This is a genomic window from Nonomuraea sp. NPDC052634, assembly GCF_040678535.1.
GTDB classification, from domain to species: Bacteria; Actinomycetota; Actinomycetes; order Streptosporangiales; family Streptosporangiaceae; genus Nonomuraea; species Nonomuraea fastidiosa.
Genome location: NZ_JBFATY010000003.1, coordinates 632589 through 690040 on the forward strand (window position 1 = coordinate 632589; position 57452 = coordinate 690040).

The window sequence follows — 57452 nt, forward strand, 5'->3', positions numbered from 1 at the left end:
TCGACGCCGTCCATGCCCGGCATGCGGACGTCCATGAGCACCACGTCCACCTCGACCCGCTGGAGCAGCTCCAGGGCCGCCGCGCCGTCTCCGGCCTCCGCCACCACCTCGATGTCCGGCTGCGCCCCGAGCACCATCTTGAAGCCCGCGCGCAGCAGCTCCTGGTCGTCGACCAGCATCACCCTGATCACGCCGCCTCCCTCGCCAGCGGCAGCCTGGCCACCACCTCGAAGCCGCCGCCCCGCCGCGGGCCCGCCGAGACCGCGCCGCCGTACATGCCGGCCCGCTCGCGCATGCCGATCAGCCCGTGGCCGCCGCCGGCGTGCGACGCGGCGGCGCCCCTGCCGTCGTCGGTCACCCGGACCTGCACGTCGCCGCCGCTCACGTCGATCTCGACGGTGGCGCTCGCACCCGGCCCGCCGTGCTTGAGCACGTTCGTCAGGGCCTCCTGGACGATGCGGTAGACGGCGAGCTGCTGCCCCTCGGGCAGCCGCGCGGGATCACCGGAGACCCGCAGCGTGGCAGGCACCGCGAACGTCGCCACCAGCTCGTCGAGCTGGGCCAGGCCGGGTTGCGGGTAGTAGTCGGCGGCCCCTGCTCTTTCCGACGCTGCCTTTCCCGGCTCTGCCTCCTGCGAGTCGTCCTCGGTCTTGCGCAGCACGCCGAGCAGCCTGCGCATCTCGGCCAGCGCGGCCCTGCCGGTGGCGGAGATGGCCTTGACGGCCGTACGGGCCTGCTCGACGTCGGTGTCGAGGGCGTAGCCCGCGCCGTCGGCCTGCACCACCATCACGCTGACGTTGTGGGCCACGACGTCGTGCAGCTCCCTGGCGATCCTGGCCCGCTCGGCCGCCGCGGCCATCCGCGCCTGCTGGTCACGCTCGCGCTCGGCGCGTTCCGCGCGCTCCTCCAGGCTCTCCAGGTAGCGGCGGCGGGTGCTCGCGTACAGGCCGCTCAGCCAGATCGTCACCACGAAGATCGAGCTGCTGAAGAACAGGCCGAGACCCGGATCGTCCCAGTTGATCATGACCATCGCGACGCCCAGCTCGGCCACCAGGCAGGCCGCCATCGCCCAGCGGAAGCGGCACCGGTAGGCCACCGCGTAAAGCGCGACGAGCACGGCCAGATTGGCGGGCATCGGGGCCAGGCCGGCCAGCCACTGACCGAAGCTGACCAGCGCGATCGCCGCGAACGACAGCACCGGCCGGTGCCGCCACAGCAGCGGCAGCAGCAGGAGCGCCGTCAGGCCCAGGTAACCGCCCAGGCCGGGCACCGCGCCGCCGTCCGAGGTGCCCGCACCGCGGCTGGCGAACGCGCTCAGAACGCAGAACAGCGCCAGAGGGCTCGCCCAGAGGGCGTTGGCCAGCTTCTCGTGGTGTCGCGACCACTCCCGCACCCTGCCGAACACAACATCACGATATGCAGGCGTTTTCTGGCTTCTGTCCGCCTCAAGGGTGAAGTGCGGGTACGACCCAGGTCTGACATGATCGGGCGGCTTACGGGCGGCTTACGGGGGCTTTGGCATCCTCCCTATCGGGAGCGCCCCTGCGGGGCGAGTAAAGGGAGATCGTGATGGCGGATCATGATCGCTACGCCGGGCCGCGCGGTGATGAGGAAGCGCCGCGCGGCCCGAACCCTGAGTGGCAGGACTGGCAGCTGAAATACGGCGAACGTGCGGATCAGCCGTACGCCGACATCCCGCCCACGCAGCCGATGGCGGCCTGGGAGACGCCTGACGAGAGCGGCCGTGCCAGGCGCCGGCGGATCGTCGGCGTCGGCCTCGCCGGCCTGCTCGCGGGGGTCCTGATCGGCGGCTTCACCGTCGCCGCGGTCACTGACGCGATGCCTCCCGGCAGGTTCGGCGTCTGGTACGGCACGCCGCACTGGCTCGGGAACGGGAGCCTGGTGATCCCCAAGCCGCCGAAGCCGACCTGCTGGGAGAGCGGCGAAGAGGTGCGCTGCACCGTGCCGCAGCCGCCGCGCCTGCCGCGGCTGCCGTCGGCCCCTGACGCGGATGAGCCCCGGCAGACCTTCACCGGTTGACCGGCGATGTGACGGGGGCCGCGGCCGGTCGGGGCGTGGAAAACCCAATCGTTTGTAGGGCCGGTGGGATTCGAACCCACACTAACAGCCACCTAAAGACTGCGCCTCTGCCATTGGGCTACGACCCCTTTGCCATTGCCATGCCCCGCGAGTTTCGGTCGGGAAATGACAATTCGGGCACGGGAAGTGCCGCGTGCCGCCAATCTTACCGCCTGCGCCCGTGTCCGGCGCCCTGCTCGTGCCCGGCTTTATAGCGCGAATTACGTCGCTCCAAGCCTCGCCTCCGCGCGCCTGAGAGCGCGCGGGACCGTTCCGGGGCCGCCGCGGGGGCGGGGTGTCAGGCCAGGCCGAGCTTCTTCTTGAGCGAGGCCACGTGGCCCGTGGCCTTCACGTTGTAGAGCGCCTGCTCGATCTTCCCGTCGCCGTCGATGACGAACGTCGAGCGGATCACGCCCACGACCTCCTTGCCGTACAGCTTCTTCGTGCCGTAGGCGCCGTAGGCCTTATGGACGGCCAGCTCGGGGTCGGACAGCAGGGGGAAGGTCAGCGCGTCGCGCTCGGCGAATTTGGCCAGCTTCTCCGGCTTGTCCTTCGACACGCCGAGAACGACGAAACCCTCGGCGGTGAGCTGGTCGAGGTTGTCGCGGAAATCGCACGCCTGCTTGGTGCAGCCGGGGGTCATCGCGGCGGGGTAGAAATAGAGGATCACGCGCTTGCCGCGGTAGTCGCCGAGCGAGACGGTGGCGCCGTCGGCGGTGGGGAGCGTGAACTCGGGTGCGGCGTCGCCGGGCGCGAGCTTGGTTTCGGTCACTTGGCCCTCCTGAATTCCTGCCGCCAACTTACCGGCTCAACCTACCGGCCCCGCCGCGTCGCCCGGCTCACCGTACGCTACGGTCGCCGTGCCGTCCGGTGCGCCGACCTGACAGACTGATCACGACCAGAACGGACGGGCCCGCCGCGAGGGCACGCGTACGGTCGAAAGGAGAGCCATGGCCGACACCGATCCCGACGAGCTGGAGCGGCAGATCGCGCGGACGCGCGCGGAGTTGGCGCGGACGGTCGACGCCATCGCCGACCGGGTGAGCCCCAAGAGGGTCGCCGAGCGCACGGTCGCCGACGTCAAGAGCAGGGCAGGTCACTTCGTCGCCGCGGTCGGCGACGCGCTGGGGGTGACGGCACGGCCGGCGCAGCCCGGCGACGACGCCGGCCAGATGTGGGAGGACGAGCAGCCCGACCTGGGACCGGTGCTGATCGGGATCGGCGCGGTGCTGGTCGTCGGGGCCGCCATCGTCCTCATGCGCCGCCGCAAGCGCCGCTGACCCGGCACGCGGGCGGTCAGAGGGTGGTCAGAGGGTGCTCTGGGGACGGTCAGAGGAAGGTGCGGCCCTCGCCCCGGTACGTCGGCACCGACTCCACCAGCGTGTCACCCTCGACCAGGTGCAGCGCGTCGAACCGTTCGCACAGCTCGCCCGCCTTGGCGTGCCTGAAGTACACCCGGTCGCCGATCCGCAGCTCCTCGGCCGCCTGGCCGAGCAGCGGGGTCTGCACCTCGCCCGCGCCCTCGTCGGGCGCGTAGCGCAGCCCGGCGGGCAGATACGGCTGCGGCGCCCGGCTGGGCCCGGTGGGGCCTGAGGCGATGTAACCGCCGCCGAGCACGGTGACGACGTCCCTGGCGGGGCGGCGGACCACGGGGAGCGCGAAGAGCGCGGCGGGCCGCCCGGTGAAGCCCCGGTAGAAGTCGAACAGCCGGGGATGGAAGAGCCCGGAGCCCGCGGCCACCTCGGTGACCGCCTTCTCGCGTACGGTCCGCTCGACGGAGCCGGTGCCGCCGCCGTTGACGAATTCGAGGTCGGCGACCTGGCGTACGGCGTTGACGATCCTGCCCCTGCGCAGCACCAGCTCCCTGGCGGACAGCGCCTGCATGAGCCTGATGAGCCGGGCGTAGACGGCGCTGCCCGGCGGGTCGTCGCCGACCCCGGCGATCTGCGCCTCGTACGCCAGCAACCCGGCCAGCCGGAAGCCAGGACGCTTGGCGATGCGCGCGGCGAGCTCGGCGGCCTGCTCGGCCTCGCGGATGGGGGAGCGCAGCGCGCCGGCCCTGAACCTGCCGCCGAGGGCGACGTAGGAGGCGTCGATGTCGAGGCAGAGCTTGATCTCGGCGCGCGGCCGGACACCGGAGACGGCGGCCTCGATGTAGTCGAGGTGGGCGGCCGAGTCGATGGTGACGGCGATGCTCGCGGCGGCCTTGGGATCCGCCGCCAGGGCGGCCAGGGCCTGCCGGTCGGCGGTGGGGTAGGCGAGGAGGATGTCGGTGTGGCCGTGCCCGGCCAGCCAGAGCGCCTCGGGCAGCGTGTAGGCCATCAGCCCTTGGAAGCCGTCCATGGCGAGCACGCGGTCGAGGACCGCCCTGCACCGTACGGACTTGCTGGCCACCCTGACGGGCTTGCCCGCGGCACGGCGTACGAGGTCGGCGGCGTTGGCCCGCAGGGCGTCGAGGTCGAGGAGCGCGAACGGCGGTTCGAGGCCGGCGGTGGCCCGGTCGTAACGCTGCCGGTGATCCATAACGGCAGCGTAACCGCATATCGGGCAAAAGAATATGAGGCTTGTTCGCGTTGATCTTCGTCCCCGTAATGATCGGGCAAACCGGCGGCGAGGGCGCGGTGTGGGCCGGGCGCCCTCCATGTACGTCTGTCGGTGTGATGACCACGCTTCAGCAGCTCCTGCCCGGTACCGTCGTCGCCCCGCGGAACACCGGGCTGCGCAGGGCGACCAGGGCACTGCGGCCGGCGCGTACCGTCCCGGGCGCCCTGGTGGCGCTCGCGCTGGCGACCGGGCTCGGGGCGACCACGGCCGAGGTGGTCGCGGCGCTGCTCGGCGCGCCGCTCGGCTGGGTGCCGGTCAACGAGCTGATCGAGCTGGCCGGCCGGAGCACCTGGCCGGAGCTGGAGACACTCGCGCTGGCCCTGGCGGGGGCGGGCGCGCTCCTGCTGGTGCTCGCGATCGTGCCAGGCCGTCCACGGCTGGTGCCGGTGGAGACGAACGACCCGCTCATCGTCATCGGCATCACCCGCTCGGGGCTGCGCCGCACCCTGCGCGCGGCGGCCCAGCAGGTGAACGGCGTGGAGCGGGCGAGCGTCCGGCTGCGCCGCCGCACGATCGAGGTGACGGTCATGACGAGCGGGGAGAGCTCGGGCCAGATGCTCAGGCAGGTCGGCGCCGTCGTGGGCGACCGCCTGGCCGGCGTCGGCACGCTGACCACCTGCGAGGTCGTGGTCCGCCTGCGCAGGAGGGCCGCGTGATGGGCCGGTTCGCAGACGGCGGTCGGTTCGCAGGCGGCGGCCGGTTCGCAGGCGGCGGCCGGTACGTAGGCAGCGGTCGGTACGCAGGCAGCGGGAGGGCCGTCTGATGCGCCAATACGCAGGCAACCGTGTGGGACTCGCCGTCGTCGGGGCGATCCTGCTGGCACTCGGCGCGTACGCGTGGCTGCGCGGCCAGGACCGCTTCTTCGACCTGCCGCCGGGCGCGAAGGTGCTGCCCACCGGCGTGCGCAAGTCGCTCGCCGAGAGCCCGTGGCCGCTGTGGTTCGTCGCGTTCGGCCTGCTGCTGCTGACCCTGCTCGCGCTGCGCTGGCTGCTGCTCAGCCTCGGCTGGGGCCGCCGCGGCAGCCACAACGGCACGGGCACCGCGATGCTGTTCGTCGGGCTCAAGGGCGTGGACGGGCTGGGCAGGGCCGGCGTCCGGGTCGCCGCCGACGGCCTGCGCATCGGCCTGACCTGCCCGGCCGCCGCCGACGTCGGCGCGATCGTGAGCAAGCTCGACCAGGACATCGTGGGCCGGATCCGGCGCGAGGTCCGCGACGACGAGTGCCCGGCCGTGGTCCGGCTCCACGTACGGCGTCAGGTCAGCACTCGATCACGTTGACCGCGAGGCCGCCGCGCGAGGTCTCCTTGTACTTGTCGAGCATGTCGCGGCCGGTGTCGCGCATCGTCTTGATCGCCCGGTCGAGCGAGACGAAGTGGCGGCCGTCGCCGCGCAGCGCGATCCGCGCCGCGGTGATGGCCTTGTTGGAGGCCACCGCGTTGCGCTCGATGCACGGGATCTGCACCAGGCCGCCGATCGGGTCGCAGGTCAGCCCCAGGTTGTGCTCGATGCCGATCTCGGCGGCGTTCTCCACCTGCTCGGGCGTGCCGCCCAGGGCCTCGGTGAGCCCGGCGGCGGCCATCGAGCAGGCCGAGCCGACCTCGCCCTGGCAGCCCACCTCGGCGCCGGAGATCGAGGCGTTCTGCTTGAACAGCACCCCGATCGCGCCCGCCGTCAGCAGGAAACGGATGACGCCGTCGTCGTCGGCGTGGGGGACGAAGCGGGTGTAGTAGGTGAGCACGGCCGGGATGATGCCGGCGGCGCCGTTGGTGGGGGCGGTGACGATCCTGCCGCCGGCCGCGTTCTCCTCGTTGACGGCCAGCGCGAACAGCGTCACCCAGTCCATCGCCTGCAACGGGTCGGGCGGCTCTGACTGCAGGCGGCGGTGGAGCTGGTTGGCCCGGCGCTTGACCTTCAGCCCGCCGGGCAGCACGCCCTCCTTGGAGATGCCGCGCGCGACGCACTCCGACATGACCCGCCAGAGGTTCATCAGGCCGCTTCTGATCTCGTCCTCGGTGCGGCCGAACGCCTTCTCGTTCTCCAGCATCAGCGCGGAGATCGACAGGCCGGTGGCCGAGCAGTGCTTGAGCAGCTCCTCGGCGGTGCTGAACGGGTACGGCAGCACGGTGTCGTCCGGCTTGATGCGGTCGGCGCCGGTGGCCTGCTCGTCCACCACGAAGCCGCCGCCGACGGAGAAGTAGACCTTCTCCCGCAGCCGCTCGCCCGACTCCGACCAGGCGGTGAAGCACATGCCGTTAGGGTGCTCGGGCAGCGTGATCTTGCGTTCGAAGACGAGGTGCTCGCCGACGACGAAGGGGATCTCGCGGACGCCGAAGAGCGTGACGGTGCCCGACTCGCGCATGGCGGCGATGCGGGCGTCCACGGTGTCCACGTCGACCAGCTCGGGCTTGTCGCCCGACAGGCCGAGCAGGACGGCCTTGTCGCTGCCGTGGCCCTTGCCGGTCAGGCCCAGCGAGCCGTACAGGATGACCTCCACGCGGGCCACCTGGTCGAGCAGGCCGTCCTGGTGCAGGCCGCGGGCGAACTTGTGCGCGGCGGCCATCGGGCCGCCGGTGTGCGAGCTCGACGGGCCGATGCCGATCTTGAACAGGTCGAAGACGCTGATCGCCATTGATGTGCGCCTTTCATGAAGGGCCGGGGCCCGGCCGCGCGGGCCCCGGCGGGTGGGTCAGGAGTCGCCCGCGGTGAGCGCGGCGTACTCCTCAGGCGAGAGCAGGTCCTCGGGGTCGCCCTCCACGCGGACCTTGAACATCCAGCCCTCGCCGTACGGGTCGCTGTTGACCAGGCTCGGGTCGTCCACGACCGCCTGGTTCACCTCGACGATCTCGCCGCCGACCGGCGTGTAGACCTCGTTCACGGATTTGGTCGACTCCACCTCGCCGACGGAGTCACCCGGCTCGACGTTGCTGCCGACCTCCGGGAGCTGCACGTAGACGACGTCACCAAGGGATTCGGCGGCGAAGTCCGTGATGCCGACGGTCACGGTGACGCTGTCCTCGACGCCGCGCACCCACTCGTGCTCCTTGGTGTAGCTCAGGTCGTCAGGGATGTTGCTCACTTGTTCCTCCTGTAAAAGGGCAGCTCGACCAGGTCCACAGGTTCATGGCTGCCCCGGATGTCCACAGCCAGGCCAGAATCGGCGCCGCTGTCCACGTAGGCCATCGCGATGGGCTTGCCCAGAGTCTGGGAAGGCGCACCGCTGGTGACCTCGCCGACGACCGCGCCGTCTCGGGTCACCGGGTAACCGTGGCGCGGCACCCGGCGGCCCCGCGCGACCAGGCCGACGAGCCTGCGCCTGGGCTGGTCGTCCTTGACCGCCTCCAGCGCGGACCGGCCGACGAAGTCACCGGGCTTGTCGAATTTCACCACCCTGCCGAGCCCCGCGTCGAACGGGGTCAGCTCCGCGGTCAGCTCGTTGCCGTACAGCGGCATGCCGGCCTCCAGGCGGAGAGTGTCACGGGCGGACAGGCCCGCCGGCTTGAGCCCGTGCGGCTCGCCCGCGGCCGTGAGCGCGTGCCAGAGCGGGACGGCGTCCGCGTTGTGGATGAACAGCTCGAAGCCGTCCTCGCCGGTGTAGCCGGTGCGGGCGATGAGGGCCTTGCGGCCGTCCACGGTGCCGGGCAGGCCGGCGTAGTACTTGAGCCCGTCCAGGTCGGCGTCGGTGAGCGTGGCCAGGATCTCCTGCGAGCGCGGGCCCTGGACGGCGATCAGCGCGTACTGGTCGGAGCGGTCCTCGACGACCGCGTCGTACGCCTTGGCGCGCCCGGTCAGCTCGGCGGCGACCTTCTCGTAGTTGGAGGCGTTGGCGACGACCATGAACTCCTCGTCGCCGAGGCGGTAGACGATGAGGTCGTCGAGCACCCCGCCGCGCTCGTTGACGATCATGGTGTAGCGGGCCCGGCCGACGGCCAGCGCCGACAGGTGGCCGACGAGCGCGTAGTCGAGGGCCTCGGCGGCCTGCGGGCCGGTGACGAAGATCTCGCCCATGTGCGACAGGTCGAACAGCCCGGCCGCCTCGCGGACGGCGCGGTGCTCGGCGGACTCGCTGCCGTACCGGAGCGGCATGAGCCAGCCGGCGAAGTCGGTCAGGGTGGCGCCGAGGCTCTCGTGAACGTCTCGGAGCGGTGTCGGTCGGGACATTGGTCGCACCTCAGGACAGGAGTGGATGCCAGCATCCTCCCCCTCTGTCATCGGTGCCTGAGAGCTTCGCCCGACTTTTGCCGGACTTTCACCTTCGGCGAGGCCCCGAGGGCCTGCTTTCCAGAGACACCGTAGCCGTGCGGTCCTTTGCCTTGAGAGGTTCGCGGGGAGGGCTTGCTCCTTCAGGGGCCCTGACCGGCTGTCAGGGCACTCTCCCGCACGGTTTCATCGGTGATGCCCGCCAGCCTAGTGGTGTTATGGGGGTCTTGTCGCGTTCGCCGTCCGGCGAGGGTTCAGCAGGCCGCCACCAGCGCCTCGAAGAGCTTCGGGTCGGCCGCCACCTCCGGGTGCCACTGCACGGCCATCGTGAGGGCGTCCCGGTCCAGCTCCACCGCCTCGATCGTGCCGTCCGCCGCCGTCGCGGTGACCGCCAGGCCGGGCGCGAGACGGTCCACGGCCTGGTGGTGGTAGTGGGGGACCGGCAGCGGCTCCGCACCCAGGGCCTTGGCCAGCCGCGAGCCGGGCACGGGCGTGACCGGCAGGTCGCCGAAACGGCCGGGACCCGGGCAGTGGCCGGTGTGGCCCACGACGTCCGGCAGGTGCTGGTGCAGGCTGCCGCCGAGCAGCACGTTCAGCACCTGGAGACCCCGGCAGATGCCCAGGTAGGGCAGGCCGGCGTCGAGCGCGGCGCGCAGCAGCGCGAACTCGGCCGCGTCGCGGAACTCCCGCACGTAGCCGGTGCGCTCGTGCGGCGTCGCGGCGTACCTGGCCGGGTCGATGTCGCCGCCGCCCGCCAGGATGAGCCCGTCGAGCCGGTCCACGAGCGCGGCGGGCTCACCGGCCGGCGGCAGCACGACCGGCTGCCCGCCCGCCGCCGCCACCTTCTCCACGTACGCATGCGGCAGCAGCGCGGCGGGCGTGTCCCGCCACACCGTGAACGTGGCCTGCTCGACGTAACAGGTGATGCCGATGACCGGACGCCGCATGGCGTGCCCCCTTAGACCCGCGCCCCCTCTTACAGCGGTGTGACGTACGCGCCGGAGATGCCGCCGTCCACCAGGAATTCGCTGGCCGTGATGAACGACGCGTCGTCGCTGGCCAGGAACGCCACCGCCGCCGCGATCTCCGACGCCTCGGCGAAGCGGCCGATCGGCACGTGCACCAGCCGCCGCTGCGCCCGCTCCGGGTCCTTGGCGAACAGCTCCTGCAGCAGCGGCGTGTTCACCGGGCCGGGGCACAGCGCGTTCACCCTGATGCCCTCCCTGGCGAACTGCACGCCCAGCTCCCGCGACAGCGCCAGCACGCCGCCCTTGGAGGCGGTGTAGGAGATCTGCGAGGTCGCCGACCCCATGACCGCGACGAACGAGGCCGTGTTGATGATCGAGCCCTTGCCCTGCCGCCGCATGTACGGGATGACGTGCTTGCAGCACAGGTAGACGCTGGTCAGGTTCACCTCCTGGACCCGCCGCCAGGCCTCCAGGCCGGTCTCCAGGATCGAGTCGTCGTCGGGCGGCGAGATGCCGGCGTTGTTGAAGGCGATGTCCACGCTGCCGTATGTCTCGTGCGCGGTGGCGAACATGCGGATCACGTCGTCCTCGCGGGTCACGTCGGCCCGTACGAACAGGCCGCCGACCTCGCTCGCGGCCTTGGCGCCGGCGTCCTCGTCGATGTCCGCGCAGACCACCCTGGCGCCCTCCTCGGCGAAGCGCCGGGCCGTGGCCAGCCCGATCCCGCTCGCCGCCCCCGTGATGACCGCCACCCGATCCTGCAAGCGCTGCATCCGCGTCACTCCGTTGCGATGAAGACGTTCTTGACCTCGGTGAACGCCGCCAGGGCGTCAGGGCCGAGCTCCCTGCCGAGTCCGGACTGCTTGAAGCCGCCGAACGGGGTCCAGTAGCGGACCGACGAGTGTGAGTTGACCGACAGCGCGCCCGACTCGACCGCCCTGGCCACGCGCAGCGCCCGCCCCACGTCGCGGGTCCAGATGGAGCCGCTCAGCCCGTACGGGGTGTCGTTGGCGATGCGCACGGCGTCGGCCTCGTCGTCGAACCTGGCCACCGACACCACGGGCCCGAAGATCTCCTCGGTGAACGCCCGGTCGGTGACTTCGGGGGTCAGCACGGTGGGCGGGAACCAGAAGCCCTTGCCCTCGGGGCAGGAGCCCTGCAGGTAGGGGGTGCCCTCGACGAAGCCCGCCACGCGGGCCAGGTGCTCGGCGCTGATGAGCGGGCCCATCTCAGTGGCCTCGTCGCGCGGGTCGCCGACCTTGACGCCGAGCACGGCGGGGGCGAGCAGGGCCATGAACTCGTCGTACACGCTCGCCTGGACGAGCAGGCGGGAGCGGGCGCAGCAGTCCTGCCCGGCGTTGTCGAACACCGCGTACGGCGCCGTCGCCGCGGCCTTCTCCAGGTCCGCGTCCGCGAACACGATGTTGGCCGACTTGCCACCCAGCTCCAGCGTGACCCGCTTGACGTGGCGCGCGGCCTTGGCCGCGATCTCCTTGCCCACCTCGGTCGAGCCGGTGAAGACGATCTTGGGTACGCCGGGGTGCTCGACCAGGCGGGCGCCCGCGACCTCCCCTGCCCCGGGCAGCACCTGGAGCACCCCCTCGGGGAGGCCCGCCTCCAGGGCCAGCTCGGCCAGCCTCAGGGCGGTCAGCGGGGTCCACTCGGCCGGCTTGACGATCACCGTGTTGCCCGCCGCCAGCGCGGGCGCCACGCCCCACGACATGATCAGCATCGGGAAGTTCCACGGCACGATCACCCCGACCACGCCCAGCGGCTCGTGGAAGGTGATGTCCACGCCGCCCGGCACCGGGATCTGCCTGCCGTGCAGGCGCTCGGGGGCGGCCGCGTAGAAGTGCAGCACGTCGCGTACCGCGCCCGCCTCCCAGCGGGCGCCGCCGATCGGATGACCGGCGTTGGCCAGCTCCAGCTCGGCCAGCTCCGCGCCGTGCGCGTCCACCACCTCGGCGAACCTGCGCAGCAGCCGCGCCCGGTCGCCCGGCGCCACCGCGCGCCAGCCCGCGTACGCCTTCGTGGCACGCTCCACGGCCCGGTCGACCTCGGCGGCGTCGGCGAGCTCGACGTCGGCCAGGACCTCCTCCGTGGCCGGATTGATGATCTTCATGCGCCCCCGTCACATGCGCTCGAAACCACGGAACATCTCCCAGTCCGTCACCGCCGCGTCGAACGCGGCCAGCTCCACGCGCGCGTTGTTCGCGTAGTGCTCGACCACGTCCTCGCCGAACCAGTCCTTGGCCAGCTTCGACCCCTCGAACGCGGCCAGCGCGTCGCGCAGCGTCAGCGGCACGGTCTCCGCGCCCGAGGTGTAGGCGTTGCCCGCGTACGGCTCCTCCAGCGGCAGCTCCTCGTCGATGCCGTGCAGGCCCGCCGCGATCAGCGCCGCCACCGCCAGGTACGGGTTCACATCGCCGCCCGGCACGCGGTTCTCCACCCGCAGCGACAGGCCGTGGCCCACCAGGCGCAGCGAGCAGGTGCGGTTGTCCACGCCCCACTTGAGCGCCGTGGGGGCGAAGCTGCCGGGCACGAAACGCTTGTAGGAGTTGATGTTGGGCGCGTACAGCAGGGTCAGCTCACGCATGCAGGCGAGCTGCCCGGCCACGAAGCGGGCGCCGAGCTGGGAGAGCCCGTGCGGACCTTCGCCCGCCATCACCGGCTCGCCGTCCAGACCGCGCAGCGAGATGTGGATGTGGCAGGAGTTGCCCTCACGCTGGTTCGGCTTGGCCATGAACGTGATCGACCGGCCCTCCTGGGCGGCGATCTCCTTGGCCCCCGTCTTGTAGATGACGTGGTTGTCGCAGGTCGCCAGCGCCTCGGCGTAGCGGAAGGCGATCTCGTGCTGGCCGAGGTTGCACTCGCCCTTGGCGGACTCGACGTACAGGCCCGCGCCCTCCATCTCGCGCCGGATCCTGCGCAGCAGCGGCTCCACACGGGCGGTGCCGAGCAGCGAGTAGTCGACGTTGTAGAGGTTGGCGGGGGTCAGGTCGCGGTACGCGCGCTTCCAGGCGTCCTCGTAGCTGTTGTCGTAGATCACGAACTCCAGCTCCGTGCCCACGTACGCGGCCAGTCCGCGCTCGGCCAGCCGGGCGAGCTGGCGGCGCAGGATCTGGCGCGGCGAGGCGGTCACCTCCGAGCCGTCCTCCCAGGCCAGGTCGGCCATCAGCAGGGCGGTGCCCTCGTGCCACGGGATGCGGCGCAGCGTGCTCAGGTCGGGCTTCATGACGAAGTCGCCGTAGCCCCTGTCCCAGGACGACATGGCGTAGCCGGGGACGGTGTTCATGTCGACGTCGACGGCCAGCAGGTAGTTGCAGCCCTCGGAGCCGTGCTGCAGCACCTCGTCGAGGAAGTAGCGCGCCGACAGCCGCTTGCCCTGCAGCCTGCCCTGCATGTCGGCGATCGCGAGGAGCACGGTGTCGATCCGGCCGGCGGCGACCTCGTCGCGCAGCTCGGCCACGGACAGGAACCCGCTGCTCGCTCCATCGCTCACGCTATGCCGCTCCTCACTGGGCTCTGACCTGGCCTGACGCGCTCATTCGCCGATTGGGCTAGTCTCAGACCATTGAGGTGCATCGTGGGATCGCTTGTCAAGGCCTGAGGACACGTTGGACGAGTCGGCGCGTTTGATGACGGTGTTGCGGCCGGTCAGGGCGGGCAACGCCTTCGAGGAGACGGTCGAGCGGCTGCTCCAGGCGATCAAGCTCGGCGTCGTCCCGCCGGGCGGCAAGCTGCCGCCGGAGCGCGAGCTGGCCGTTCGGCTCGGCATCAGCAGGGTGACGCTGCGCGAGGCGATCAGGGCGCTGTCCGACGCCGGCTACCTCGACGTCCGCAGGGGCCGGTACGGCGGGGCGTTCGTCACGTACCGGCCGCCCGAGCCCGACGCCGGCACCGCCCGCCAGGCCGTCAACGCGATGGGGCCCGGCGAGCTGGCCGACGCGCTCACCTTCCGGCTCGCCGTCGAGAGCGGCGCCGCGCAGGTGCTCGCCGCCTCCGAGCTCGACGCCGCCAAGCGCGAGCTGCTGCTGCGCAGGCTCGACGAGCTGAACGCGGCCGGGCTCGACGACTACCGCCGCCTCGACACCGCGTTCCACCTGTCCATCGCCGAGCTGACCGGCTCCGGCCTGCTCGCCGCCGCCTGCGCCGACGCCCGCTCCCGGGTCAGCGACCTGCTCAACGCCATCCCCATGCTCCAGGTCAACCTCGACCACGCCGCCGTCCAGCACCGGGCCATCGTGGACGCCATACTCGCCGGCGACCCGGAAGCCGCCGGACGGGCCGTCGCCGAGCACCTGGAGGGCACGGCCGCGCTGCTGCGCGGTTTCCTGGCGTGAGGTCCTGGCCTGCTCCCCTGTGCGGGTACGGCCGGTGTGTGCGGGTACGGCGGGCTTTCCGGCGTGAGAGCAGGGCGGGCGCGACGGTCCCGCACGGCTCGTACCATCGATGGCGAGAGCCATGGGGAACTGGTTTCAACACAGCATCGTCGCCACAGGACGGCTTCCGCTGTTCTGCTACTTCGTCATGCTCATCGTGGCGTTCATCGCCACCCGCATCAACGTCCGCCTGATCAGGGCGAAGGTCGGCTGGTTCCGCAACTTCACCGTGGGCGAGATGCACATCCACCACGTGGTGTTCGGCGTCATCCTCATGCTGATCGGCGGCGTCACGCTCATCGTCTCGCCCGGCTCCCAGGTCGGCACCGCGGTCGCCGCCTCCATCTTCGGCGTCGGCTCCGCCCTCGTGCTCGACGAGTTCGCGCTCATCCTGCACCTGCACGACGTCTACTGGGAGGAAGAGGGCCGCACCTCGGTCGACGCCGTCTTCATCGCGATCGCCGTCAGCGGCCTGCTGCTCATCGGCCTGCGCCCCCTCACCTGGGACTACGGCCCGCCCGTCATCAACCCCGCCGCGCTCATCGTGGCCAACCTGGTGCTCGCCGTCATCACCCTGCTCAAGGGCAAGATCTGGACGGGGATGGCGGGCTTGTTCGTGCCGCCCATGCTGCTCGTCGGCGCCATCAGGCTGGCGCGGCCGGGGTCGCCGTGGGCGCGCTGGTTCATCGTCGAACGCTCGCCGCGCAAGCTCGCCAAGGCCGTGCACCGGGAAGAGCGGTGGCGGCGGCCGGTCATCCGGGCGAAAATCGCGTTCCAGGAGTTTCTGTCCGGCCGCCACGACCTTCCCTCCAGCCGCCGCACCCGCCGCTCGGCCCTCTGAGCTCTCGCTGGAACGTGTTCTAGGGCCGCACCCCACGAGCACCCCGTATCCCGCCTCGCTCTGGACGCTTCAGCCGCTGCCTCGCGGGCGTTGAGGCTGCGGCGGGTGGGCGTCTTCGGCGGGGGCGCCTGCGTGTCTCCGCTGAAGACGCCTCTGGCGGTGGAGGCTGGGCGCTTGGGCGCCGTTCGTGGCGCGGCGGAGGAGACAGGGCGTCTGGGGCGGTTCATAGGACGACGGTGATCTCGGGATCTCGGGAAGGCCGCAGGAATCGTCCGCCGCCTCCTCCTCAAGGAGGAGTGTCAACCAAAGTTGACATACTCAGGTCGTCAATTTAAGTTGACTGCTGTGCCCGGGTGCGGATCGCGCGGTCCCGTTCGTTGGGCGAGTCGAGAAATGTCGTGAAAGGAGCTGCGGTGGTCAAGGAGTTGCTCGCCTACCTCCGTCCGCACCGGAAGATCCTCGTCGTCGGCGGGCTGCTCGGCCTGATCGGCTCGGCGGCGGGCCTCGCCATGCCGCTGCTGGCCAAGTACGTCGTGGACGCCTTCGGCAGGAACGCCTCCATGGCGGGGCCGTTACTCGGGCTGACCATCGCGGTGGTGATCGGAGCCGCCGTCTCGGCCGGCGGCAGCTACCTGATGGAGCGCACCGGCGAGGGCATCGTGCTCGGCGCCCGGCGCAGGCTCGTGGACCGCATGCTGCGGCTCAGGGTGGCCGACGTGGACCGGCTCAAGCCCGGCGACCTGCTGTCGCGGGTGACCGGTGACACGACGCTGCTGCGCTCGGTGCTGACCAACGGCGTGGTGGACTCGATCGGCTCGGCGTTCATGCTGGTCGGCGCGATCGTGCTGATGGCCGCGATGGACGGCGTGCTGCTGCTGGTCACGCTGCTCGTCGTGGTGCTGATCGGCGGGCTGGTCGCGCTCATCATGCCGCGCATCCAGCGGGCGCAGGCGCAGGCGCAGGAGGCCGTGGGCGAGATGGGCGCCGTGCTGGACCGGGCGCTGCAGGCGTACCGGACGGTCAAGGCCAGCGGCGCGGAGGAGCGGGAGATCGCCGAGGTCGCAGGGGCGGCCGCGCGCGCCCGCGACCGCGGGCTGCAGGTCGCCGGCTGGACGTCGCTCGCAGGGGTGGCGACGTGGATGACCGTGCAGATCGCGTTCCTCGCCGTGCTGGCCGTCGGCGGCGCGCGGGTCGCGTCGGGCGCGCTCGAGGTCTCGTCGCTGATCGCGTTCCTGCTCTACCTGTTCTACCTGGTGGCGCCGATCGGGCAGCTCGTCAACGGCGGGGTCGAGCTACAGCAGGGCCTGGCCGCGCTCAAGCGCATCAAGGAGATCGAAGACCTGCCGGCCGAGCCCGCCGGAGTCGTCCCGCACGAGGAGAGCACGCCGATCGGCGTGGAGTTCCGCGACGTCGTCTTCCGCTACGGCGACGACCGGCCGATCGTGCACAACGGCGTCACCTTCGAGGTGCCCGCGGGCGGGCTGACCGCGCTCGTCGGCCCGTCGGGAGCGGGCAAGTCCACGGTGTTCGCGCTGCTCGAACGCTTCTACGACCACCAAGACGGGCGGATCCTGGTGGGCGGCCGCGACATCCGCGACTGGCCGCTCGGCGAGCTGCGCGCCGCGCTCGGCTACGTCGAGCAGGACGCCCCCGTCCTGGCCGGCACGCTGCGCGAGAACCTGCTGTTCGCCGCCCAGGACGCCACCGAGGACGAGCTGCGCTCCGTCATCGCGCGCACCCGCCTCGACGACCTCGTGGCGCGGCTGCCCGACGGGCTGGAGACCCCGGTCGGCCACCGCGGCGTGCTGCTGTCGGGCGGCGAACGGCAGCGCGTGGCCATCGCCAGGGCGCTGCTGCGCAAGCCCAGGCTGCTGCTGCTCGACGAGGCCACCTCGCAGCTCGACGCGGTCAACGAGCTGCGGCTGCGCGAGGTCATCGCCGAGGTCGCGGCGGAGACCACCGTGCTGGTCATCGCGCACCGCCTCTCCACGGTGACGGGCGCCGACCGGATCGTGGTGATGGAGGGCGGCACCGTACGCGCGGTCGGCCGCCACGACGAGCTGGTGGGCGAGGACGAGCTCTACCGGGAGCTGGCCGCCACCCAGTTCCTGGCCAGTTGAAAGCCGCTGAGCAGCACAAACGTGACCTGCGACGCCTTTTGCCGCTGGTGGGCGGGATGAGAACGGCGGGTCTCGTGCGTTGCACGTTGCGTGGCGGACGGATTTCGCGGTGGGCTTGACATGCTGCTGGACGGCCGGAGGCTGTCCCCCGTTCAGCACAGGATCGCCGACTACCTCAGCGAGCACCTGGATGAGGCGATCTTCCTGTCCAGCGTCGAGCTGGCCGAGCGGGCCGGGGTCAGCCAGCCCTCGGTGACCCGCTTCGCCATGGTGCTGGGCTTCGCCGGATACCCCGAGCTGCGCCAGGCGCTGCGCCCCCTCGTGCTCGGCGGGGGCCCGGAGACGCCGCACGAGAGCCTGCTGCGCGGGGCCATCGACTGCGAGATCCGCAACCTCGTCACGGTCAGGGAACGCCTGTCCGCCTTCCCGATCAAGGAGCTGGGCGAGCACCTCGCCGCCACCGAGCCGCTGCCCGTGCTGGGCCTGCACGCCTCGTGCGGGCTCGCCACCACGTTCGCCTACTACGCCCGCCGCATACACCCCGACGTGCGGCTGCTCGTCCACGGCGGCTCCGAGCTGGCGGAAGGGCTGCACGCGGCCCAGCGGGCGGGGGCCGAGTGGGTGGTGGCCGTGGTGCTGCCGCGCTACCCGGCCGAGACGCTGGACGCGCTCGAGTACGCCGCCAAGCTCGGCCTGCGGGTCGCCGCCATCACCGACAGGGCCGGCCTGCCCGCCGAGGTCGTGCTCGACGCGCCCGTGGGCGACGGGCTGGTCTTCAACTCGCACGCCGCGCCGCTCGCGCTCGCCATGGCGCTGGTGGAGGCCATGGCCGAGGCGGTGCCGCTGCGGACGCGGGCCAGGCTTGAGGAGTACGACCGGATGGCCGAGGAGACCGGCACCTTCCGCACCCCCGACCCGGCCTGAGCCGTCCTCGTACAGGCGGGGCGGCCAAGGTCAATAAGCTGCCGCTATGACTGAACGACCGAAGGCGCTGGTCACCGGCGCTTCCCGAGGGGTCGGCGCGGCCGTCGCGCGGGCCCTCGCCCCCACCCACGACGTCCTGCTCGGCGGCCGTGACGAGCGGGCGCTGGCCGCGCTCGCCGCCGAGCTGCCCGGGGCACGGCCGTGGCCGGTGGAGCTGACGAAGGTGACGGCCGCCGACGTCGCGGGCATCGACCGGCTCGACGTGCTCGTGCACAGCGCGGGCGTCGCCACCCTCGGCCGCATCGCCGACCAGAGCGCCGACGCGTGGCGGCGCACGTACGAGGTGAACGTCGTCGCCGTCGCCGAGCTGACCAGGCTGCTGCTGCCCGCGCTCAGGCAGGCCGAGGGGCACGTGGTGTGCGTCAACTCAGGCTCGGGGCAGCGGGCCAACCCTCACTGGGCGTCGTATGCGGCCAGCAAGTTCGCGCTCAAGGCGTTCGCCGACGCGCTGCGGCTGGAGGAGCCCCTGCTCAGGGTCACCACCGTCTACCCGGGCAGGACCGCGACCGACATGCAGCGCGGCGTGCGGGAGTACGAGGGCGGCGAGTTCGAGCCGGAGCGCTACCTCACGCCGGAGACCGTGGCGCGGGCCATCGTGGCCGCCATCACCGCAGGGCCCGACGCCCACCTCACCGAGCTGACCGTGCGGCCCAGGGGCGGTCCGGTCAACTGACCGGGGCGCGCCCGTCCTCCCCCGTGTTCACCAGGCGTTTCACTGCGGTCTCCTCCTTGAGGAGGACATGCAGAACCCTCCCGCAGGCGTAGTGCTTTAGGGAATCTTTGCACGTGGCCGGACGTTGCCCGGGTATAGAACGCAGCTGCGGAACGAGGTGCCTGGGGATGGCAAGGCCTACGGGGAGTCGCACGCAGGAGCAGCACATCGCCGAGCGCGATCTGCTGGGGACCTACCTGGCCGAGATCGGCCGGGTCCCGCTGCTCACGGCGGAGGAAGAGGTTGAGCTCGCCAAGAGGATCGAGGCGGGCCTGTTCGCCGAGCAGCTGCTCGACAGCGGGGGCACGGAGCCGCGCATCGGAGACGCGGCCGACGAGGAGCTCGAACGGCTGGCGATATCCGGCCGGCGGGCGAAGGAGGAGTTCATTCAGGCCAACCTGCGCCTGGTGGTGGCGGTGGCCAGGAAATACTCAGGCCGTGGGATGCCGCTGATCGACCTGGTCCAGGAGGGGAACCTGGGCCTGGTGCGGGCGGTGGAGAAGTTCGACTACCGGCGGGGCTACAAGTTCTCGACCTACGCCACGTGGTGGATCAGGCAGGCCGTCGGGCGTGCCATCCATGAGCAGGCGCGGCCGGTGCGGCTGCCGACCCACGCGGGCGAGCAGATGACCCGGCTGATGCGGGTCAGGCGCGACATGCTGGCCGAGTTCGACATGGAGCCGACCGACGACGACCTCGCCGGCATTCTCGACCTGCCGATCGAGCGGGTGCGCGAGCTGCGGCGCTGGGCGTCCGACCCGGTGTCGTTGCAGCTCGGCGTAGGTGACGAGGACGAGACCGAGCTCGGCGACATGATCGCCGACGAGACGTGGGCCGATCCCGAGCAGCAGGCGATCGACATCCTGGAGCGCGAGCGGCTCGACCAGTGGCTCACCGGGCTCGAGGGGCCGACCAGCGAGATGCTGCGCTGGCGTTACGGCCTGGTCGACGGGCGCGAGCACACGCTCACCGAGGTGGGCGAGCGCTACGGCATCGGCCGCGACCGCGCCCGCCGCATCGAGCGCGACGCGCTGGCGCGGCTGCGCAAGATGGCCACGGCGGCCGCCTGACGGCCGCCCGCCGCAGAGGGCCGTCCGTCAGGCTCAGCCGACGGTGGCCCGCCAGGGAGGACGGCCGCCCGGCATCAGGGACTCAGGGCCCGCCGGCGCCCCTAGGGGGAGGGCGCCGGCGGGCCCTAGGCTTTTCGCCATGCATGTCGAGACCCTGCGGCGCTATCCGGTGAAGTCGATGCTGGGCGAGGAGCTCGCCGAGACCGAGGTGACCGAGCGGGGGCTGGCCGGCGACCGGGCGCGAGCGGTGCTCGACGTGGCCACCGGCAAGATCGCCAGCGCGAAGAACCCGCGGCTGTGGCGGCGGCTGCTCACCCTCGAAGGCGCGCGGGCGCCCGGCGACGCGGAGCTGTCGGAGCTGCTCGGGCGCGAGGTGCGGCTGATCGACGTGCCGCCCGAGGGTGCCGAGATGCTGCGATCTGTGCCCGAGCAGGTGCTGGCCGAGGGCATCGAGGCGGAGGTGCCGTACACGGTGAGCCCGGTCGGGGCGGGCGCTCCCGAGGGCACGTTCTTCGACTTCGCCCCCGTGCACCTGATCACCACCTCCGCGCTCGCCAGGATCGGCGCGCTCGGGCCGCGCGGGCACGTCGAGGCCGAGCGCTACCGGCCCAACCTGGTGATCGCCACCGAAGATGACGGGGACGAGGGGTTCGTCGAGAACGGCTGGGTGGAGCGGCGGCTGCGCGTCGGCGACGAGGTGGAGCTGCACGTCATCGTGGCCACCCCGCGCTGCGCGGTGCCGACGCTCGCGCACGGCGCGCTGGAGCGCGACACCGACGCGCTGCGCACCGTGGCCAGGCACAACAGGGTGCCGGTGTTCGGCATGGAGCCGCAGCCGTGCGCGGGCGTGTACGCCCGGGTGACCCGCCCCGGCCGCATCAGGGTGGGCGACCCGGTCACCGTGGTGTGAGCCGGGTCCTCGGCGCGCGCCCGGCCGCTCACGCACGAGCGGCCGGGGCCTTCCGAGCGGCCGGGCCTTGTCACGGGCCGGGTGCCCGAAGTGGCCGGGGCTGGGAGGTCAGGCCAGCGGGGCGAGGTACTTGTCGAGGTCGTCGAGGATCTTGCCGGCCGCGGTGACGCCGATGCCCGTCATCCAGATCTCGTCGTCCACGTTGTGGGCGTTGCCCGACTTGACCGCCTTGAGGTTCTTCCACAGCGGCCCGCCGGTGACCTCGGCCTGCGCCTTGGCGGCGTTCTCGCCGTACGCGGTGTAGAAGATCGCGTCGCCGTCGGCCTTGGCGATGTTCTCCTGGCTCAGCTTGCCGAAGCGCCGGTCCTCCTGGTCCTTGAGCTGCTGGACCTCGGGCCTGGGGATGCCGGCGTCCTCGAGGACGATGCCGCTGAACGACTGCGGCCCGTACATGCGGATCTCGGTCGGCATGAACCGCACGATGCTGACCTGCAGCTCGGAGTACTTGGCTCCGATCTCCTTGGCCCTGGCCTCGTACGCCGACAGGAGCTGCTGCGCCTGCTCCTTCTTGCCCAGCGCCTCGGCGTCGAGCAGGAAGTTCTCCTTCCAGGTGATGCCGACCCGCTCGGTGAACACGGTCGGGGCGATCTTGGAGAGCTTGTCGTAGAAGGCAGCCTGGCGGAACTTCGAGCCGAGGATCAGGTCGGGCTTCAGCGCCATGATGGCCTCGATGTTGGGCTGCTGAAGGGTGCCGACGGGCTTGGTGTTCGCCAGGGCGGAGCCGAGGTAATCGGGCCACGTCTGGTTCTCCTGGGCCTGGGCGGCCCCCACGGGGGCGAGGCCGAGCGAGACCATCGAGTCGAGCTTGTCGGTGTCGAGCACGACGACCCGCTTCGGCGCCATGGGGACCTTCGTCTCACCCATGGCGTGTTCGACGGTACGGGTGGGGCCCGCATCCTGCGACGCGGTGGAGGTGCCGCAGGCGGCGAGGGCCAGAACGGGCAGCATGGCGGCGATGGCCAAGCGGAGGCGCATGGGCGTTCCTTGATCGTTAGGTAAGGCTACCCTAAGTATCTCACGATCGATATCGCCATGCGGAAACCCGGCCTGTGAGGCATCCGAAACGCAGGCGAAACACCTGTGCGGCGAGATTCACGAATGTGAAACACACCTGGTCGAGCCACGAAACCCCGGGCGAACACGCTGTGGCCACACGTCACATGTAAGGAGGGTCGCGTCGTGAAGATCGACAGCGGCACGACTGCCTGGATGCTCACGGCCACCGCGTTGGTGCTGTTGATGACTCCGGGCCTCGCGCTTTTCTACGGGGGCATGACCAGGGCCAAGAGTGTCCTGAACATGATGATGATGTCGTTCGGCGCCATCGTCGTCGTGAGCGTCGCGTGGATGCTCTACGGTCACTCACTGGCCTTCACAGAAAGCCCCATCTCAGCGCTCAACTCTTTCGTCGGCGGCTTCGACGCCCTGGGCCTGCAGAGCCTGGTGGAGACCGCGACCAGTGACGACGGCACGGGCATGCCGAGCCTCGTCTTCTCCGCCTTCCAGATGACGTTCGCCATCATCACCGTCGCACTGATCAGCGGTGCCATCGCGGACCGCGCGAAGTTCGGCGCGTGGATGCTGTTCGCCGTCATCTGGGCCACGGTCGTCTACTTCCCGGTCGCCCACTGGGTGTGGGGCGGCGGCTGGCTCAACTCCATGGGCATCGAGGACTTCGCGGGCGGCACGGTCGTCCACATCAACGCCGGCGCCGCGGCCCTCGCCCTGGCGCTCGTGCTGGGCAAGCGGCAGGGCTGGCGCAAGGAGCCGATGCGGCCGCACAACCTCCCGCTGGTGCTGCTCGGCGCGGCGCTGCTGTGGTTCGGCTGGTTCGGCTTCAACGCCGGCTCCGAGCTGGTGGTCGACGGCATCGCCGGCCTCGCCTTCATGAACACGCAGGTCGCCACCGCGGTCGCGGTCGGTGCCTGGCTCACCGTGGAGAAGCTGCGTGACGGCCACGCCACCAGCCTCGGCGCGGCCTCCGGCGCGGTCGCCGGTCTGGTCGCCATCACCCCCGCCTGTGGTTTCGTCGACCCTTGGGCCGCGATGGTCATCGGCCTGCTCGCCGGCGCGATCTGCGCCTACGCCGTGGGCCTGAAGTACAAGCTCGGCTACGACGACTCGCTCGACGTGGTCGGCGTCCACATGGTCGGCGGTGTGATCGGCGCCGTCGCCCTCGGCTTCGTGGCCGCCTACCCCGCCACCGACGAGCAGAGCGAGGGCCTGTTCTACGGCGGCGGCTTCGGCCAGCTCGGCCTGCAGGTGCTCGGCCCGGTGGCCGTGGGCCTGTACTCCTTCGTCATCACCTGGATCATCGGCAAGATCATCGACAAGACGATGGGCTTCCGGATCAAGGCCGAGGACGAGATCACCGGTATCGACATCACCACGCACGCCGAGACCGGTTACGACCTCGGCACCGTTCACGCCTCCGGCGTGAGCTCCCCGAACGGTCCCGTCACCACGGCTCCGGCCACGAAGAAGGTGGACGCATGAGGCTCATCACGGCGATCATCAAGCCGTTCAAGCTCGATGACGTGAAGGCCGCGCTCGAACAGTTCGGCATCAAGGGCATGACGGTCAGCGAGGCCAGCGGCTACGGCCGGCAGCGCGGCCACACCGAGGTCTACCGGGGCGCCGAGTACCAGGTGGACCTGGTGCCCAAGGTGCGCCTTGAGGTCCTCACCGAGGAGGACGACGCCGAGGACGTGATCGACGTCATCACCAAGGCGGCGCACACCGGAAAGATCGGCGACGGAAAGGTCTGGTCGGTGCCGGTCGACACCGTCGTCCGCGTACGGACCGGCGAACGGGGTCCGGAAGCCCTGTGAAGATTCCGCGGCGAAGCGCGGGCACCCCTTGGCGGGCGTCCGCGCGGAGCGAGCCCCGCACGGCCGACGATGTCCGGCGGGGGATTCACAGGGGAGAGATGGACCCGAGGCGAAGCCTGGACAACGGCGTCCGGGCGGAGCTCGGCAAGGGGGCGCAGTAGTGAGGGGAGAGGCCCGTTCGTTCGCCGCGGCCCGCAAGGAGCGGACCGCGGACACCGATCGCTGGCTCAAGGATCTCTTCCGCACGGCGACCGACGGCGACCACGTCTCACTGGTCGCCGTCGGGAGTTTGGGAAGGGGTGAGCCGGCACCGGGCAGCGACCTCGACCTGGTGCTGCTCCACAACGGCCGGGCCGACGTGGCCAGGATCGCCGACCGGATCTGGTACCCGATCTGGGACGCGGCGATCGGCCTCGACCACTCCGTACGCACGGTGGAAGAGGCGGTCTCGGTGGCCCGGCAGGATCTCAAGGCCGTGCTCGGCCTGATCCAGGCCAGGCACGTGGCAGGCGACCCCGACCTGACCAGGAAGGCCAGGGAGGCGGTGCTGGCCGAATGGCGGGCCGACTCGCGGCGCCGGCTGGGCGAGCTGCGGGAGGCCGCCGATCAGCGGGCTCAGGTGAGCGGGGAGCTGGCGTTCCTGCTGGAGCCCGATCTCAAGGACGGACGCGGCGGGCTGCGCGACGTCCAGGCCATGCAGGCGGTGGCCGCCGCCTGGGTCGCCTCGGCGCCGGGGCCGCGGGCCCGCGAGGCGTACGAGTTCATCCTCGACGTGCGGCACGCGCTGCACGTCGTCACCGGACGCGGCACCGACCGGCTGGTCCTCCAGGAGCAGGACGCGGTGGCCGGGGTGCTCGGCCTCCTCGACGCCGAGGCGCTGATGCGCCGGCTGGCCGAGGCGGGCCGCACGATCTCACATGCTTTCGACGCCACCTGGCGCACGGTCGACAGGCTCGTGTCGGGGCCCGCTCCACGCGGGCGCCGCCCGCTGGCGGACGGCGTGGTGGAGCACGGGGGCGAGGTGGTGCTCGCCAGGGGTGTCGATCCGCGCAAGGACCCGGTGCTGGTGCTGCGTGCCGCGGCGGCCGCGGCGGACTCCGGGCTGCCGCTCGCACCGGCCACGGTGTCCGTGCTCGCGGCTCAGTCGCCGCCGATGCCGGTGCCCTGGCCCGAGGAGGCCCGTGACGCCCTGGTGTCGATTCTCGGCGCGGGCCGCGCCGCCGTACCCGTCTGGGAGGAGCTGGACCAGGCGGGAATTCTCGTCAAACTTCTTCCCGACTGGGAACGGGTGCGCCACCGCCCCCAGCGCAACCCGATCCACCGGTTCACGGTCGACCGCCACCTGATCGAGGCCGCCGCCAACGCCGCCAGCCACACCCGCGAGGTCTCGCGGCCCGACCTGCTGCTGATCGCCGCGCTCCTGCACGACGTGGGCAAGGGCTGGCCGGGCGACCACTCGGCGACCGGCGAGGTGGTGGTCCGCGACATCGGCACCCGCATCGGGCTGCCGCCGGCCGACGTCGAGACGCTCGCCACCGTCGTACGCCACCACCTGCTGCTGCCCGAGACGGCCACCCGCAGGGACCTCGACGACCCCGTCACGATCGAGAAGGTCGCGGCCACGGTCGGCTCGCGCGAGGTGCTCGACCTGCTGGCCGCGCTGGCGGTGGCCGACGGCATCGCGACGGGCCCGGCCGCATGGAACTCGTGGAAGGCCGGCCTGGTGGCCGACCTGGTGCGCCGGGTCCGCTCGGTGCTGGCCGGCTCGCCCCCGCCCAAGCCGCCGACGCTCTCGCCCGAGCAGGCCGCGCTGGCCCGCCACGGCGGTGGAGCGGTCCGCGTGGTCGGGGGAGCGGTCACGGTCGTCGCGCCCGACCGGGTGGGGCTGCTGTGGAGCGCCGCGGGCGTGCTGTCGGCCCACCGGCTCGTGGTGCGCTCGGCCTCGTCCGCGTCCGCCGGCTCCACGGCGGTGATCGAGTTCTCCGTCGTCCCCGAGTACGGCTCCCCGCCGGACCCCGCGGCGCTGGAGTCCGACCTCCGTCTCGTCCTTGCTGGACGTCTTGACATCGAGCAACGTCTGGCCCGCCGCGCGAGGGGTGTCAGGCCGCCTCGCGTGCCGGTCGCTCCACCCCGTGTGACCTTGGTCGATGATGCCTCCGCCACCGCCACCGTGGTCGAAGTCAGGGCCCATGACAGGCCGGGGCTCCTGTGGCGTATTGGACGTGCGTTCGGCGAGTGCGGTCTTGACGTGAGGGCCGCTCGCGTGGAGACTCTCGGCGCGGAGGCGGTGGACGTCTTCTACGTTGTGGACCGCGCCGGTCGCCCCCTCAGCGACGAGGCGCAACGGGCCCAAGTCCGCGATCAAGTCCTTGCCGCACTGCGATGACCAGGAGCACACGACAACCGGCTACGTTTGTAACGATTGTGTCCGATATGCCTGTTAAGTCAGATGCTGCGGATACCTTGTGGACGGTCTGAAGACCCGTTGCGGACGGGACGATTGAGGGGTAGCGGGAGCGGTGACTACGGGGAATTCGGGCAACGGCACCACCGTGCGGCCGAGCCGTGCCGGCTGGCTACGGCGCTTCGGCCTGCGAAACTGGCGGGTGAGATGGCGGCTCACCGCCCTCATCCTGGTGCCGACCATCGCCGCCGTCGTGCTCGGGGGAGCACGCGTGGTCAGCTCGATCCAGAGCATCGCCGCCTATGACCGCACCGCCACCGCGGCCGAGCAGGCGGGACGCATCCGCGACCTGGTGCAGGCGCTCGGCCTGGAGCGCGACACAGGCGGCTGGATCGGCGCCAGCAGGGCCATGCGCAAGAAGCTCGCCAAACCGCTCGCGCAGCGCAAGGCGGCCGTGGACACGCTGGTCAAGGCCGTGCGCGCCGACCTCGACACCATGGACGCGTCCTACGGTCCCCGTGTGGTCAAGGCAGCGGAGCAGGCGAGGTACGACCTCAGCCGGCTCCCCAAGATCAGGACCGAAGGACAGACTAACACGATCCGTTACGACTTCCTCACCGATACTCTGATCAAGCTGCACGACGAGCTGGCCCTGATGTCGGACGACTCGCAGATCGTCGGCCAGTTCCGCGGCCTGAGCGCGCTCGTCGCGGCCAAGGAGGAGATCTCCCGCCAGCGCGTCCAGCTCCTGCAGGCGTCCTACGACGCCGACAGCGTGGACGCCAAGGAGGTCGAGCAGTTCATCGCCTCCAACGCCCGGCTACAGAGCGACATCGCCACCGTGGGCGCCGAGGCCGGCGTCGACGTCGGCCTGGAGCTGTCCAAGACGCTGGCGTCCCAGCCCGAGTACGTGAACATCCAGCTCACCAAGTCCCGGGCGATCGCCCTGGTCAGCGGCAAGGAGCCGGGCGCCCGCATCGTCGACAACCTGATCTCGGCCAGGGCCGAGCGCGAGGACTGGTTCAACAACAACACCGTCGCCGTCGACCTGCTGCACAACGTCGAGAAGGGCCTGGCGGAGCGGGTGAACCTGCGCAGCCAGGAGCTGCGCTCGACCGAGATCCGCAACGCGATCACCGGCGGGATCCTCGTGCTCGCGCTGCTGCTGGTCGTGCTGCTGCTCACGGTGGCCATCGCCCGCTCGATGGTCGTCCCGCTGCGGCGGCTGCGCACCGAGGCGCTGGAGGTGGCCGGCTTCCGGCTGCCCGACGTGGTGCGCCAGCTCCGCGTCAGCGGCGACCCGGCGTCCGTGCGCGAGGTGCAGCCCATCGCGGTCGACGGCAACGACGAGATCGGCGAGGTGGCCAGGGCCTTCGACCAGGTGCACCGGCAGGCCGTGCGCCTGGCGGGCGAGGAGGCCGAGCTGCGCAGCAACATCAGCGCGATGTTCGTCAACCTCTCCCGCCGCACGCAGACGCTGGTCGAGCGGCAGATCTCGCTCATCGACGGCCTGGAGAAGGGCGAGCAGGACGGCGGCCGGCTGGCCGACCTGTTCAAGCTCGACCACCTGGCCACCCGCATGCGCCGCAACTCCGAGAACCTCCTGGTCCTCGCCGGCCACGAGGCCACCCGCCGGCGCAGCCAGCCGGCCAAGCTGATCGACGTCGTACGCGCCGCCCTGTCGGAGGTCGAGGGCTACGAGCGCGTCCAGGTGCGGGTGCACCGCGGCACGTCCGTGCTCGGCAGCTGCGCCAACGACCTCGTCCACCTGGTGGCCGAGCTGGTCGAGAACGCCATCCAGTTCTCCCCGAGCAACTCCCAGGTCACCGTCACCAGCAGCCTCATCGAGGGCGGCGGCGCGCTGCTGTCGGTCACCGACAACGGCATCAGCATGACCGACGAGGAGCTGGCCGAGGCCAACCACCGCCTGGCCGAGCCGCCGGTCGTGGACGTGTCGGTCTCCCGGCGCATGGGCCTGTTCGTGGTCGGCCGCCTGGCGCTGCGCCACGGCATCCGGGTGCAGCTGCGCAAGGGCGAGGAGGGCGGCCTGATCGCCATGGTGCTGCTGCCGCCGACGCTGATCGCCGACGGCTCCCAGCAGCCGCTGCCGCAGCGGCCCGCGTTCGGCGGCGGCACGGTGCCGTCGCAGGCGGGCGCGCTCTCGCCGAACGGCGCGTTCCGGTCGTTCGGCAGCTTCGACTCCTTCGACGCCGCGCCGCCCAGGGCGGGCGCGCTGGACAACGGCTTCGGTCCCGGGCACCCGTCCTTCGACACGGGTCCGGCCAGGCCGGGCGGCCCGTCGACCTTCGACAGCGTCGGGCGGGGTCCTTCCACGTTCGACAGCGGTCCCGTCAGGCAGGGGCCGCCGTCCTTCGACACCCCCGCGCGCCAGGGCCCGGCCTCGCTCGACGGCGGTCCGGTCCGGCCGGTGCAGGGGCCGGTCAACGGCGGCGCCCGTCCCGGGCCCGGCGGCCTGCCGCGGCGGACGCCCGGTTCGTTCGAGGGCGCGCCGGGTCAGGGGCCGAGGTCGCTCGACGGCGCGCCGCAGGGCCAGGGCAACGGAGCCCAGGCGGGGCCCCAGCACACCGGGCAGCAGCACGCGGGGCCGCGCGCGTTCGACGGCGGGCCCGAGACGCCCAGGCCGTCGTACGGATCGTTCCCCTCGGACCCGGGCCGCGCCGGGGTCAACGGCTTCACCGCCGACACCGACGGCGGCACCTTCCGCGGGCGGCCGGGGACGTACGACTCCGGTTCCTACCCCTCCTACCCCAGCGCCCCCGCCGGCGCATCTGGTAATGGCGCGTTCCAGAATCCGCCTGCGGGCTCCTACTCGACCAACGACGTGCGCACGCCGGACCCGGCCCCGTCGGCGGACACCCCCGCTGAGCAGGAACAAGAGGACTATCTGCCGATTTTCGCGGCGGTGGAGTCCGCCTGGTTCCGCCGGCCGCCCGCAGAAGCGGCGCAGGGCCAGGGAGAGTCCACGGGCGCGCACGCCGTACCCTCAGGGGAGGAAGCGTGGCGGACGGCCGCGGACGCCGGCTGGCAAGCGGCGAAAGCGGCCGCCGAGCCGAGCCTCGGCGGCATCACCGCCGCCGGGCTCCCCAAGCGCACCCCGAAGGCCAACCTGGTGCCGGGCACCGCGAGCCAGCCCGCGCAGGCGCAGCAGCGGCAGGCACCACCGCCGCCGCCGGTCTCCGCGGACCGGATGCGCAGCAGGATGGCCAGCTTCCAGCAGGGTGTGCGCAGGGGGCGCCAGGAGATTCGTGGACAGGAGAACAAGAGTGAGTAAGCGTCCCGCCGGGGAGGATGCGTGACAACCCTTAGTCATGAGGCCAACAAGTTCGACTGGCTGATCACTGACTTCGTCCGTAACACGCCCGGAGTCGCCCACGCCGTCGTCGTCTCGGCCGACGGGCTCTGCCTGGCCGCGTCCGAGGGGTTCCCGCCGGACCGCGCCGACCAGCTCGCCGCGGTGGCCGCCGGTCTGCTGAGCCTGACGGTGGGCGCCTCGCGGGTGTTCGAGGGCGGGGCGGTCACGCAGACCGTGGTCGAGATGCAGCGCGGTCTGCTGCTGGTCATGGCCATCAGCGACGGGTCCGTGCTCACGGTCCTGGCGGGTCCGGATTGTGACATGGGACTCGTGGCGTACCAGATGACGTTGCTGGTAGACAGGGCAGGACAGGTGCTGACTCCGGCCCTGCGCGCGGAGCTTCAGGCCGCCAGGACCCGGTGATGTGATGGAACTGATGGGAGCGGGCCGTGTACGGCACTGACGGGATCGGGGAAGAGGAGCCCCTGTTCCGTCCTTACGCGGTGACGGGTGGCAGGGCTGAGCCGCGCTACCACCTCGCGATGGAGACGTTGATCTCGTCGATGCCGATTCCGGACGAAGAGATGGCGCTGCTCACCCCCGAGCAGGAGGCCATCATGCAGCTGTGCAGGACGTTCCGGTCGGTAGCCGAGATCTCGGCCCTGCTCCGCGTCCCGCTGGGCGTGGCCAGGGTGCTCGTGGCGGACATGTCCGACGAAGGGCTTGTCCGCCTGCACCAGCCACGCCTCAGCGAGGGCCAGCCGGACCTCAACATGCTCGAAAGGGTGCTCAGTGGACTACGCAGGCTCTAGCCCCGGCCTCACGTCGACGAAGATCGTCGTCGCCGGGGGTTTCGGCGTCGGTAAGACGACTTTCGTGGGGGCGGTGTCCGAGATCCTCCCGCTCACCACGGAAGCGGTGATGACCGACGCGTCCGCGGGCATCGACGACCTCGGGCTGACCCCTCACAAGCAGACCACGACCGTGGCGATGGACTTCGGCCGTCTGTCGCTCGACCGTGACCTGATCCTCTATCTGTTCGGCACGCCCGGACAGCACCGGTTCTGGTTCATGTGGGACGACCTGGTGCGCGGCGCGATCGGCGCCGTGGTGCTGCTCGACACGCGCCGCCTGGCCGACAGCTTCCCCGCCATCGACTACTTCGAAGAGGCCAAGCTGCCGTTCATCATCGGCATCAACGGCTGGGACGGCCAGTTCCCGCACTCCGACGAGGAGGTCAGGGAGGCGCTGGCGCTGTCGCCGCAGGTGCCGATCGTGCGCACCGACGCGCGTAACCGCGAGTCGGTCAAGGCGACGCTGATCTCGCTGGTCGAGCACGTCGTACGCCTGCGCGCCGCCCCCGCCGCCTACTGAGACGCCCTACCCGGCCGCTTCACCGGCGGCCCGCCGCCGCACCAGCGCCTCGATGCCGTCGAGCACGCGCTGCAGGCCGAACTCGAAGGCGTGGTCGGGGCTGTAGGCCGCGTTCTGCGCCTCGCCCGCCGCCTGCCCGACCCGGGCGGCGATGGGGAAGCGCTCGGGGTCGGCGATGCGGCTGAAGAACGGCGCGTGCGCGGCCCACCACTGCTCGTCGGTCAGCCCCGTCTTGCTCTCGGCCTGCGCGGCCTCCACGGCGCCCCTGGCGGTGCCGTGCACGAACCCGGTGATCAGCGTGAGCACCGCGTCCATCTCGACGTCGGTCAGGCCGATGCCCTCGATGGCGCTCAGCTCGTAGTCGTACTTGGCCGTGACGTTGGGGCCCAGCACCGGCCTGCTGACCGCCACCTGCAGCAGCCAGGGGTGGCGGAGGTACAGGGCCCAGTTCTCCCTGGCGATCTGCTCCAGCCTGCCCCGCCAGCCGCCCGGCACGTCGGCCGGTCTGGCGGTCTCGCCGTAGACCGTGTCGAGCATGAGGTCGAACAGCTCCGGCTTGCCCGGCACGTACGTGTAGAGGGACATCGTCCCGACGCCCAGCCGCTCGGCCACGCGCCGCATCGACAGCGCCTGGAGCCCTTCGGCGTCGGCCACTTCGATGGCGGCGCGCACGATCCTGCCGACGCTCAGCTCCGGCTTGCCCTTGCGGCCGGTGGGCTCGCTGGTGCGCCACAGCAGCGCGAGGCTGCGCGCGGGGTCGCCCTTGCCCGAGTACTCAACGCTCACCCTCCGAACGGTACACCGTACGGTTGCCCGCCTCTACCGTATTGTGTACGGTACAGCGTACGACAAGGAGGCGGTTCTGTGGCAGCGATATCGGTACGAGGGCTGCGCAAGACGTACGGCGGGAAAACGGCCCTGGACGGCATCGACCTCGACGTCGCCCCCGGCACGGTCTACGGCCTGCTGGGCCCCAACGGCGCGGGCAAGAGCACCACCGTGCGCATCCTCACCACGCTCCTGCGCCCCAGCGGCGGGCGCGCGGAGGTGGCGGGCTTCGACGTGCGCACCCAGCCCCGCCAGGTGCGCGGCAGGATCGGACTGGTCGGCCAGCACGCCGCGGTGGACGAGCTGCTCACCGGCCGGCAGAACCTGGAGATGTTCGGCCGCCTGCACCACCTCGGCGCGGCGGCGGCCCGCGCCAGAGCGGACGAGCTGCTCGAACGCTTCGGCATCGAGCACCCAGGACCGGCCGGGGAGTACTCCGGCGGTATGCGCAGGCGGCTCGACCTGGCCGCGAGCATGATCCTGTCACCGCCCGTGCTCTTCCTCGACGAGCCGACCACGGGGCTCGACCCGCGCAGCCGCACGGAGATCTGGCAGGCGGTGCGCGACCTGGTGGCGGGCGGCACGACCGTGCTGCTGACCACCCAATACCTGGAGGAGGCCGACCAGCTCGCCGACCGCATCGCGGTGATCGACACCGGCCGGGTCGTCGCAGAGGGCACCCCGGAGGCGCTGAAAGCGCGGCTGGGCGGCGATCGGCTCGACGTGGTCGTCCATGACCGGGAGCGGCTGCTCGAGGCGGCAGAGATCATCGAGCGGGTCGCCGGCGAACCCGCCGAGACCGACCCCGGCACCCGCCGCGTGAGCGCGCCCGTCGCCGAGCGGGTGCGCACGCTCGCCGAGGCGCTGAACGCGCTGTCCGCGGCCGGCATCGAGGCCGAGGACGTCGCCCTGCGCCGCCCCACGCTCGACGAGGTCTTCCTGCACATCACCGGAGGTGACCGCCGATGACGGCCACGACCCTGCGCTGGGCGATCGCGGACGGCTGGACGGTCGCCCGCCGCGACCTGATGCACTGGGCCAACCAGCCGATGACGATCGCGGCCGGCGTGATCTTCCCCATCGTCATCACGCTCGCCTTCGGCTACCTGTTCGGCGGCGCGGTCAAGGTGCCGGAAGGCGTGGACTACTTCGCCTTCCTCATGCCCGGCATGTACGGCATGACGATGCTCTTCGGTCTCAGCTCGACCATGATCGCGGTCTCCACGGACGCGGCCAAGGGCGTGACGGACCGGTTCCGTTCGCTGCCGATGGCGCCGTCCGCCGTGCTCACCGGCCGGGCCGTCGCCGACCTGCTGCACTCGGTGCTGATCCTGGCCGGGCTGCTGCTGTGCGGGCTGGCCGTCGGCTGGCGCCCCGCCACGCTCTCCGGCGCCGCGGCCGCGATCGGCCTGCTGCTGCTCCTGCGCTTCTCGCTGCTGTGGGCCGGCGTGTACGCAGGGCTGCGCACCAGGAACCCGGGCGCGGCGGTGACGATCCAGGCCATGGAGTTCCCCATCGGCTTCCTGTCCAACGCCTTCGTCGCCCCCGCCACCATGCCCGGCTGGCTCGGGGCCGTCGCCGAGTGGAACCCGCTGTCGGCGACGGTGGCGGCGGCCAGGGAGCTGTTCGGCGACCAGGGCTGGGGCGGCGACTCCTGGGTCGCCCAGCACGCCGTTCTGATGGCCGTCGCCTGGCCGGCCGCCATCACCGTCGTCTTCTTCGTCCTGTCCGTACGGCTCTTCCAGCGCCTCGACAGGTGAGGTCCCGCTCAGGAGGCGCGGTAGAACTCGACCGGCTCCGGCGGCAGCGGGGTGTTGCCCAGGATGAGGTCGGCGGACTTCTCGGCCAGCATCATCACGGGGGCGTAGATGTTGCCGTTGGTGACGTACGGCATGGCCGATGCGTCCACCACGCGCAGCCCGTCGAGGCCGTGCACGCGCATGGTGTCGGGGTCCACCACCGACATCTCGCCGGTGCCCATCTTGCAGGTGCACGACGGGTGCAGGGCCGTCTCGCCGTCCTTGGCGACCCAGTCGAGGATCTCCTCGTCGGTCTGCACCTGCGGGCCGGGGGAGATCTCGCCGCCGTCCAGGTCGGCCCAGGCGGGCTGCGACAGGATGTGCCTGGCGTGCCTGATCGCCTCCACCCACTCCCTGCGGTCCTGCTCGGTCGACAGGTAGTTGAAGCGCAGCGCGGGCTTGCGCCGGGGGTCGCCGGAGGTGATGCGGACCGAGCCGCGGGCGTCGGAGTACATCGGCCCGATGTGCACCTGGTAGCCGTGCCCGCTCGCCGGGGCCGAGCCATCGTAGCGGACGGCGATGGGCAGGAAGTGGAACATCAGGTTGGGGTAGGCCACGTCGTCGTTGGAGCGGATGAAGCCCCCGGCCTCGAAGTGGTTGGTGGCGCCGGGGCCGCCGCGCAGGAAGAGCCAGCTCGCGCCGATGAACGGCCGCCGCCACAGCGCCAGCGAGGGCTGCTGGGAGACGGGCTTGGTGCAGGCGTGCTGGACGTAGACCTCCAGGTGGTCCTGGAGGTTCTCGCCGACGCCCGGCAGGTCGTGCACGACCTTGACGCCGAGCGGTTCGAGCAGCGAGCGCGGCCCCACCCCGGACACCTGGAGGAGCTGCGGGGTGTTGATGGCGCCGCCGCAGAGGATGACCTCCCCGGCCTCGATGCGCTCGCCGTTGCACATGACGCCGGTCGCGCGCGTGCCGTCGAAGAGCACCTTCTCCACGAAGGCGCGGGTCCTGACGGTCAGGTTCCTGCGCTTGCGCACGGGGTGCAGGTACGCGCGGGCGGCGCTGAGCCTCCGGCCGCGGTGGATGGTGCGGTCGAAGGCGGCGAAGCCCTCCTGGCGGTAGCCGTTGACGTCGTCGGTCAGCCGGTGCCCCGCCTGCTGCACGGCCTCGAAGAACGCCTCGAACAGCGGGCCGCGCGCCGGTCCGCGTTCGAGCTTGAGCGGCCCGCTGTCGCCGCGGAAGTCGCTGCCCGGGTCGGCCAGGCAGTTCTCCATGCGCTTGAAGTACGGCAGGCAGTGAGCGTAGTCCCAGCTCTTCATGCCGGGATCGGAGGCCCAGCGCTCGTAGTCGAGCGGGTTGCCGCGCTGGAAGATCATGCCGTTGATGCTGCTGGAGCCGCCCAGCACCTTGCCGCGGGCGTGGTAGATGCGCCGGCCGTTCATGTACGGCTCCGGCTCGGACTCGTACTGCCAGTCGTAGAAGCGGTTGCCGATGGGGAACATCAGGGCGGCCGGCATGTGGATGAAGACGTCCCACAGGTAGTCGGGCCGCCCGGCCTCCAGCACCAGTACCGAGGTCGAGGGGTCGGCGCTGAGCCGGTTGGCCAGGGCGCATCCGGCCGAGCCGCCGCCCACGATGACGAAGTCGAACCTCAACGGGGGATCCAGTCCTTCCACACGATCTTGTTCTCTCGCACCCACCGCTCGGCGGCCTCTTCTGCGGACATCCGCTCGTTGATCATGTAGCTCGCCACGGCGTTCTGGTCGTCGTTGGTCCAGGTGAAGTTGCGGACCAGCTCATACGCCTGCCCGCCCGTCTCGGCGAACCGCCGGCTGACGATCTTGTCGAGCAGGTACGGCGGGTAGTCGCAGGCGACCTTCGCCGGGTCGCTGTCACAGCCCACCGCGTACGGCGGCAGCGCGACCTTGACGAGTTTGATCTTGCTGAAGAGCCATTGCGGTTCGTAGAAATACATCAGCAGCGGCGTCCGATTCTTCGTCGCCGCTTGGGCCGCTTTGATGAGCGCGGCCTCGCTGCCGGAGTAGACGACCTTGTAATTGAGCCCGAGGTTCTTGACGAGAGCCTCGTCGTTGGTGACGAATGTCGGATCCCCGTCAAGCACCTGTCCGGCATTTCCGGTTTTTTCGGTCCGGAAGAGATGTGCGTACTTATTGAGGTTTCGGTAGTCCGTAATGTCGGGATACTTCTTGGCCATCCACTCGGGCACGTACCACCCGATGACGCCTTTGTTGCCCGTCAGCCCCGCCGACAGCGCGACCTTCTTCTCCTCGATGTACTCCTTCTTCAGGTCGTTGTGACCCCAGCTTTCCACGATCACATCGACCTTGCCCGACTCGAAATTCCGCCAGGACTGGTCCTCTTTCGCGGGCCGCTTGTTCACCTGGTAGCCCAGCTCGTGTTCGAGCAGGTACGCCAGCACGGCGGCCTGGGCCTCGTACCCCACCCAGCCGTGGATGTCGATGTTCACGGTCCCCTTGGCCTTCGCCGTGGTCTCGGGCTCGCCGCCGGAGCAGGCGGCGAGCAGCAGGAGCGCGGCGAGCGGGCCGGCCAGCGTCTTCATTCGGATCATGAGAGGTCTCCGGTGACCGCGCACCCGCCGGAGGACGGGCGCGCGGTCATGGGGGTTCAGGACGGGGTCACTGGGGGATCCAGGCCTGCCACTTGTCCGGGTTGGCCTCGATCCACTTCTTGGCGGCCTCCTCCCCGGTCATGCCGCCGTTGGTCATGTCGTCGGCCACGGCGTTCTGGTCCTCGTTGGTCCAGTGGAAGTTCTTGATCAGCTCGTACGCCTTGCCGCCGGTCTGCGCGAACTTCGTGCTGACGATCTTGTCGAGGTCCATCTCCGGGTAGTCGCAGGCCACCTTCTTCGGGTCGGCGTCGCAGCCCTCGGTGTACGGAGGCAGCTTCACGCGCACCAGCTCGGTCTTGCTGAACAGCCAGTGCGGGTCCCAGAAGTAGAACAGCAGCGGCTTCTTCTGCTCCTGCGCCTGCTGGGCGCTCTTGATCAGGGCCGCCTCGCTGCCGCCGACCACGACCTTGTAGTTGAGCTTGAGGTTCTTGATCAGGGCCTCCTCGTTGCTGACGTACGAGGGGTCGCCGAACAGCAGCTGGCCCTTGCCGCCCGACTCGGAGGTCTTGAACAGGTCGGCGTACTTGTTGAGGTTCTTGTAGTCGGTGATGTCGGGGTACTCGTCGGCCATCCACTTGGGGATGTACCAGCCGATGACGCCCTTGTTGCCGGTGGAGCCGGCCTCCTGGGCGACCTTCTTCTCCTCGATGAACTGTTTCTTCAGGTCGGGGTGGCCCCAGTTCTCGATGATGACGTCCACATCGCCGGTCTCGAAGCCCTCCCAGGCGAGCTGCTCCTTGATCTCCGGCAGCTCCACGTCGTAGTTGAGCTCGTGCTTGAGCAGGTACGCCACGACGTTGGCGCTGGCCTCGTACCCGACCCAGGGGTTGATGGCGATCTTCACGGTCCCGGCGGACCCGGCGGAGGAACCGGACGCGGGCGCCGAGGAGCTGGGTGAGGTCTCCACGGTCGCCCCGCCGCAACCGGCGACGAGCCCTAAGGTGAGCAGGCCTGCGAGCAGGCGAATCTTCATGTGAACTTCCTCTTTCGGGGGGACGGGCGCCTGGTGTCGGCGCCCTGCGTGATGCGGTCGAGCATGACGCCGAGGAGCACGGTGGCGACGCCGGCCACGAAGCCCATGCCGAAGTCGGGCCGCTGGGAGAAGCCGGCGACCACGTCGTAGCCGAGGGCTCCGGCCCCGACCAGGCCGCCCACGACGACCATGGCGAGGGTCAGCACGATGCCCTGGTTGGCGGCGAGCAGGATGGCCCGCCTGGCCATCGGGAGCTGCACCTTCCACAGCAGCTGCCCCGAGGTGGAGCCGGCCGAGGTGGCGGCCTCGACGGCGGTGGCGGGCACGTTCTTGATGCCGTCTTCGACCAGGCGCACCACCGGCGGCACCGCGTAGATGATGGAAGCGAAGATCGCGGTGAACCTGGTGGTGCCGAAGAGCGCGAGCGCCGGCAGCAGGTACACGAACGCGGGCATGGTCTGCGCGGCGTCGAGCAGCGGGCGCTGGACGGCCGAATAACGCGGCGAGCGGGCCGCCGCCACGCCCAGCACCAGGCCGATGAGCAGCGTCACCAGCACCGCGACGGCGACCGTGGTCATCGTCTGCATGGCGTGCTCCCACACGCCGAGCAGCGCGATGCCGAGCAGGCAGGCCAGCGCCACCAGCGCGGGACGCGGGCCGCTCACCCGCCAGGCCAGGCCCAGCACCGCGAGCGCGACCAGCCACCACGGGGCGCTGGTCAGCAGTGACTCCAGCGGGTTGAGCAGCGCGTGCGAGGTGACGTCCTTGATGAACGTGGTGACCGGGTACCAGCTCGTCTCGGCCCAGCGCACGGCCGCGTTGACCTCGGCGACGACGTCGATCGTGAGGCTCTCCGGCCAGACGGGCGGCAGCACGGGGATGAGCGCGAGCCCGGCGGCGCCCAGCACCCCCGCGCCGATGAGGCCGGTCCTGCCGATCCTGGCGTGGGCGTCGCGGCGGGCGACCGCCATCATCATCCGGTCCAGCACCACCGCCATGACCACGATGGCCACGCCGGCCGGGAGCATGATGCCGACCTGCGCCCGCGACAGGCCGCGGATGATGTCGCCGCCCAGGCCGGGGGCCGAGATCAGGTTGGCGATGACCACCATTGACAGCGCCATCATGATGGTCTGGTTGACGCCCAGTGCCATCGTCGACCTGGCCAGCGGCAGGTAGACCTTGAACAGCGTCTGCCACCTGGTCGCGCCCAGCGAGGTGGACGCCTCCACCGCCGTGGGGGAGACCGACGAGATCGCCAGTGCGGTGATGCGGATGGCGGGCGGGATCGCGTAGATCATGGTGGCGATGGCCCCGGCCGGCGCGCCGATGTGGAAGAACAGCGCAAGCGGCGCGAGATAGGCGAACGTCGGCATGATCTGCATGACGTCGAGCACGGGCGTGATCGCCCGCCGCGTGCGCGCCGACAGCCCCGCCCACACGCCCACCGGCACGCCGATCGCCAGCGACAGCAGCACCGCCACCCCGACCAGGGCCAGCGTGTCCACGCTCGACTCCCACAGGCCCAGCACCCCGAACGCGCTCACGCCGCCGACCGCGAGCAGCGCGATCCGCCAGCCGCCCGCCAGCCAGGCCAGCGCGCCCATGACGCCGGTGATGCCGGGCCAGCCGAGCGCGTACAGGACGGTCTGGAAGAGCGTGTAGAGCTGGCCGACGAAGAGCCGGATGTAGTTGAGGAAGTACAGAAAGAGCGGGTTCTCGTTGCGGTGGTCGTCGATCCACTCGCGCAGCTCGGTGACGGCGAGGAACTGCGGCGCCTCCTTGTCGTGCGGCAGCGTCCCCGTGCCGCGGAAGACCAGGTACGCCGCCACGAACAGCACCGCCGCCCCCGTGGGGGCCGCCCACCTCGGCAGCCCGAGCCTGGAGGGCGTGGCGACGGCCGTGCTGCTCATGCCGTCGCCTTCACGGCCGTCTCCTGGCCGGCCAGGAAGGCCAGTATGTCGTCCCGGTCCACCACGCCTGCGAGCTCGTCGCCGTCCACGACCCTGATCGGCAGCGACGAGCCGGAGGCGACGGCGATGGCGTCCTTGATGACGGTGGTGACGGGCAGCTCGGGACCGTCCAGCGGGTCGCCGGGCGCGGGGTCGCGGCAGATCCAGCGCAGCGTCAGCACGTGGCTGCGCGGCACGTCGCGGACGAAGTCGGCCACGTAGTCGTCGGCCGGCGCGCCCACGAGCTCCTCGGCCGTGCCGAGCTGCACGATCGAGCCCGCCCGCATGATCGCGATGCGCTCGCCCAGCTTCAGCGCCTCCGACAGGTCGTGCGTGATGAAGACCATCGTCTTGCCGACCTCGCGGTGCAGCCTGATCACCTCGGCCTGCATGTCGCGCCTGATCAGCGGGTCGAGCGCGCTGAACGGCTCGTCGAACAGCATCACCTGGGGCTCGACGGCCAGCGCCCTGGCCAGCCCGACGCGCTGCTGCATGCCGCCGGAGAGCTGGTCGGGGTAGGAGTCGGCGTAGCCGTCGAGGCCGACGAGCGAGAGGATCTCGGCCGCTCGCTGGTGCCTGGCCGCCTTGGGCGTGCCCTGGATCTCCAGCCCGTACGCCACGTTGTCGATGACCCTGCGGTGCGGCAGCAGGCCGAAATGCTGGAAGACCATGCTCACCTGGTGGCGGCGGATCTCGCGCAATCGGGCGGGGGAGGCGGCACCGATGTCCTCGCCGGCGATCGTCACCTGGCCGGCGGTGGGTTCGATGAGCCTGGTCAGGCAGCGTACGAGGGTGGATTTCCCGCTGCCCGACAGGCCCATGACGACGAACACCTCGCCGGGGCGCACCTCGAAGCTCACATCGCGTACGGCGGCGGTGCAGCCGGTCTTCTCCCTCAGCGCGGACGGTTCCAAATGCCGATCATCGCTGTTCAGCACCTTGTGCGCCTTCGGTCCGAAGATCTTCCAAAGGCCTGCAACGGTGATTGCCGCGTTGCCGGGAGAATCTCCCACCTGCGCCTCCTCGATTGACGTCGATCAACATATGTGGTGAATAGCCCGTTTCTCAATGGCGTGACCTTCCGGAGATCGGGGTGCGCCGGTGGTGTTACGCGATTGGAACGAGCGAATCGCCCATATGTGGACATTGTCATTGTTAAAGGTTAATTTCGTGCTGCGGCAGCTTCGCGCATGGAGCACCAGGTTCTAACCTCATATGTCACGTGAACCAACATTTGTCGCGTTATGTTTGCTTGGCCACAAGCCATGTGATGTGTTCCAATAACCCGGCACTTGCTGATTTCCTCCGGGCACACGGCCCGATATAGGCCGATTCGGACGAGGTGCGTTCGGTGACAACACAGGTGGGCGTCAAGCAGGCCACTGAGGGCTGGCGGCTGCGCAACTGGCGGGTCCGCGCCCGGCTCGTGGCGCTCATTTTGGTGCCCACCGCGGCCGCCGTTCTGCTCGGCGGCATCCAGGTGCTCAACTCGGCCGCCGCCGCCTCCGACTACGCGCGGACGAACCAGTTCGCCCGGCTCTCGGCCGAGCTCGGCGAGTTCACCCACCTCGTCTCCGCCGAGCGCGCCAGAACCGCCTGGTACATCGCCCGCAACCGGCCCGCCGACGCCTTCGCCGAGGTGCAGTCCCACATGGCGCAGGTGGACCTGTCCGCCAAGCAGGTGCGCGCCATCGCCCAGGAGCTGCTGCCCGACTCCACCGGACGCACCGCCGACCAGCTGGAGAACCTGCTCAACCGGCTCAACGACCTCACCTCGCTGCGCCGCCAGGCCCTGGACGCCAACCTGCTGCCCGGCCCGGCCGTCGAGCTCTACACGGTGATCGTGGGCGGCCTGCTGTCGGTGCACAACGAGCTGGTCAAGGGCAGCGTGGACGACGAGCTGTTCCGCCAGACCCGCATGCTCGACGGGCTGGCCAGGGCCAAGGAGAGCGTGTCGTACCAGCAGGCCCTCATCATCGTGGCGCTGGTCGAGGGCTCGTTCGAGCCCGAGCCGCTCAAGCGGCTGCTCGGCGAGCAGTCCAGGGAGGCGGGCGAGCGCAAGGACTTCGCCGCCGAGGCCACCGCGGAGGAGCGCCGCTTCTTCGACGAGACCGTCAACGGCCGCTCCGCCGACCGCATGCTCTTCCTGCGCGAGCTGGTACTCATCAGGGCCACCACCGGGCTGCCGCTGCGCGGGCTCGACCTGACCAAGAAGGACGACGCCAGGGAGTGGTTCGAGGCGTCGAGCGTGGTACTCGACTCCATGCGCAAGGTCGAGCAGCGCCAGGCCCAGGGCATCGTGCAGCGCAGCGAGGCACTCAGCGCCGACGAGCGGCAGCGCGCCGTCGTGACCGCGATCGCCGTGCTCGCCCTGCTCGTGGCCGTGCTGCTGATCACGACCGGCGTGGCGAGATCCCTCGTACGCCCCCTGCGCCGGCTGCGCGGCGAGGCCCTGGAGATCGCCGGCCGGCGGCTGCCCGAGTTCGTCCAGCACCTGCGCGAGTCCCGCGACGGCGCGGTCAACGTCGAGGTGCCGCCCATCGGCATCTTCACCAAGGACGAGGTGGGCGAGGTCGCGCGGGCCTTCGACGAGGTGCATCGCGAGGCCGTACGCCTGGCCGGCGACGAGGCCAAGCTGCGCTCGAACGTCAACGCCATGTTCGTCAACCTCTCCAGGCGCAGCCAGACCCTGGTCGAGCGGCAGCTCACGCTCATCGAGAAGCTGGAGCGCGGCGAGCGCGACGACGCCAGGCTCGGCGACCTGTTCAAGCTCGACCACCTCGCCACCCGCATGCGGCGCAACAGCGAGAACCTGCTGGTCCTCGCCGGTCAGGAGGCCGCGCGCAAGTGGAGCGAGCCGGTCGAGCTGATGGACATCGTCCGGGCCGCGCTGGGCGAGGTCGAAAGCTACGACCGGGTCAGCATCCAGGTCCAGTCGGACGTCGCCATCGCCGGACAGGCCGTCACCGACGTCGTGCACCTGCTCGCCGAGCTGGTCGAGAACGCCGTGTCCTTCTCGCCCGGTGACACCAAGGTCATCATCTCCAGCAGCCGCATCGACGGCGGCAGCCTGCTGCTGTCGGTCACCGACCACGGCATCGGCATGACGCAGGAGGAGCTGGCCGAGGCCAACTGGCGGCTGGCCAACCCGCCCGTCGTGGACGTGTCCGTCTCGCGGCGCATGGGCCTGTTCGTGGTCGGCCGGCTGGCCCTGCGGCACAACATCAAGGTGCAGCTCCGGCTGCAGGACACCGGCGGGCTGACCGCCATGGTGCTGGTCCCGCCCGTGCTCCTCACCGGAGTGCCGGGGCCGGTGCCCGGCGCGGGCCAGCGGCAGCGGGCGTCCCGGCAGCCGCACACGCCGGCGCACGCGGCCGCCCCGGCCCCCGCGTACCCGTCCCCGCCGTCCCCGCCGTCCCTGACGTCGCTGCCGTCGCTCACCGGGGGACACCCGTCCTTCGACACCTCGTCAGACACAGGGGCGGCGCCGTCGTACGACGGGCTCGCGCTCCGCAACGGCGCGGCGGGCCAGGGCGCGGCCGAGCCGTCGTGGTTCGACGTCACCCCCACCCCGGCGCACGCGATGGAGCAGGCGGCCCCCGAGCCGCCGCCCGCACGGCCCGACCCGCTGACCGCGCCCAGCTCCGAGCTGGGCATCTCCCACAGGCCCGAGCCCGCCGCGCAGGACCACGCGCCCGAGCCCGTGACCGAGGTGAGCAGCTGGTTCAGCCGCTCAGCCCCCACCGCGGACCACCGAGACCAGTCCTGGCCGTCCGCGGCCGACCAGGGCCGGCAGGCCGCCGGCGCCGCCGAGCCGGTCAAGAGCGGGACCACGAACTCCGGCTTGCCGAAGCGAACCCCGCGCGCGAACCTGGTACCGGGGACCGCGAACCCGAACCCTCCGCCCGTTCCCGCTCCTCCGGTCTCCCCCGACCGGCTGCGCAGCCGGCTGGCCAGCTACCAGCAGGGTGTACGCAAAGGACGCGCCGAGCTTGAGGAGGACTCATGAAGGAGCTGAGCCAGGCCGCCAAAGACGTCAACTGGCTCGTCACCGGCTTCGTCGAAGAGGTCCCGGGCGTGGCGCACGCGGTGGTGGTCTCCGCCGACGGGCTGCCGATGGCCTACTCCCGCGGCTTCCCCCAGGAGCGCGCCGACCAGCTCGCCGCCATCGCGGCCGGCCTGGTGAGCCTGACGCAGGGCTCGGCACGGGTGTTCGGCGGTGGCGAGGTCACCCAGACCCTCGTGGAGATGCAGCGCGGGCTGCTGCTGGTGATGGCGATCAGCGACGGATCCTGCCTCGCGGTGCTGGCCGCGCCCGACTGCGACATGGGCCTGGTCGCCTACCAGATGACGATCCTGGTCGAGCGCGCGGGGCAGGTGCTCACTCCTGCCGTGCGAGCGGAGTTGTCCTCCGTGCGCCCCTGGTGATGGGAGTGAACCTTGGCATCGTGGCACGACCAGGAAGAGGAGCCGGAGCGCAGCTCGCTCGTCCGCATGTACGCCGTCACCGGCGGACGTACGGCGCCGCGGACGAACCTCGCCATGGAGGCCCTGGTGTCATCGGCCACCTCGGCTCAGCTCGGCACGACGTACACACGCGAGTACCGGGCGATCAGCGAGCTGTGCCGCCAGGTACGCTCGGTGGCGGAGATCTCGGCGCTGCTCAGCGTGCCGCTCGGCGTGGCACGGGTGCTGGTCGCCGACATGGAGGCGGACGGGCTGGTCAGGGTGTACCAGCCGCAGCTTGAGGCGGGCCTGCCCGACAGAGGCCTGCTCGAAAGGGTTCTCAGTGGACTTCGCAGGCTCTAACCCCGGGCTCACCTCGACGAAGATCGTTGTCGCCGGCGGCTTCGGCGTGGGCAAGACCACCTTCGTCGGCGCGGTGTCGGAGATCATGCCCCTCACCACCGAGGCGGTGATGACCGACGCCTCGACCGGCATCGACGACCTCGGCCACACGCCGGGCAAGAGCACCACCACCGTGGCGCTGGACTTCGGCCGGCTCTCGCTCTCCGACGACCTGATCCTCTACCTGTTCGGCACGCCGGGCCAGCACCGGTTCTGGTTCATGTGGGACGACCTGGTGCGCGGCGCGATCGGGGCGGTGGTGCTGGTCGACTCGCGGCGGCTGGCCGACAGCTTCCCCGCCGTCGATTACTTCGAGAACTCCGGCATCCCGTTCATCATCGGGCTGAACGGCTGGGACGGCCAGTTCCCGCACAACGAGCACGAGGTGCGGGAGGCGCTGACGATCTCCGCCCACGTGCCGATCGTGCGCACGGACGCGCGGGCCAGGGAGGCGGTCAAGAACACCCTGATCGCGCTGGTCGAGCACGCGCTCGCCGTACGCGCGCACTGATCAGCCGTCCTCCTGGGCCGACCACCAGTAGGCCGCCACCAGCTCGGCCACCAGCGTCTCGGTGAGCAGGGCCACGTCGGGGTCGTCGTCGTGCACGTAGCGGACCGCCGCGGCGGCGTCCTTCACCTCGCCGCCCACGGTCACCACCGTGGAACCGCGCTGCCGTACCCAGTCCATGGCCTGCTCGTCGTAGCGGGAGCCGGGGAAGAGCAGCGCGCGGTAGTCGAGGGTCTTGGTGAGGTAGACGTCCACGTGCGACCAGTCGCCGCTCTCGCAGGCGTCGGCCGGGCGGCGCGGGCCCTCCCGCAGCATCAGCGCCGACTGCTCCGCCGACGACAGGCGCTCGGCGGGGGCGATCGTGTAGACGCCGTGCGGGCCGTCCAGCAGCTCCAATGTCAGCGGCAGCCACTCGTCCCTGCGCTCCAGCAGGTCGGCGGTGGCCTCTGCGGCCCGCTCGACGAGCGCGGGCAGGTCCCGGGTGCGGCCGGTGAGCCGGCTCTCCAGGGCGAGCAGCAGGGCCAGCGTGTGCTGGAACGTCCGGCAGGCGACACCGCCGCGTTCCTCGCCCGCCCGCATCTCCACCACCAGGTCGGCGGCCTTCGCGAGCGCGGCGTCCGGGCGGTTGGTGAGCGCAGCCACGAACGAGGGCCCGCCCTGGTACGCCTCCACCGCGTCGAGCGTCTCGCGGCTGCCGCCGGTCGCCGAGATCGGCACCACCAGGGTGCCCGGGGCGGGCGGGAACGCGGCGGCGGCCGAGGCGTACTCGGCGACGGCGGCGACCCCGGCGGCGCGCAGCCTGCGGGCCGCCACCCCCGCCGCGTAGCGGGAGCTGCCCATGCCGAGGAACAGCACCCGGTCGACGTCCTCCGGCAGCCCGTCGAAGGGGTCGCCCGCCCGCAGCGCGGCGGCCAGGCCGGCGAGCGCCTCCGGCTTGCTCTCCAGGTCGGACAGGTAAAGCTCGGATTTCACGCGATGTTCTCCTCAGGTTTCTCCGCGCAGTGCCGCGAAGGGTCGTCCGCGGCCCGCGGCGCGGGCTCCTCCCCAGGGGTCTCCGTGGGGAACGGGGCGACATCCCCCGCAGGGGCGCCGGTGAGGCGCGGTGCGGGGGTGTCCGTGGGGTGCGGGGCGCCGTCTCCCGCAAGGGTGCCGGCGGGGTGCGGTGCGGGGGTGTCCGTGGGGTGCGGGGCGGCGTCTGCCGGCGGAGCGCCGGCGTCCGGCGCAGGGGTCTCCTCGGGGTACCAGGTGCGCAGGACGCCCATCGGGGCGTAGCGCCAGCGGGGCAGGTGGCGGGCGGCGTAGATCAGCTCGCGGCACTCCTGCTCCACCTCGAACGGGCGGATCAGCCGCTCATCCAGCAGATCGCTCCGGTGCCGCTCGGCCAGGCGGGCGCGGTAGGCGGCGAGCAGGGCGGCGCGGGCCTCGCGCGCCCAGGCGGCGGCCCGGTCCGGCGGGGTGCCGCGCCGCTTGATCGCCACCTGGGCCACGTGTTCGAGGCTGGTGGTGAGCTGGGCCACGTCACGGGCGGCCGGCTGGCGTGGGTCGGCGTCGGTGACCGTGGGGTTGCCGTCGAAGTCGATCACCGCGTAGCCGTCGCGCCACTTGAGTATCTGGCCGACGTGCAGGTCACCGTGGATCCTGATCAGCGGCGTGGTCATGGGCGCGGCCAGCGAGGCCAGCTCCCTGCGCATGGCGTCGGCCCGTCCGGCGAGCCACGCGCCGTCCTCGCCCTCGGTCACCGCCAGCGCCTCACCCAGCGCTTCCTCCGCCCGCTCCGCGAACGCCTGATCCGGGCGCGTGTCCTCGGCTCGTTCCGCGGGCGCCGTCGTGGCGGCCGCCGCGTCTCCTGCCGCGCGCGCCTCTGCGGGCGTCCGCCCCGAGTCCGAGGAGGTGGGGGAGGCGGCGGGGCCGCCCGGGAGCGCGGGGCCTGCGGACGGCGGGGGCGCGGATGGCGCAGGGTGGGGGAGGGTGGACAGCGCGAGGTGGAGGTCGGCGGCGAGGCGGCCGAGTTCGGTCGCGAACGCCGTGGAGCCGGCGACGGCGTCGTCCACGCACCACTCCCAGCCGTCCCTGGCATCCGGAAGGTAACCGGTGACCAGCGCTAGGAGGTGTTCCCTGCCGTCTACCACGCCGGTCAGGACGGCGTAAGGAGGAGCGGTGTCCTTGAATCCAGCCTCAACGAGGTGGGCGAGGATGTCAGGGGTGGGATGGGGGAGGGGCGCGGGCGGGGTGAGCCACTTCACGACGACCCGCTCGTCCACCACCACCGAGTAGTTCGTCTGGTCCACGTGAGCTCCGAAGTCACGCTCACCTGGGACCCCAGTGTGGAGATCTCCAAGCCCGTACGAGAAGGTGGGCAACGGCAGAAATCGCCGTACGGACAGAGGTGCCGGTGCCTCCTCCCCGAGGCACGCCACGAGCGCGGCGCTGAGCCCGCGATCTCGCGGGGTGAGCGGTCTCTCACCCAGAGAGAGCACCCGGCGGCGTATTGAATCCCAATTCAACTCGTGGACCAAACTTCCAGGTAGCAATGTCATCAAAAGTCTTGCTCATGTTGATTTCTGCTGCAACACTCCTGCTCTGGTCTGCTGTGTCCGGTAAGGTCGCGCGACCCCTCTTACATCTCAATTTCAGAAGGAGTAGCGGCCGTGTCCCGTTCCCGGTTCACCCGTCGTTTCCCGGCCACCATCGCGGTGGTCGGCCTCGCGCTTGCCGTCGCGGCGTGCGGCGGTGGGGCCTCGTCAAGTTCACAGGACACGACGGGGGCGGCGGCCGAGCTCAAGCCCAACGCGGACCTGACGAAGCAGTCGTTGCAGGTCACGGTGTGGGATGGCTACCTGCCTAAGGAGCTGGCCGACAAGGTCAAAGCGACCCTCAAGGTCAAGGACATGACCATCACCTTGCACGACACCAATGAGATCGCGATGACCAAGCTCACCGCCCCCGGCGACAGTGGCATCGACGTGGCGTTCGTCTCCGGTCAGTACGCCCAGGCGCTCAACGCCATGGGCCTGCTGGAGCCGATCCACCCCGAGCTGATCCCCAACTTGGCCAACCTCTACCCCGAGGCCACGCAGCTGTCCTATGACAAGGGCAACAAGTACTCCGTGCCCTACACCTGGGGCACGACCGGCATCTGCTACCGCAAGGACCTCGTGAAGAAGGTCCCGGACAGCTGGAACGATCTCCTCAAGCCGCCGGCCTGGGCCGACAAGAAGGTCACGATGATGACCACCGAGCGCTGGCTCGCCCTGCCCGCGCTCAAGGCGCTCGGCTTCTCGGTCAACACCGACAAGGACGAGGAGATCGAGCAGGCCCGCAAGCTGCTGCTCGAGCAGAAGCCCCACCTGCTCACCTACGACGACACCACGTTCGGTGAGCGCCTGCAGAGCGGCGAGGCCGTGATGGTGGAGGCGTGGGACGGCTGGTGCCCGACCACCGACCCCAAGGGCAACATCGGGTTCGCGAACCCCAAGGAGGGCAGCGACCTCTGGGTGGACACCATGGTGATCATGAAGTCCTCCAAGAACAAGGAGGCCGCGCACGCCCTGATCAACTACATCCTGAGCCCCGAGATCCACAGCTGGGCGGCCGAGAACATCAACTACAAGGTCCCCAACAAGGCGGCCATGGAGCGGGTGAAGATCCCGAAGGGTTCGCTGCTCGGCATCACGCCGGACAAGCTGCTCGACGGTGAGTCGATCATCGACCTCGGTCCGGCGTCCACCAAGTACACCCGTCTGTCCGCCGACATCCAGGCGGCGAAGTAGTTGTCGTTGTAGTGGAATCAAAGGTCAAGGCCCGGCCGGCGTCCCGCTCCCGAGGGCGCCGGCTGGGCGCGTTCGTGTTCCTGACGCCGGGGCTCACCTACCTGCTGGTGCTGCTGCTGGTGCCGCTCGCGCTGGTGCTCAGCTACACGGTCTTCCAGCGGGGGCGCTTCGGCGGGGTCGTCTACGAGTTCACCACCGAGAACTTCAGCCGCCTGCTCGACCCGCTCTACTTCGACGTGGTCGTCCAGTCGCTGAAGATCGCGGTGCTGACGACCGTGATCGCGCTGCTGATCGGCTATCCGACGGCGTACCTGATCGCGCAGCTTCCGCGTAAGTGGAAGACGATCGCGCTGGTCGCCGTCGTGCTGCCGTTCTGGACGAACTTCATCATCCGCGTCTACGCGTGGATCATCCTGCTGAGCGGTCCCGGTCTGATCAACAGCGCGCTGAACGTCTTCGGCATCGAGCCGCTGGAGCTGCTCTACAACGACGGCGCGATCGTGACCGGACTGTTGTACTCGTACCTGCCGCTCATGGTGCTGCCGCTGTACGCCGCCATCGAGCGTCTCGACCCGCAGCTCCGCGAGGCGTCGGCCAACCTGGGCGCCTCGGCGTTCACCACGTTCAGGAAGGTCACGCTGCCGCTGACCCTGCCGGGCGTGCTGACCGGGAGCATGTTCGTGTTCGTGCCGAGCCTCGGCAACTTCGTCATCCCCGAGCTGCTCGGCGGCAGCAAGTCGATCATGGTGGGCAACCTCATCAGGCAGCAGTTCCTGACGGCGCGCGACTGGCCATTCGGCTCGACGCTGGCGCTGGCGGTCATCGCGGTGCTGATCGTGCTGCTCATGATCCAGGCATGGGTGACGCGCCGTGCGTAGGTCGAAGTTCCTGTACGTCCCGTTCTGGGCCACGTACGTCTTCCTGTACCTGCCGATCGTCGTCCTGGTCGTGATGTCGTTCAACGCGGGCGACTCGGCCTACAGCTTCGACGGCTTCAGCCTCAAGTGGTACGGCGAGCTGGTCCGCGACGACCGGGTGCTCTCGGGCGTGGTGAACACGCTGATCGTGGCCGCCGGGTCCACGGTGATCGCCACCGTGCTCGGCACGCTGCTGGCGGTCGGCCTGGTCAGGCACACCAGATCCAAGGTGCTCGAAGCGATCTCGCTGATGCCCGCCGTGCTGCCCGACCTGGTGATCGCCATCGGGCTGCTGCTGTTCTACGGGGCGATCCAGCTCACGCTCGGCCTGTACTCGGCGGTGCTGGCGCACGGCGTGTTCTCGATGGCGTTCGTGGCGGCGGTGGTGCGCACCCGGCTGACGGGGGCCGACACCTCGCTGGAGGAGGCCTCGCGCGACCTCGGCGCGGGCCCGGTCACGACGTTCATGAAGATCACGCTGCCGCAGCTGATGCCGGGCATCGTGGCCGGCGCGCTGCTCGCGTTCACGCTGTCGCTGGACGAGTTCGTGATCGCGTACTTCACGATCGGCAACAGCGAGCAGACGCTGCCGATCGTCATCTATTCCATGATCAGATTCGGGGTCACTCCGAAGATCAACGCGCTGGCCGCGATCCTGCTCCTGGTGAGCTTCACCGCCGTGATCGCCGGACAGCGCCTGACCAAGATCGGGGAATCGCGTGCTCAAGATTGACGGGATCACCCGGAGATTCGGCAGTGTCACCGCGCTGGACGACGTCTCGCTGGAGATCCGCCAGGGGGAGTTCTTCGCCCTGCTCGGCCCCTCCGGGTGCGGCAAGACCACGCTGCTGCGCATCATCGCGGGCTTCGAGACGCCCGACGCGGGCGGCGTCACGCTCGACGGCGAGGACCTGCTCGCCAAGCCGCCGAACAAGCGGCCGATCAGCATGATGTTCCAGTCGTACGCGCTGTTCCCGCACATGACCGTGGCCAAGAACGTCGCGTACGGGCTGGAGCGCGAGCGCCTGCCCCGCGCCGAGATCAAGCAGCGGGTCGGCGAGGTGCTGGAGACGGTCGGCCTGTCGGCGCACGCCTCGCGCAAGCCCGCCCAGCTCTCCGGCGGCCAGCGGCAGCGGGTCGCCCTCGCCCGCTCGATCGTCAAGCGGCCCCGGCTGCTGCTGCTCGACGAGCCGCTGTCGGCCCTGGACAAGAAGGTCCGCGCCGACATGCAGCTCGAACTCAAGCGGCTGCAGAACGAGGTGGGCATCACGTTCGTGGTCGTGACGCACGACCAGGAGGAGGCCATGTCGCTGGCCGACCGCATCGCGGTCTTCGACAGCGGCAAGGTCTGCCAGGTGGACGAGCCGATCGAGCTCTACGAGCGGCCCCGCACGCCGTTCGTGGCCGACTTCGTCGGCGCCAACAACCTCTTCGAGGGCACCGTGAACGGTTCGGACGGCATCAAGAGCGAGGCGTTCGGCACGCTCGAGGGCACGCTGATCGAGGAGCTGGATGAGGGCACCGGCGCGCTGCTCGCGGTCCGGCCCGAGAAGATCGAGCTGGCCGGCGAGGACGACACCAGGGGCCTGCCGGGCACCGTGCTCGACGTCAGCTTCTTCGGCGGCGTCTCGCACCTGTCGATCGAGGTGAAGGACCGCGACAAGCCGGTGCTGGCCGCCGTCCAGGGCGCCAGCACGATCAAGGCCGGCGCCAAGGTCAAGGTGTGCTGGAAGGCCGAGGACGCGGTCATCATGGCGGCGGGTCAGTGAATCAGGTCGTTGCCCGTGGCCGCGCGGGCGTAGGAGAGGATCAGCTCGGCCGCCTCGTCCGGGCCGATCAGGGGGTGCCTGGCGGTGATGCGGTAGCCGTAGGCGTCCTCCAGGGCCACCAGGTTGCGGGCGATCGTCAGCGAGTCGGCGCTCAGCCGGAACACGCCGATCGCCGCCCCGGTGTCCAGGATCGCCTGGTACATCGAGACCTGGCGGTCGTAGAGGGAGGTGAGCAGCACGCCGTAGACGCGGTTGCGGCCCGCGGCTCCGCCCAGCTCGTTGAGCAGGCGCACGTCGGGGTCGAGCGGCCCGGTGGGCAGCCCCGACCTGATCGTGACGACCAGCTTCTCGACCGGGTCGGTGAGGGTGGCGAGCTGGCGCAGGCGCTGCTCGTAGAAGCGCTCCATGCCCGCCTGCTGCGCCTCGACCAGCAGCTCGCTGAGGTCGGGGTAGTGGTACAGCACGGCCCCGGAGGTCAGCCCGGCCTCCTCGGCGACGTGCGAGAGCTGTACGCCGTCGATGCCGTGGCGGATGATGGCCCTGCGCGCGGCCTCGATCAAGTCGATGCGCCGATCACTGCGGCTCTTACGCTGAGCCACCCTCACCACCTTCACTCGTTGGGCCACTTTTCAGTTAGCCGTGACCATAGTGCCCTTAACTTGACCTTCACGCTAGATCCGTTTTTGAATTCACCTTCAAAATAACGAGTGTCCCCAGGAGTCTCGATGTCTCTCACGTTCCTGTTCATGCCGGAAAGCGCGTACGGACCGACCAACAACTGCATCGGCATCGGCGACATCCTGCGCAAGCGCGGTCACCGCGTCGTCTTCGCCGCCGAGGCGTCATGGAAGGGCAAGCTCGAGGCCCTCGGCTTCGAGGAGGACCTGGTCGACCTGGCCCCGCCGTCCGACGAGGAGCAGGACCCGGGCCAGTTCTGGAAGGACTTCATCCGCGACACGGCGCCGGAGTACCGCAAGAGCACGAGGGAGCAGCTCGAGACCGTCATCAAGCCCATCTGGGCCGAGCTGATCGACGGCGCGAAGTACTGCGAGCCGCAGCTCAAGGCCATCATCGAGCGGGTGAACCCCGACGTGATCATCGAGGACAACGTGCTCACGTTCCCCGCTCTGATCACCGCGGGCAAGAAGTTCGTCCGGATCGTCTCCTGCCAGCCGCTGGAGGTGCGCGGCCCGAACATCCCGCCGGTCTTCTCCGGCCTGCCCGCCGGCGACCGCTCGGAGTGGGACGCCTTCCGCGCCGAGTACGAGCGCACCCACCGCGAGCTGTGGACCGCCTGGAACGAGTGGTGCGTCGAGCAGGGCACCCCGCCGCTGCCCGACCTCGACTTCATCCACGAGGGCGACCTGAACCTCTACGTCTACCCGGAGATCCTCGACTACGTCGCCGACCGCCCCCTGGGCCCGACGTGGCACCGCCTGGACTCCTCGGTGCGCGAGACCGACGAGGACTTCACGCTGCCCTTCGAGCGCAACGAGCACGCGCTGATCTACTTCTCGCTCGGCTCGCTCGGCTCCGCCGACGTGGAGCTCATGCAGCGCGTGATCGACGTGCTGGGCACCACCCCGCACCAGTACATCGTCTCCAAGGGCCCGCTGCACGAGGAGATCAAGCTCCACGACAACATGTGGGGCGAGGAGTTCCTTCCGCAGACTAAGATCATCCCACTGTGTGACTTGGTCATCACCCATGGCGGCAACAACACGACCACCGAGGCACTGCACTTCGGCAAGCCGATGATCTTGCTGCCGCTCTTCTGGGACCAGTACGACAACGCCCAGAGGGTCGATGAGCTCGGCTACGGTGTGAGGCTCTCCACCTACACCTTCGCCGACGAGGAACTCACAGGGGCGATCGCGAAGCTGCTCGGCGACACCGAGCTGCGGGCGCGCATCGCCGCCGCGGGCGAGGAGATCCGGCGCCGTGACGGCCTGCGCAAGGCCGCCGACCTGATCGAGCAGCTCGCTCGTTAGCACGACCTGAAAGTTGAAGTCTTCCTGATGCGCACACTGATCAACCCCGCCACCGGCCTCGCCTTCGCCGAGGTTCCCGACACGCCCGTGGAGGAGGTCGCCAAGGCCGTCGCCGCCGCGCGGGCCGCGTACGAGGAGTGGTCGCAGGCCACGCCCGCCGAGCGCGCCCGGGTGCTGCTGAAGGTGGCCGACCTGGTGGAGGCCGAGGCCGAGGAGCTGACCAGGCTGGAGGTCGAGGAGACGGGCAAGCCGGCGGCGGTCTTCCGCGACGGCGAGCTGCCCTTCGCCGTCGACAACCTGCGCTTCTTCGCCGGGGCTGCCCGTTCCCTGGAGGGCACGGGTGCCGGGGTGTTCAGCGCCGGCTACACCTCGGTCCTGCTGCGCAGGCCCGTCGGTGTGGTGGGGTCGATCGCGCCGTGGAACTTCCCGTTCGTGATGGCGGTCTGGAAGGTCGGGCCGGCGGTGGCCGCGGGCAACGCCGTGGTGATCAAGCCGGCCCCCCAGACTCCCCGCACGACGCTGCGTCTGGCCGAGCTGTTCGCCGCGGCCGGCGCTCCCGAGGGCCTGGTACGCGCCGTCACCGGCGACGCCGAGGTGGGCCAGGCCCTCGTCACCGACCCCGGCGTGGACATGGTCAGCGTCACCGGCTCCACCGAGACCGGTCGCGCGGTCATGACCGGCGCCGCGGCCACGCTCAAGCGGGTCCACCTCGAACTCGGCGGTAAAGCGCCGGCGCTGGTGTTCGAGGACGCCGACCTGGCGGAGATGGCCCGTGGGGTGGCCATGGGGGCCACGTACAACACCGGCCAGGACTGCACCGCCGCCACCCGCGTCTACGTCGCCCGAGAGATCTTCGGCGACGCGGTGGAGGCGCTCAGGGAGACCCTGGCCGGCATCACCGTCGGCGATCCCTGGGATCCCTCGACGGACATCGGCCCGCTGATCTCCGCCGCGCACCGCGACCGGGTGCACGGCTTCGTCTCGCGGGCCGGCGGGCGCGTCCTGCACGGCGGCTCCCCGAGTGGGGGCTCCGGCTTTTTCTACCCGCCCACGCTTGTGACCGATATCGCACAGACCAGCGAGATCGTCCAGGATGAGCTGTTTGGACCGGTCCTGGTGGCGCTCCCCTTCGATGGAGAGGACGAAGCGGTCCGGCTGGCCAACGACACTAGATACGGCCTCGCCTCGTCGGTGTGGTCGCGTGACGTGGCTCGCGCGATGCGCGTGTCCCACCGGCTGGACGTGGGCGTGACCTGGGTCAACGATCATCTGCCGATCGCCAGCGAGGCTCCGCACGGCGGGGTCAAGGGCAGCGGGTTCGGCAAGGACATGAGCCAGGAGGCGGTGCAGGAGTACTCGGTGACGCGGCACCTGATGGTGAAGCACGCGGCACCGGCCGAGCGGGATTCGTTCCGGCCCGCCTGAAAACGTGGTGGCGTCAGTGCCCAAAGTGCCTCTTTGGGCGCCTGTGATGGGATATGTTCAGTTGGCCGATCTGGTACGGGTTGTGTTCCAATTACCCGGCCGGACAGAATCCCATGCGCCACACGCGTGTCTGATTTTCTTCGAGCACGTACCGGCGAGAGGTTGCGAGACTCAGTGAGGACGAAAGACCCCAGGCACACCAGGCCAGGGGAGTACACAGGCGGACGGTTCCGGCTGGCGAACTGGCGTGTGCGCTCAAGGCTGGTCGCTCTGATCCTCATCCCCACCGTCGTGGGCGTGCTGCTCGCCGGCATCCAGCTGGCCGACGCCATCGGCACCAGCGCCGAGTACAAGCGGCTCACCCAGGTGGCCGAGCTGGTCCAGCGCGTCGGCGGGCTGAACCACGAGCTGGCCAGGGAGCGTACGCTCACCGCCTGGTACGTCGCCGACCGCCGCAGGGGCGGCCGCCTGGTGCAGCTCAAGACGCAGCGCCAGGCCACCGACAAGGCCAAGCAGCAGGTGCTGTCGGCCGCATCCGCCATCGACGCCTCCCACTCCGCGCGCGTGCGCGAGGGCGTCAGGAACATGCGCCGCTGGCTGGAGGGCCTCGACAGCCTGCGCGAGTCGATGACGGGCAACATCCCGCCCCGAGCCGTCGTCGGCACGTACAGCACGATGATCGAGACGTTCTCCAGCCTGCAGGGCGACCTCGGTGACGGCGTCGCCGACGACCGCCTGCAAGGTGACGTGGCCGCGCTCGGCTCGCTGCAGCGGATGAAGGAGGAGACGGCGCGCCAGCAGATCATCCTGATCAACACGATGATCCAGCGCGCGCTCAAGGTCGACAGCACCGACTGGTCGGACTTCCTCGGCTCCTGGGACAAGCAGCAGACCGAGCTGGCCTCCTTCGAGCAGGAGGCCGCTCCGGAGGACCTCAAGGCCTACCGCGACACGGTCAAGGGCCCCGACGTCGACCTCGCCGACGCGATGCGGCAGCGCGCGCTCGCCCAGGTGAGCGCCGGCAACCGCATCCGCGACCTCGACGTCACCACCAACCGCGACCTCAACGAGTGGTACGAGGTCACCACGACCGTCTCCAACGCGATGCGCAAGGTCGAGGACGGCCTGGCCACCAAGATCGTGACGACCACCCGCGACCTGAGCGAGGCCGAGCAGCGCAACGCCATCATCTCCGGTGCGCTGATCCTCGTCCTGCTGCTCCTGGTCCTGATCATCACCACCCGCGTGGCCGGTTCGCTGGTCCGCCCGCTGCGCCGGCTGCGGGCCGAGGCGCTGCAGGTCGCCACGACCCGGCTGCCCGAGACCGTCCGCATGCTGCGTGAGCAGGGTGAGGGCGCCCAGGTGCCCGAGGCGCCGTCGGTCGGCATCAACACCCGTGACGAGATCGGTGAGGTGGCGCGGGCGTTCGACGAGGTCCACCGCGAGGCGATCCGCCTGGCGGGCGACGAGGCCAAGCTGCGCGCCAACGTCAACGCCATGTTCGTCAACCTCTCCCGCCGCAGCCAGACGCTGGTCGAGCGGCAGCTGCAGCTCATCGAGGGCCTGGAGCAGGGTGAGGAGGACGAGCAGCGACTCGCCAACCTCTTCCGCCTCGACCACCTGGCCACCCGCATGCGGCGCAACAGCGAGAACCTCCTGGTTCTCGCCGGCCAGGAGGCCGCGCGCAAGTGGAGCGAGCCGGTTCCGCTGGTCGACATCGCCCGCGCCTCGCTGTCGGAGGTCGAGGGCTACGAACGGGTCCAGATCCAGATCCCGTCCGGCACCATGATCGTCGGCGCCGCCGTCACCGACGCCGTCCACCTGCTCGCCGAGCTGATCGAGAACGCGATCTCCTTCTCTCCGCGCGAGAGCAAGGTCACCGTGACCAGCACGCCCACCGAGGGCGGCGTCCTGGTCACGATCAACGACCAGGGCATCGGCATGAGCCAGGAGGAGCTGGCCGAGGCCAACTGGCGCCTGGCCAACCCGCCCGTCGTGGACGTGTCCGTCTCCCGCCGCATGGGCCTGTTCGTGGTCGGCCGCCTGGCCCTGCGCCACGGCATCCGCGTCCAGCTCAGCCAGCGCGAGCACGGCGGCCTGAGCGCCCTGGTGATGATGCCCGACGTGCTCATCAGCACCGGCACCGGCAAGCAGCAGGGCGGCCAGTACGAGGCGTTCACCTCGTTCGACCCGAGCTCGTTCGGCCAGCCGTCGCGCAACGGCCACCCGTCGTTCGACGACGTGCCCGGCCAGGTCATGGACACCCAGTGGCCGGGTTCTGTGCCCCCGCCTGGCTCCGGCGGCAACTGGCCGTCGTTCGGCGAGCAGTCGCCGTCCTTCCCCGACCCGGCGCCGTCCGCGTTCGGTGACCAGCCGTCGGTCTTCGGCGGCGAGCAGCCGTCGGGCGCCGGCGAGCCGCAGCGGGCCGACGAGCCCCGCTGGCCGTCGTTCGCCGAAGAGCCTCCGGCCGTGCCGCAGCAGTCCGCCGGCGAGCCCCGCTGGCCCTCCTTCGCCGAGGAGACGCCGCAGCCCGCCGCGGAGCAGCAGTCGTTCGCGGAGAACCGGTGGCCCTCGTTCGCCGAGCAGCCACCGCCGCCGCAGAACGACGAGCCGCAGTGGCCGTCCTTCGCGACCGAGCCGCCGCAGCAGCAGGAGGAGGAGTCGAGCTGGTCGTCCTTCGCCGACCCGCTGCCGCGCAGGTCGCTGTTCGACGCGGGCGACCGGCCCAAGCCCCAGTTCGGCGAGGGCTACCGCTCGCCGTTCGCGGAGGAGCCCAAGCCGGCCGACCAGTTCGAGCAGAACGGCCACTCTTCCTACAACCCGTTCGGTCCCGGCGAGTACTCCTCGCAGGACATGACCGGTCCGCTCCCCGCGGTGCGCAACTCGCCGATGGACGAGCAGAACGAGGAGTACCTGCCGATCTTCTCGTCGGTCGGGTCCGACTGGTTCCGGCGTCCCGACCCGGAGGTGCTCAAGCAGCGCTCCGAGCCGGAGCCCGAGTCCGATCCGGAGAGCACCGCGGTCCATCCGCCGGTGAGCGCCGACGGTCCGCCGCCGCAGGGGGCGGCTCAGGGCGGCACGAGCCGGTCCGGGCTGCCGCAGCGCAAGCCGGGCGCGTCGGGCCTCAGCTCGTCGTGGTCGTCGCCCGCGGACTCCGGCTTCCAGGCCGCGCAGGCCGCCATCAAGCCGCAGATGGGCGGTGTGACGGCGTCGGGCCTGCCGCGGCGTGTCCC

The 57452-nt window shown here is 70.7% G+C and carries 52 protein-coding genes, 1 tRNA gene and 1 riboswitch (2 of these 54 cut by a window edge); of the genes, 31 read left to right on the plus strand and 22 right to left on the minus strand.

Annotated elements, in window-relative coordinates:
* A protein-coding gene (locus tag AB0K67_RS18815) for a response regulator transcription factor (protein WP_364061179.1) crosses the window boundary here: on the minus strand, positions 1-191 show its 5' end (the start). Its footprint begins 493 nt before the window's first position; the window shows 191 of its 684 coding nt (coding positions 1-191); it begins with the start codon at positions 189-191; its stop codon lies off the left edge, out of view.
* Positions 188-1405, minus strand: a complete 1218-nt coding sequence (locus tag AB0K67_RS18820; RefSeq protein ID WP_364061182.1) for a histidine kinase — start codon at positions 1403-1405, stop codon at positions 188-190. The genes AB0K67_RS18815 and AB0K67_RS18820 overlap by 4 nt, the downstream gene beginning before the upstream one ends.
* 164 nt (positions 1406-1569) lie before the next feature.
* On the opposite strand from AB0K67_RS18820, the gene AB0K67_RS18825 reads away from it, so the two are divergent.
* Positions 1570-2040 carry a hypothetical protein gene (locus AB0K67_RS18825; RefSeq protein WP_364061185.1) on the plus strand — a complete coding sequence of 157 codons (471 nt, stop codon included), beginning with the start codon at positions 1570-1572 and terminating at the stop codon, positions 2038-2040.
* A 55-nt stretch (positions 2041-2095) separates the two neighbouring features.
* Here the strand turns inward: AB0K67_RS18825 and AB0K67_RS18830 are convergent.
* A tRNA-Leu gene (locus AB0K67_RS18830) sits at positions 2096-2168 on the minus strand.
* A gap of 209 nt (positions 2169-2377) precedes the next feature.
* Positions 2378-2851 carry a thioredoxin-dependent thiol peroxidase gene (bcp, locus tag AB0K67_RS18835; RefSeq protein ID WP_364061188.1) on the minus strand — a complete coding sequence of 158 codons (474 nt, stop codon included), beginning with the start codon at positions 2849-2851 and terminating at the stop codon, positions 2378-2380.
* 178 nt (positions 2852-3029) lie between these two features.
* On the opposite strand from bcp, the gene AB0K67_RS18840 reads away from it, so the two are divergent.
* Positions 3030-3359, plus strand: a complete 330-nt coding sequence (locus AB0K67_RS18840; RefSeq protein WP_364061191.1) for a DUF3618 domain-containing protein — start codon at positions 3030-3032, stop codon at positions 3357-3359.
* A gap of 49 nt (positions 3360-3408) precedes the next feature.
* On the opposite strand, the gene AB0K67_RS18845 is transcribed toward AB0K67_RS18840, so the two are convergent.
* Positions 3409-4602: an amino acid deaminase/aldolase gene (locus AB0K67_RS18845; protein ID WP_364061194.1), complete on the minus strand. Its 1194-nt coding sequence runs from the start codon at positions 4600-4602 to the stop codon at positions 3409-3411.
* 137 nt (positions 4603-4739) lie between these two features.
* On the opposite strand from AB0K67_RS18845, the gene AB0K67_RS18850 reads away from it, so the two are divergent.
* Both AB0K67_RS18850 and AB0K67_RS18855 read left to right on the plus strand, forming a co-directional pair.
* Complete coding sequence (locus AB0K67_RS18850) at positions 4740-5339, plus strand: DUF6286 domain-containing protein (protein ID WP_364061394.1); 600 nt, start codon at positions 4740-4742, stop codon at positions 5337-5339.
* Positions 5340-5445: 106 nt separating this feature from the next.
* Positions 5446-5961 carry a hypothetical protein gene (locus tag AB0K67_RS18855; RefSeq protein WP_364061197.1) on the plus strand — a complete coding sequence of 172 codons (516 nt, stop codon included), beginning with the start codon at positions 5446-5448 and terminating at the stop codon, positions 5959-5961.
* Here the strand turns inward: AB0K67_RS18855 and AB0K67_RS18860 are convergent.
* From AB0K67_RS18860 to AB0K67_RS18890, 7 genes are all read right to left on the minus strand, one after another.
* Positions 5942-7312: an L-serine ammonia-lyase gene (locus AB0K67_RS18860; protein ID WP_364061200.1), complete on the minus strand. Its 1371-nt coding sequence runs from the start codon at positions 7310-7312 to the stop codon at positions 5942-5944. The genes AB0K67_RS18855 and AB0K67_RS18860 overlap by 20 nt on opposite strands.
* Positions 7313-7369: 57 nt before the next feature.
* Positions 7370-7759, minus strand: a complete 390-nt coding sequence (gene gcvH, locus AB0K67_RS18865) for a glycine cleavage system protein GcvH (protein ID WP_364061203.1) — start codon at positions 7757-7759, stop codon at positions 7370-7372.
* Positions 7756-8841: a glycine cleavage system aminomethyltransferase GcvT gene (gene gcvT / locus AB0K67_RS18870; RefSeq protein WP_364061206.1), complete on the minus strand. Its 1086-nt coding sequence runs from the start codon at positions 8839-8841 to the stop codon at positions 7756-7758. The genes gcvH and gcvT overlap by 4 nt, the downstream gene beginning before the upstream one ends.
* 130 nt (positions 8842-8971) lie before the next feature.
* A riboswitch (glycine riboswitch) is annotated at positions 8972-9069 on the minus strand.
* Between the two features lie 65 nt (positions 9070-9134).
* Complete coding sequence (locus tag AB0K67_RS18875) at positions 9135-9827, minus strand: gamma-glutamyl-gamma-aminobutyrate hydrolase family protein (RefSeq protein ID WP_364061209.1); 693 nt, start codon at positions 9825-9827, stop codon at positions 9135-9137.
* A 29-nt stretch (positions 9828-9856) separates the two neighbouring features.
* Positions 9857-10621, minus strand: a complete 765-nt coding sequence (locus AB0K67_RS18880; RefSeq protein ID WP_364061212.1) for a 3-oxoacyl-ACP reductase — start codon at positions 10619-10621, stop codon at positions 9857-9859.
* A gap of 5 nt (positions 10622-10626) precedes the next feature.
* Positions 10627-11970, minus strand: coding sequence for an aldehyde dehydrogenase family protein (locus tag AB0K67_RS18885; RefSeq protein ID WP_364061215.1), 1344 nt, complete (start codon positions 11968-11970; stop codon positions 10627-10629).
* A 9-nt stretch (positions 11971-11979) separates the two neighbouring features.
* Entirely contained in the window at positions 11980-13350 is a 1371-nt protein-coding gene (locus AB0K67_RS18890) for a glutamine synthetase family protein (RefSeq protein WP_364061218.1), read from the minus strand.
* Between the two features lie 136 nt (positions 13351-13486).
* Here AB0K67_RS18890 and AB0K67_RS18895 point away from each other — a divergent pair, with 136 nt between their 5' ends.
* The 7 genes from AB0K67_RS18895 (at position 13487) to AB0K67_RS18925 (ending at position 20867) form a co-directional block, all read left to right on the plus strand.
* On the plus strand, positions 13487-14191 hold the full coding sequence (locus AB0K67_RS18895; protein ID WP_364061221.1) for an FCD domain-containing protein: 705 nt from the start codon (positions 13487-13489) through the stop codon (positions 14189-14191).
* A gap of 121 nt (positions 14192-14312) precedes the next feature.
* Positions 14313-15071 carry a hypothetical protein gene (locus tag AB0K67_RS18900; RefSeq protein WP_364061224.1) on the plus strand — a complete coding sequence of 253 codons (759 nt, stop codon included), beginning with the start codon at positions 14313-14315 and terminating at the stop codon, positions 15069-15071.
* Between the two features lie 413 nt (positions 15072-15484).
* Positions 15485-17191: an ABC transporter ATP-binding protein gene (locus AB0K67_RS18905; protein WP_364061227.1), complete on the plus strand. Its 1707-nt coding sequence runs from the start codon at positions 15485-15487 to the stop codon at positions 17189-17191.
* A 120-nt stretch (positions 17192-17311) separates the two neighbouring features.
* Positions 17312-18115 carry a MurR/RpiR family transcriptional regulator gene (locus AB0K67_RS18910; protein ID WP_364061230.1) on the plus strand — a complete coding sequence of 268 codons (804 nt, stop codon included), beginning with the start codon at positions 17312-17314 and terminating at the stop codon, positions 18113-18115.
* Positions 18116-18161: 46 nt separating this feature from the next.
* Complete coding sequence (locus AB0K67_RS18915) at positions 18162-18848, plus strand: SDR family oxidoreductase (protein WP_364061233.1); 687 nt, start codon at positions 18162-18164, stop codon at positions 18846-18848.
* A gap of 167 nt (positions 18849-19015) precedes the next feature.
* Complete coding sequence (locus AB0K67_RS18920) at positions 19016-19957, plus strand: sigma-70 family RNA polymerase sigma factor (protein ID WP_364061236.1); 942 nt, start codon at positions 19016-19018, stop codon at positions 19955-19957.
* A gap of 139 nt (positions 19958-20096) precedes the next feature.
* A complete protein-coding gene (locus tag AB0K67_RS18925; protein ID WP_364061239.1) occupies positions 20097-20867 on the plus strand; it encodes an MOSC domain-containing protein in 771 nt (256 codons plus the stop codon).
* Between the two features lie 108 nt (positions 20868-20975).
* On the opposite strand, the gene AB0K67_RS18930 is transcribed toward AB0K67_RS18925, so the two are convergent.
* Positions 20976-21902, minus strand: coding sequence for an iron-siderophore ABC transporter substrate-binding protein (locus AB0K67_RS18930; protein WP_364061242.1), 927 nt, complete (start codon positions 21900-21902; stop codon positions 20976-20978).
* 204 nt (positions 21903-22106) lie between these two features.
* Between AB0K67_RS18930 and AB0K67_RS18935 the strand changes: the two genes are divergently transcribed.
* The 7 genes from AB0K67_RS18935 (at position 22107) to AB0K67_RS18965 (ending at position 30849) form a co-directional block, all read left to right on the plus strand.
* A complete protein-coding gene (locus AB0K67_RS18935; RefSeq protein ID WP_364061245.1) occupies positions 22107-23423 on the plus strand; it encodes an ammonium transporter in 1317 nt (438 codons plus the stop codon).
* Positions 23420-23758, plus strand: coding sequence for a P-II family nitrogen regulator (locus tag AB0K67_RS18940; protein WP_364061248.1), 339 nt, complete (start codon positions 23420-23422; stop codon positions 23756-23758). The genes AB0K67_RS18935 and AB0K67_RS18940 overlap by 4 nt, the downstream gene beginning before the upstream one ends.
* Positions 23759-23918: 160 nt before the next feature.
* Positions 23919-26144 (plus strand): [protein-PII] uridylyltransferase, encoded by a 2226-nt coding sequence (locus AB0K67_RS18945; protein ID WP_364061251.1) that lies wholly within the window; start codon positions 23919-23921, stop codon positions 26142-26144.
* Between the two features lie 133 nt (positions 26145-26277).
* Complete coding sequence (locus tag AB0K67_RS18950) at positions 26278-29454, plus strand: nitrate- and nitrite sensing domain-containing protein (RefSeq protein ID WP_364061254.1); 3177 nt, start codon at positions 26278-26280, stop codon at positions 29452-29454.
* A gap of 21 nt (positions 29455-29475) precedes the next feature.
* Positions 29476-29898 carry a roadblock/LC7 domain-containing protein gene (locus AB0K67_RS18955; RefSeq protein WP_364061257.1) on the plus strand — a complete coding sequence of 141 codons (423 nt, stop codon included), beginning with the start codon at positions 29476-29478 and terminating at the stop codon, positions 29896-29898.
* 26 nt (positions 29899-29924) lie between these two features.
* The gene (locus AB0K67_RS18960) at positions 29925-30287 is read left to right on the plus strand and encodes a DUF742 domain-containing protein (RefSeq protein WP_364061259.1); all 363 of its coding nucleotides are present in this window, start codon (positions 29925-29927) and stop codon (positions 30285-30287) included.
* A complete protein-coding gene (locus AB0K67_RS18965) occupies positions 30268-30849 on the plus strand; it encodes an ATP/GTP-binding protein (protein ID WP_364061262.1) in 582 nt (193 codons plus the stop codon). Before AB0K67_RS18960 ends, AB0K67_RS18965 begins: the two co-directional genes overlap by 20 nt.
* A gap of 6 nt (positions 30850-30855) precedes the next feature.
* Here the strand turns inward: AB0K67_RS18965 and AB0K67_RS18970 are convergent, their stop codons facing one another.
* A complete protein-coding gene (locus AB0K67_RS18970; RefSeq protein WP_364061265.1) occupies positions 30856-31635 on the minus strand; it encodes a TetR/AcrR family transcriptional regulator in 780 nt (259 codons plus the stop codon).
* A gap of 78 nt (positions 31636-31713) precedes the next feature.
* Here AB0K67_RS18970 and AB0K67_RS18975 point away from each other — a divergent pair, with 78 nt between their 5' ends.
* Positions 31714-32646, plus strand: a complete 933-nt coding sequence (locus tag AB0K67_RS18975; protein WP_364061268.1) for an ATP-binding cassette domain-containing protein — start codon at positions 31714-31716, stop codon at positions 32644-32646.
* Positions 32643-33437 (plus strand): ABC transporter permease, encoded by a 795-nt coding sequence (locus AB0K67_RS18980; protein ID WP_364061271.1) that lies wholly within the window; start codon positions 32643-32645, stop codon positions 33435-33437. Before AB0K67_RS18975 ends, AB0K67_RS18980 begins: the two co-directional genes overlap by 4 nt.
* Before the next feature lie 8 nt (positions 33438-33445).
* Here the strand turns inward: AB0K67_RS18980 and betA are convergent, their stop codons facing one another.
* The 5 genes from betA to AB0K67_RS19005 form a co-directional block, all read right to left on the minus strand.
* Entirely contained in the window at positions 33446-35071 is a 1626-nt protein-coding gene (gene betA, locus AB0K67_RS18985) for a choline dehydrogenase (RefSeq protein WP_364061274.1), read from the minus strand.
* Entirely contained in the window at positions 35068-36006 is a 939-nt protein-coding gene (locus tag AB0K67_RS18990; RefSeq protein ID WP_364061277.1) for an ABC transporter substrate-binding protein, read from the minus strand. The genes betA and AB0K67_RS18990 overlap by 4 nt, the downstream gene beginning before the upstream one ends.
* Positions 36007-36073: 67 nt before the next feature.
* On the minus strand, positions 36074-37039 hold the full coding sequence (locus tag AB0K67_RS18995; RefSeq protein ID WP_364061280.1) for an ABC transporter substrate-binding protein: 966 nt from the start codon (positions 37037-37039) through the stop codon (positions 36074-36076).
* Positions 37036-38952 (minus strand): ABC transporter permease subunit, encoded by a 1917-nt coding sequence (locus AB0K67_RS19000; RefSeq protein WP_364061283.1) that lies wholly within the window; start codon positions 38950-38952, stop codon positions 37036-37038. Before AB0K67_RS19000 ends, AB0K67_RS18995 begins: the two co-directional genes overlap by 4 nt.
* A complete protein-coding gene (locus AB0K67_RS19005) occupies positions 38949-40004 on the minus strand; it encodes a glycine betaine/L-proline ABC transporter ATP-binding protein (RefSeq protein WP_364061286.1) in 1056 nt (351 codons plus the stop codon). Before AB0K67_RS19005 ends, AB0K67_RS19000 begins: the two co-directional genes overlap by 4 nt.
* Positions 40005-40342: 338 nt before the next feature.
* Here AB0K67_RS19005 and AB0K67_RS19010 point away from each other — a divergent pair, with 338 nt between their 5' ends.
* From AB0K67_RS19010 to AB0K67_RS19025, 4 genes are all read left to right on the plus strand, one after another.
* Complete coding sequence (locus tag AB0K67_RS19010) at positions 40343-43000, plus strand: nitrate- and nitrite sensing domain-containing protein (protein WP_364061289.1); 2658 nt, start codon at positions 40343-40345, stop codon at positions 42998-43000.
* Complete coding sequence (locus tag AB0K67_RS19015; protein ID WP_364061292.1) at positions 42997-43419, plus strand: roadblock/LC7 domain-containing protein; 423 nt, start codon at positions 42997-42999, stop codon at positions 43417-43419. Before AB0K67_RS19010 ends, AB0K67_RS19015 begins: the two co-directional genes overlap by 4 nt.
* A gap of 66 nt (positions 43420-43485) precedes the next feature.
* Positions 43486-43800 (plus strand): DUF742 domain-containing protein, encoded by a 315-nt coding sequence (locus AB0K67_RS19020; RefSeq protein WP_364061397.1) that lies wholly within the window; start codon positions 43486-43488, stop codon positions 43798-43800.
* Complete coding sequence (locus AB0K67_RS19025) at positions 43781-44350, plus strand: ATP/GTP-binding protein (RefSeq protein ID WP_364061295.1); 570 nt, start codon at positions 43781-43783, stop codon at positions 44348-44350. The genes AB0K67_RS19020 and AB0K67_RS19025 overlap by 20 nt, the downstream gene beginning before the upstream one ends.
* Here the strand turns inward: AB0K67_RS19025 and AB0K67_RS19030 are convergent, their stop codons facing one another.
* Both AB0K67_RS19030 and AB0K67_RS19035 read right to left on the minus strand, forming a co-directional pair.
* Positions 44351-45319: an SIS domain-containing protein gene (locus tag AB0K67_RS19030; protein WP_364061298.1), complete on the minus strand. Its 969-nt coding sequence runs from the start codon at positions 45317-45319 to the stop codon at positions 44351-44353.
* Positions 45316-46635 carry a hypothetical protein gene (locus AB0K67_RS19035; protein WP_364061301.1) on the minus strand — a complete coding sequence of 440 codons (1320 nt, stop codon included), beginning with the start codon at positions 46633-46635 and terminating at the stop codon, positions 45316-45318. The genes AB0K67_RS19030 and AB0K67_RS19035 overlap by 4 nt, the downstream gene beginning before the upstream one ends.
* A 360-nt stretch (positions 46636-46995) precedes the next feature.
* On the opposite strand from AB0K67_RS19035, the gene AB0K67_RS19040 reads away from it, so the two are divergent.
* From AB0K67_RS19040 to AB0K67_RS19055, 4 genes are all read left to right on the plus strand, one after another.
* Positions 46996-48117 carry a spermidine/putrescine ABC transporter substrate-binding protein gene (locus AB0K67_RS19040; RefSeq protein ID WP_364061304.1) on the plus strand — a complete coding sequence of 374 codons (1122 nt, stop codon included), beginning with the start codon at positions 46996-46998 and terminating at the stop codon, positions 48115-48117.
* Positions 48118-48191: 74 nt separating this feature from the next.
* Positions 48192-48995, plus strand: a complete 804-nt coding sequence (locus AB0K67_RS19045) for an ABC transporter permease (protein ID WP_364061307.1) — start codon at positions 48192-48194, stop codon at positions 48993-48995.
* Entirely contained in the window at positions 48988-49767 is a 780-nt protein-coding gene (locus AB0K67_RS19050) for an ABC transporter permease (protein ID WP_364061310.1), read from the plus strand. The genes AB0K67_RS19045 and AB0K67_RS19050 overlap by 8 nt, the downstream gene beginning before the upstream one ends.
* The gene (locus tag AB0K67_RS19055) at positions 49754-50803 is read left to right on the plus strand and encodes an ABC transporter ATP-binding protein (protein ID WP_364061313.1); all 1050 of its coding nucleotides are present in this window, start codon (positions 49754-49756) and stop codon (positions 50801-50803) included. The genes AB0K67_RS19050 and AB0K67_RS19055 overlap by 14 nt, the downstream gene beginning before the upstream one ends.
* On the opposite strand, the gene AB0K67_RS19060 is transcribed toward AB0K67_RS19055, so the two are convergent.
* Positions 50797-51402, minus strand: coding sequence for a TetR family transcriptional regulator (locus tag AB0K67_RS19060; RefSeq protein WP_364061316.1), 606 nt, complete (start codon positions 51400-51402; stop codon positions 50797-50799). The genes AB0K67_RS19055 and AB0K67_RS19060 overlap by 7 nt on opposite strands.
* A gap of 126 nt (positions 51403-51528) precedes the next feature.
* Here AB0K67_RS19060 and AB0K67_RS19065 point away from each other — a divergent pair, with 126 nt between their 5' ends.
* The 3 genes from AB0K67_RS19065 to AB0K67_RS19075 all read left to right on the plus strand — a co-directional run.
* Entirely contained in the window at positions 51529-52794 is a 1266-nt protein-coding gene (locus tag AB0K67_RS19065; RefSeq protein ID WP_364061319.1) for a glycosyltransferase, read from the plus strand.
* Positions 52795-52821: 27 nt separating this feature from the next.
* Positions 52822-54219 (plus strand): aminobutyraldehyde dehydrogenase, encoded by a 1398-nt coding sequence (locus AB0K67_RS19070; RefSeq protein ID WP_364061322.1) that lies wholly within the window; start codon positions 52822-52824, stop codon positions 54217-54219.
* A gap of 249 nt (positions 54220-54468) precedes the next feature.
* Positions 54469-57452, plus strand: the 5' portion of a protein-coding gene (locus tag AB0K67_RS19075) for a nitrate- and nitrite sensing domain-containing protein (protein WP_364061325.1). 169 nt of this gene lie beyond the right edge of the window; only the first 2984 of its 3153 coding nucleotides appear in the window; the start codon lies at positions 54469-54471; the stop codon falls past the right edge of the window.

Excerpts from the sequence above, each read along its gene's own strand:
- AB0K67_RS18995 (WP_364061280.1), bottom strand. The coding sequence starts at position 37,039 with ATGAAGATTCGCCTGCTCGCAGGCCTGCTCACCTTAGGGCTCGTCGCC.
- AB0K67_RS18940 (WP_364061248.1), top strand. The coding sequence starts at position 23,420 with ATGAGGCTCATCACGGCGATCATCAAGCCGTTCAAGCTCGATGACGTG.
- AB0K67_RS19070 (WP_364061322.1), top strand. The coding sequence starts at position 52,822 with ATGCGCACACTGATCAACCCCGCCACCGGCCTCGCCTTCGCCGAGGTT.
- AB0K67_RS18900 (WP_364061224.1), top strand. The coding sequence starts at position 14,313 with ATGGGGAACTGGTTTCAACACAGCATCGTCGCCACAGGACGGCTTCCG.
- AB0K67_RS18825 (WP_364061185.1), top strand. The coding sequence starts at position 1,570 with ATGGCGGATCATGATCGCTACGCCGGGCCGCGCGGTGATGAGGAAGCG.
- AB0K67_RS18915 (WP_364061233.1), top strand. The coding sequence starts at position 18,162 with ATGACTGAACGACCGAAGGCGCTGGTCACCGGCGCTTCCCGAGGGGTC.
- AB0K67_RS18855 (WP_364061197.1), top strand. The coding sequence starts at position 5,446 with ATGCGCCAATACGCAGGCAACCGTGTGGGACTCGCCGTCGTCGGGGCG.
- AB0K67_RS18840 (WP_364061191.1), top strand. The coding sequence starts at position 3,030 with ATGGCCGACACCGATCCCGACGAGCTGGAGCGGCAGATCGCGCGGACG.
- gcvT (WP_364061206.1), bottom strand. The coding sequence starts at position 8,841 with ATGTCCCGACCGACACCGCTCCGAGACGTTCACGAGAGCCTCGGCGCC.
- AB0K67_RS19065 (WP_364061319.1), top strand. The coding sequence starts at position 51,529 with ATGTCTCTCACGTTCCTGTTCATGCCGGAAAGCGCGTACGGACCGACC.
- AB0K67_RS18880 (WP_364061212.1), bottom strand. The coding sequence starts at position 10,621 with ATGCAGCGCTTGCAGGATCGGGTGGCGGTCATCACGGGGGCGGCGAGC.
- AB0K67_RS18875 (WP_364061209.1), bottom strand. The coding sequence starts at position 9,827 with ATGCGGCGTCCGGTCATCGGCATCACCTGTTACGTCGAGCAGGCCACG.
- AB0K67_RS18925 (WP_364061239.1), top strand. The coding sequence starts at position 20,097 with ATGCATGTCGAGACCCTGCGGCGCTATCCGGTGAAGTCGATGCTGGGC.
- AB0K67_RS19000 (WP_364061283.1), bottom strand. The coding sequence starts at position 38,952 with ATGAGCAGCACGGCCGTCGCCACGCCCTCCAGGCTCGGGCTGCCGAGG.
- AB0K67_RS18850 (WP_364061394.1), top strand. The coding sequence starts at position 4,740 with ATGACCACGCTTCAGCAGCTCCTGCCCGGTACCGTCGTCGCCCCGCGG.
- AB0K67_RS18845 (WP_364061194.1), bottom strand. The coding sequence starts at position 4,602 with ATGGATCACCGGCAGCGTTACGACCGGGCCACCGCCGGCCTCGAACCG.
- AB0K67_RS18920 (WP_364061236.1), top strand. The coding sequence starts at position 19,016 with ATGGCAAGGCCTACGGGGAGTCGCACGCAGGAGCAGCACATCGCCGAG.
- AB0K67_RS19020 (WP_364061397.1), top strand. The coding sequence starts at position 43,486 with ATGTACGCCGTCACCGGCGGACGTACGGCGCCGCGGACGAACCTCGCC.
- AB0K67_RS19015 (WP_364061292.1), top strand. The coding sequence starts at position 42,997 with ATGAAGGAGCTGAGCCAGGCCGCCAAAGACGTCAACTGGCTCGTCACC.
- AB0K67_RS18910 (WP_364061230.1), top strand. The coding sequence starts at position 17,312 with ATGCTGCTGGACGGCCGGAGGCTGTCCCCCGTTCAGCACAGGATCGCC.
- AB0K67_RS18885 (WP_364061215.1), bottom strand. The coding sequence starts at position 11,970 with ATGAAGATCATCAATCCGGCCACGGAGGAGGTCCTGGCCGACGTCGAG.
- AB0K67_RS18980 (WP_364061271.1), top strand. The coding sequence starts at position 32,643 with ATGACGGCCACGACCCTGCGCTGGGCGATCGCGGACGGCTGGACGGTC.
- AB0K67_RS18990 (WP_364061277.1), bottom strand. The coding sequence starts at position 36,006 with ATGATCCGAATGAAGACGCTGGCCGGCCCGCTCGCCGCGCTCCTGCTG.
- AB0K67_RS18930 (WP_364061242.1), bottom strand. The coding sequence starts at position 21,902 with ATGCGCCTCCGCTTGGCCATCGCCGCCATGCTGCCCGTTCTGGCCCTC.
- AB0K67_RS18895 (WP_364061221.1), top strand. The coding sequence starts at position 13,487 with ATGACGGTGTTGCGGCCGGTCAGGGCGGGCAACGCCTTCGAGGAGACG.
- AB0K67_RS18860 (WP_364061200.1), bottom strand. The coding sequence starts at position 7,312 with ATGGCGATCAGCGTCTTCGACCTGTTCAAGATCGGCATCGGCCCGTCG.